The organism is Spirosoma arcticum (genome assembly GCF_054779955.1).
This window is the reverse complement of record NZ_BAAGXG010000004.1, coordinates 56,838-114,508: the sequence shown is the minus strand read 5'-3', so window position 1 is coordinate 114,508 and position 57,671 is coordinate 56,838. Positions and strand designations below refer to the sequence as shown.

The 57,671-nt window shown below is 54.8% G+C and carries 50 protein-coding genes and 1 tRNA gene (2 of these 51 cut by a window edge); 31 read left to right on the top strand and 20 right to left on the bottom strand.

The window, feature by feature from the left end; translation table 11 throughout:
- The 3 genes from ACYVHB_RS10365 to ACYVHB_RS10355 form a co-directional block, all read left to right on the top strand.
- Window positions 1-266: the end of a tetratricopeptide repeat protein gene (locus ACYVHB_RS10365; protein ID WP_461051649.1), read on the top strand. Its footprint begins 1,192 nt before the window's first position; the window shows 266 of its 1,458 coding nt (coding positions 1,193-1,458); the start codon falls outside the window, past its left edge; its stop codon occupies window positions 264-266.
- A 120-nt stretch (window positions 267-386) separates the two neighbouring features.
- Complete coding sequence (locus ACYVHB_RS10360; protein ID WP_461051647.1) at window positions 387-854, top strand: response regulator; 468 nt, start codon at window positions 387-389, stop codon at window positions 852-854.
- Window positions 855-878: 24 nt separating this feature from the next.
- Window positions 879-4,022, top strand: a complete 3,144-nt coding sequence (locus ACYVHB_RS10355) for a right-handed parallel beta-helix repeat-containing protein (RefSeq protein WP_461051646.1) — start codon at window positions 879-881, stop codon at window positions 4,020-4,022.
- 65 nt (window positions 4,023-4,087) lie between these two features.
- Here ACYVHB_RS10355 and ACYVHB_RS10350 read toward each other — a convergent pair whose 3' ends face one another.
- The 6 genes from ACYVHB_RS10350 to ACYVHB_RS10325 all read right to left on the bottom strand — a co-directional run bounded on the left by ACYVHB_RS10350 (window position 4,088) and on the right by ACYVHB_RS10325 (window position 14,785).
- Window positions 4,088-8,305 carry a PA14 domain-containing protein gene (locus ACYVHB_RS10350; protein WP_461051645.1) on the bottom strand — a complete coding sequence of 1,406 codons (4,218 nt, stop codon included), beginning with the start codon at window positions 8,303-8,305 and terminating at the stop codon, window positions 4,088-4,090.
- Between the two features lie 114 nt (window positions 8,306-8,419).
- Window positions 8,420-9,136: a 2-phosphosulfolactate phosphatase gene (locus ACYVHB_RS10345; RefSeq protein ID WP_461051644.1), complete on the bottom strand. Its 717-nt coding sequence runs from the start codon at window positions 9,134-9,136 to the stop codon at window positions 8,420-8,422.
- Window positions 9,137-9,218: 82 nt separating this feature from the next.
- Window positions 9,219-10,310: a glycine cleavage system aminomethyltransferase GcvT gene (gene gcvT, locus ACYVHB_RS10340; RefSeq protein ID WP_461051643.1), complete on the bottom strand. Its 1,092-nt coding sequence runs from the start codon at window positions 10,308-10,310 to the stop codon at window positions 9,219-9,221.
- 216 nt (window positions 10,311-10,526) lie between these two features.
- Window positions 10,527-11,819 carry a TolC family protein gene (locus tag ACYVHB_RS10335; protein WP_461051642.1) on the bottom strand — a complete coding sequence of 431 codons (1,293 nt, stop codon included), beginning with the start codon at window positions 11,817-11,819 and terminating at the stop codon, window positions 10,527-10,529.
- A gap of 152 nt (window positions 11,820-11,971) precedes the next feature.
- Window positions 11,972-13,552: a DHA2 family efflux MFS transporter permease subunit gene (locus ACYVHB_RS10330; protein ID WP_461051641.1), complete on the bottom strand. Its 1,581-nt coding sequence runs from the start codon at window positions 13,550-13,552 to the stop codon at window positions 11,972-11,974.
- A gap of 126 nt (window positions 13,553-13,678) precedes the next feature.
- Window positions 13,679-14,785, bottom strand: coding sequence for an HlyD family secretion protein (locus ACYVHB_RS10325; RefSeq protein ID WP_461051640.1), 1,107 nt, complete (start codon window positions 14,783-14,785; stop codon window positions 13,679-13,681).
- 218 nt (window positions 14,786-15,003) lie between these two features.
- On the opposite strand from ACYVHB_RS10325, the gene ACYVHB_RS10320 reads away from it, so the two are divergent.
- Window positions 15,004-15,486, top strand: a complete 483-nt coding sequence (locus tag ACYVHB_RS10320) for a MarR family winged helix-turn-helix transcriptional regulator (protein WP_461051639.1) — start codon at window positions 15,004-15,006, stop codon at window positions 15,484-15,486.
- A 74-nt stretch (window positions 15,487-15,560) separates the two neighbouring features.
- A complete protein-coding gene (locus ACYVHB_RS10315; protein ID WP_461051638.1) occupies window positions 15,561-16,958 on the top strand; it encodes an NAD-dependent succinate-semialdehyde dehydrogenase in 1,398 nt (465 codons plus the stop codon).
- Window positions 16,959-16,980: 22 nt separating this feature from the next.
- Here ACYVHB_RS10315 and ACYVHB_RS10310 read toward each other — a convergent pair whose 3' ends face one another.
- Both ACYVHB_RS10310 and ACYVHB_RS10305 read right to left on the bottom strand, forming a co-directional pair.
- Entirely contained in the window at window positions 16,981-18,288 is a 1,308-nt protein-coding gene (locus ACYVHB_RS10310; RefSeq protein ID WP_461051637.1) for a Gfo/Idh/MocA family protein, read from the bottom strand.
- Window positions 18,289-18,381: 93 nt separating this feature from the next.
- Window positions 18,382-19,569, bottom strand: a complete 1,188-nt coding sequence (locus tag ACYVHB_RS10305; protein WP_461051636.1) for a dipeptidase — start codon at window positions 19,567-19,569, stop codon at window positions 18,382-18,384.
- A 206-nt stretch (window positions 19,570-19,775) separates the two neighbouring features.
- Between ACYVHB_RS10305 and ubiE the strand changes: the two genes are divergently transcribed.
- From ubiE to ACYVHB_RS10275, 6 genes are all read left to right on the top strand, one after another.
- The gene (gene ubiE / locus ACYVHB_RS10300; protein WP_461051635.1) at window positions 19,776-20,513 is read left to right on the top strand and encodes a bifunctional demethylmenaquinone methyltransferase/2-methoxy-6-polyprenyl-1,4-benzoquinol methylase UbiE; all 738 of its coding nucleotides are present in this window, start codon (window positions 19,776-19,778) and stop codon (window positions 20,511-20,513) included.
- The gene (porT, locus tag ACYVHB_RS10295; RefSeq protein WP_461051634.1) at window positions 20,456-21,193 is read left to right on the top strand and encodes a type IX secretion/gliding motility protein PorT/SprT; all 738 of its coding nucleotides are present in this window, start codon (window positions 20,456-20,458) and stop codon (window positions 21,191-21,193) included. Before ubiE ends, porT begins: the two co-directional genes overlap by 58 nt.
- A 332-nt stretch (window positions 21,194-21,525) precedes the next feature.
- Complete coding sequence (locus ACYVHB_RS10290) at window positions 21,526-24,768, top strand: SusC/RagA family TonB-linked outer membrane protein (RefSeq protein WP_461051633.1); 3,243 nt, start codon at window positions 21,526-21,528, stop codon at window positions 24,766-24,768.
- 20 nt (window positions 24,769-24,788) lie between these two features.
- Window positions 24,789-26,240, top strand: coding sequence for a SusD/RagB family nutrient-binding outer membrane lipoprotein (locus ACYVHB_RS10285; RefSeq protein WP_461051632.1), 1,452 nt, complete (start codon window positions 24,789-24,791; stop codon window positions 26,238-26,240).
- A 14-nt stretch (window positions 26,241-26,254) separates the two neighbouring features.
- Entirely contained in the window at window positions 26,255-29,275 is a 3,021-nt protein-coding gene (locus ACYVHB_RS10280) for an amidohydrolase family protein (RefSeq protein WP_461051631.1), read from the top strand.
- 131 nt (window positions 29,276-29,406) lie between these two features.
- A tRNA-Val gene (locus tag ACYVHB_RS10275) sits at window positions 29,407-29,481 on the top strand.
- A 520-nt stretch (window positions 29,482-30,001) separates the two neighbouring features.
- Here the strand turns inward: ACYVHB_RS10275 and ACYVHB_RS10270 are convergent.
- From ACYVHB_RS10270 to ACYVHB_RS10245, 6 genes are all read right to left on the bottom strand, one after another.
- On the bottom strand, window positions 30,002-30,325 hold the full coding sequence (locus tag ACYVHB_RS10270) for a hypothetical protein (RefSeq protein WP_461051630.1): 324 nt from the start codon (window positions 30,323-30,325) through the stop codon (window positions 30,002-30,004).
- A gap of 146 nt (window positions 30,326-30,471) precedes the next feature.
- Entirely contained in the window at window positions 30,472-30,789 is a 318-nt protein-coding gene (locus tag ACYVHB_RS10265) for an IS3 family transposase (protein ID WP_461051629.1), read from the bottom strand.
- A gap of 232 nt (window positions 30,790-31,021) precedes the next feature.
- On the bottom strand, window positions 31,022-31,255 hold the full coding sequence (locus tag ACYVHB_RS10260; protein WP_461051628.1) for a transposase: 234 nt from the start codon (window positions 31,253-31,255) through the stop codon (window positions 31,022-31,024).
- 198 nt (window positions 31,256-31,453) lie between these two features.
- Window positions 31,454-32,206, bottom strand: coding sequence for an SDR family oxidoreductase (locus ACYVHB_RS10255; RefSeq protein ID WP_461051627.1), 753 nt, complete (start codon window positions 32,204-32,206; stop codon window positions 31,454-31,456).
- Window positions 32,207-32,252: 46 nt separating this feature from the next.
- The gene (locus ACYVHB_RS10250; protein WP_461051626.1) at window positions 32,253-32,993 is read right to left on the bottom strand and encodes an SDR family oxidoreductase; all 741 of its coding nucleotides are present in this window, start codon (window positions 32,991-32,993) and stop codon (window positions 32,253-32,255) included.
- A 71-nt stretch (window positions 32,994-33,064) separates the two neighbouring features.
- Complete coding sequence (locus ACYVHB_RS10245; protein WP_461051625.1) at window positions 33,065-33,355, bottom strand: helix-turn-helix domain-containing protein; 291 nt, start codon at window positions 33,353-33,355, stop codon at window positions 33,065-33,067.
- 350 nt (window positions 33,356-33,705) lie between these two features.
- Here ACYVHB_RS10245 and ACYVHB_RS10240 point away from each other — a divergent pair, with 350 nt between their 5' ends.
- The 4 genes from ACYVHB_RS10240 (at window position 33,706) to ACYVHB_RS10225 (ending at window position 36,666) form a co-directional block, all read left to right on the top strand.
- Entirely contained in the window at window positions 33,706-33,993 is a 288-nt protein-coding gene (locus tag ACYVHB_RS10240; RefSeq protein ID WP_461051624.1) for a putative quinol monooxygenase, read from the top strand.
- 40 nt (window positions 33,994-34,033) lie between these two features.
- The gene (locus ACYVHB_RS10235) at window positions 34,034-34,864 is read left to right on the top strand and encodes an SDR family oxidoreductase (protein ID WP_461051623.1); all 831 of its coding nucleotides are present in this window, start codon (window positions 34,034-34,036) and stop codon (window positions 34,862-34,864) included.
- A 28-nt stretch (window positions 34,865-34,892) separates the two neighbouring features.
- The gene (locus ACYVHB_RS10230; RefSeq protein ID WP_461051622.1) at window positions 34,893-35,642 is read left to right on the top strand and encodes an SDR family oxidoreductase; all 750 of its coding nucleotides are present in this window, start codon (window positions 34,893-34,895) and stop codon (window positions 35,640-35,642) included.
- 106 nt (window positions 35,643-35,748) lie between these two features.
- Window positions 35,749-36,666: an SDR family NAD(P)-dependent oxidoreductase gene (locus ACYVHB_RS10225; RefSeq protein ID WP_461051621.1), complete on the top strand. Its 918-nt coding sequence runs from the start codon at window positions 35,749-35,751 to the stop codon at window positions 36,664-36,666.
- A 162-nt stretch (window positions 36,667-36,828) separates the two neighbouring features.
- On the opposite strand, the gene ACYVHB_RS10220 is transcribed toward ACYVHB_RS10225, so the two are convergent.
- Window positions 36,829-37,719, bottom strand: coding sequence for a helix-turn-helix domain-containing protein (locus tag ACYVHB_RS10220; protein WP_461051620.1), 891 nt, complete (start codon window positions 37,717-37,719; stop codon window positions 36,829-36,831).
- Between the two features lie 389 nt (window positions 37,720-38,108).
- Window positions 38,109-39,038, bottom strand: coding sequence for a helix-turn-helix domain-containing protein (locus ACYVHB_RS10215; protein ID WP_461051619.1), 930 nt, complete (start codon window positions 39,036-39,038; stop codon window positions 38,109-38,111).
- Between the two features lie 379 nt (window positions 39,039-39,417).
- On the opposite strand from ACYVHB_RS10215, the gene ACYVHB_RS10210 reads away from it, so the two are divergent.
- The 3 genes from ACYVHB_RS10210 (at window position 39,418) to ACYVHB_RS10200 (ending at window position 42,088) form a co-directional block, all read left to right on the top strand.
- A complete protein-coding gene (locus ACYVHB_RS10210) occupies window positions 39,418-40,350 on the top strand; it encodes a helix-turn-helix domain-containing protein (protein ID WP_461051618.1) in 933 nt (310 codons plus the stop codon).
- Between the two features lie 112 nt (window positions 40,351-40,462).
- Entirely contained in the window at window positions 40,463-41,356 is an 894-nt protein-coding gene (locus ACYVHB_RS10205) for an NmrA family NAD(P)-binding protein (protein WP_461051617.1), read from the top strand.
- A gap of 15 nt (window positions 41,357-41,371) precedes the next feature.
- Window positions 41,372-42,088, top strand: coding sequence for an SDR family NAD(P)-dependent oxidoreductase (locus tag ACYVHB_RS10200; protein ID WP_461051616.1), 717 nt, complete (start codon window positions 41,372-41,374; stop codon window positions 42,086-42,088).
- Between the two features lie 66 nt (window positions 42,089-42,154).
- On the opposite strand, the gene ACYVHB_RS10195 is transcribed toward ACYVHB_RS10200, so the two are convergent.
- From ACYVHB_RS10195 to ACYVHB_RS10185, 3 genes are all read right to left on the bottom strand, one after another.
- Complete coding sequence (locus tag ACYVHB_RS10195; RefSeq protein WP_461051615.1) at window positions 42,155-42,553, bottom strand: DoxX family protein; 399 nt, start codon at window positions 42,551-42,553, stop codon at window positions 42,155-42,157.
- Between the two features lie 59 nt (window positions 42,554-42,612).
- Window positions 42,613-43,065, bottom strand: coding sequence for a nuclear transport factor 2 family protein (locus ACYVHB_RS10190; RefSeq protein WP_461051614.1), 453 nt, complete (start codon window positions 43,063-43,065; stop codon window positions 42,613-42,615).
- A gap of 90 nt (window positions 43,066-43,155) precedes the next feature.
- Window positions 43,156-43,758, bottom strand: coding sequence for a Crp/Fnr family transcriptional regulator (locus ACYVHB_RS10185; protein ID WP_461051613.1), 603 nt, complete (start codon window positions 43,756-43,758; stop codon window positions 43,156-43,158).
- A gap of 110 nt (window positions 43,759-43,868) precedes the next feature.
- On the opposite strand from ACYVHB_RS10185, the gene ACYVHB_RS10180 reads away from it, so the two are divergent.
- From ACYVHB_RS10180 to ACYVHB_RS10120, 13 genes are all read left to right on the top strand, one after another.
- Entirely contained in the window at window positions 43,869-44,690 is an 822-nt protein-coding gene (locus tag ACYVHB_RS10180) for a helix-turn-helix domain-containing protein (protein ID WP_461051612.1), read from the top strand.
- 67 nt (window positions 44,691-44,757) lie between these two features.
- A complete protein-coding gene (locus tag ACYVHB_RS10175; RefSeq protein WP_461051611.1) occupies window positions 44,758-45,495 on the top strand; it encodes an SDR family oxidoreductase in 738 nt (245 codons plus the stop codon).
- A 658-nt stretch (window positions 45,496-46,153) separates the two neighbouring features.
- Window positions 46,154-46,951 carry a 2Fe-2S iron-sulfur cluster-binding protein gene (locus ACYVHB_RS10170; RefSeq protein WP_461051610.1) on the top strand — a complete coding sequence of 266 codons (798 nt, stop codon included), beginning with the start codon at window positions 46,154-46,156 and terminating at the stop codon, window positions 46,949-46,951.
- A gap of 38 nt (window positions 46,952-46,989) precedes the next feature.
- Window positions 46,990-47,994, top strand: a complete 1,005-nt coding sequence (locus ACYVHB_RS10165) for an FAD binding domain-containing protein (protein ID WP_461051609.1) — start codon at window positions 46,990-46,992, stop codon at window positions 47,992-47,994.
- 35 nt (window positions 47,995-48,029) lie between these two features.
- Window positions 48,030-50,309: a xanthine dehydrogenase family protein molybdopterin-binding subunit gene (locus ACYVHB_RS10160; protein WP_461051608.1), complete on the top strand. Its 2,280-nt coding sequence runs from the start codon at window positions 48,030-48,032 to the stop codon at window positions 50,307-50,309.
- Window positions 50,310-50,444: 135 nt separating this feature from the next.
- Entirely contained in the window at window positions 50,445-52,262 is a 1,818-nt protein-coding gene (locus ACYVHB_RS10155; protein WP_461051607.1) for a T9SS type A sorting domain-containing protein, read from the top strand.
- 57 nt (window positions 52,263-52,319) lie between these two features.
- Window positions 52,320-52,775 carry a thioredoxin domain-containing protein gene (locus ACYVHB_RS10150; protein ID WP_461051606.1) on the top strand — a complete coding sequence of 152 codons (456 nt, stop codon included), beginning with the start codon at window positions 52,320-52,322 and terminating at the stop codon, window positions 52,773-52,775.
- 104 nt (window positions 52,776-52,879) lie between these two features.
- Window positions 52,880-53,938 carry a DUF4440 domain-containing protein gene (locus ACYVHB_RS10145; protein ID WP_461051605.1) on the top strand — a complete coding sequence of 353 codons (1,059 nt, stop codon included), beginning with the start codon at window positions 52,880-52,882 and terminating at the stop codon, window positions 53,936-53,938.
- Window positions 53,939-54,093: 155 nt separating this feature from the next.
- Complete coding sequence (locus ACYVHB_RS10140) at window positions 54,094-54,525, top strand: helix-turn-helix domain-containing protein (protein WP_461051604.1); 432 nt, start codon at window positions 54,094-54,096, stop codon at window positions 54,523-54,525.
- A 220-nt stretch (window positions 54,526-54,745) separates the two neighbouring features.
- Window positions 54,746-55,186 carry an ester cyclase gene (locus ACYVHB_RS10135; RefSeq protein ID WP_461051603.1) on the top strand — a complete coding sequence of 147 codons (441 nt, stop codon included), beginning with the start codon at window positions 54,746-54,748 and terminating at the stop codon, window positions 55,184-55,186.
- Window positions 55,187-55,266: 80 nt separating this feature from the next.
- The gene (locus ACYVHB_RS10130; protein ID WP_461051602.1) at window positions 55,267-55,941 is read left to right on the top strand and encodes an SDR family NAD(P)-dependent oxidoreductase; all 675 of its coding nucleotides are present in this window, start codon (window positions 55,267-55,269) and stop codon (window positions 55,939-55,941) included.
- A 30-nt stretch (window positions 55,942-55,971) separates the two neighbouring features.
- The gene (locus ACYVHB_RS10125; protein ID WP_461051601.1) at window positions 55,972-56,721 is read left to right on the top strand and encodes an SDR family oxidoreductase; all 750 of its coding nucleotides are present in this window, start codon (window positions 55,972-55,974) and stop codon (window positions 56,719-56,721) included.
- 86 nt (window positions 56,722-56,807) lie between these two features.
- Window positions 56,808-57,089: a DUF3861 domain-containing protein gene (locus ACYVHB_RS10120; RefSeq protein ID WP_461051600.1), complete on the top strand. Its 282-nt coding sequence runs from the start codon at window positions 56,808-56,810 to the stop codon at window positions 57,087-57,089.
- Between the two features lie 206 nt (window positions 57,090-57,295).
- Here the strand turns inward: ACYVHB_RS10120 and ACYVHB_RS10115 are convergent, their stop codons facing one another.
- On the bottom strand, window positions 57,296-57,671 hold the final stretch of the coding sequence (locus tag ACYVHB_RS10115) for an NmrA/HSCARG family protein (protein WP_461051599.1). The gene runs 500 nt beyond the window's last position; only the last 376 of its 876 coding nucleotides appear in the window; its start codon lies beyond the right edge, outside the window; its stop codon occupies window positions 57,296-57,298.

Sequence of the window (57,671 nt, the reverse complement as noted above, 5' to 3'; positions counted from 1 at the left end):
ACCTGTCGTCCATTGCGGACCCGTCCGTGCGGGCCAATGCCGAAAAAGACATTGCGGCCATTCAGGGTCAGCTAAATGAGAAGCAACTCATTGCCGGAGCCTTGTGGCTCGATGCCGTAATGAAACAGTACAGCACGGCATTCAGCCCAAAGCGATTTGTGTTTGTTCGTAATGCTGGCATTGGCTGGGTAACGGGTAAGTTCCTCGAAACGATCAACTACGAGTACGAGTCAACGATTGCCAAAGGGGGCATGTACATCCGTTAAGCCCGAAACGCCTGATTCCGCTTTCATTACGATCTAAACGGCACAAACAAGTCAGTACCCTTTAAACCGGAGCACACTAAGTAGTTCTAATCATTCCTCATAAAAAACAAAAATCAGAATATGGGCAACATAACCACCACCAAACGCCGAAAGGCCAACCGCATTCCCATCTTGATCGTCGAGGATAACGCCGACCACTGGCTGATCATCCGTTCTGCTTTGTCGCAGTGTTTTCCTGAGGTCGAACCGATTTGGGTGAACAACGCAGCGCAAACCCTGACGTATCTGGAAAGTTGTGCGCCGGATGAGAAGAAACTACCCCGGCTGATTCTACTGGATTTGTGCCTGCCCCGTCGGGAAGACGGCTGGGGGCTGCTGAAGTCCATAAAGGCCAACGAATTTTACCGGCAGCCACCCGTTGTTATGCTTAGCTCGTCTCAGGAGCGCGACGACATCGAAAAGTCGTACATTTTCAGTGTTGCCTCTTACATCGTAAAACCCAATACGTATCATCAGTGGCTGAATTGCTTTTATACGTTCCGGCGCTACTGGTGGGAGACCGTCACCTTACCCTCACGTGCTCAATAATTGTGGCGGCAACGGCATACCTACGTGCGTAAGAGAAGTTTGATCTGGTATCAAATCCTGTTTGCTTTTTTTTTGACAGCATCAGTCAGCTTAGCCCAGGCAACCTATTATGTGGCCAGTATGGGGAGCGATACCAATGACGGCCGCTTCCCGTCGTCTCCGTTTAAGAGCTTAGATCGGGTTAACAAGATCCAGTTGCAGCCTGGCGATGCGGTTTTGTTCCGTCGGGGCGACACCTTTCGGGGCACGCTGCTGGTCAGGCAGTCGGGGGCGGCCGGGAAATCTATCCGCTTCGATGGGTATGGCTCCGGCGCTAAGCCCGTACTGGCGGGATCGGTGCCGGTTCGCAACTGGACCCAAGCCGGAACCAACATCTGGCAGGCATCCTGCTCCAACTGCGGCAGCGACCTAACGGGACTGTATCGAAATGGGTTGGCGCAGCCGCTGGGCCGCTATCCAAATCCTGACGCGCTTAACCGGGGGAGCCTGACCGTTCAGACCCACGTGGGCACGACCCAGCTAACCAGTCAGCAAGCCCTGACAAGGGACTGGACGGGCGGAGAAGTGGTGGCCCGCCCTACTTACTGGATTATAGACCGCGCACCAATTACCCGGCAGAGCGGCAACACACTCACGCTCGCCAACACGAGCCACTATACATTGGCCGACGGCTGGGGCTTCTTTATTCAGAAACACCCGGCCACACTGGACCGGACCGGCGAATGGTACTACAATCCAGCGACGCGGGTTATCCAGATTTATCACGATCAGGGCGATCCAAACGAGCAGTTCATTACCGCAGGAGTAACCGACAAGGTTATTGACATTGCTGACGCAGCGTTTATCAGCATTCAGAACCTCAGTGTTGTTCAGGCCCGGTTGGCAAACCTGCACGCCCTGAACGTGAGTAACCTTGTTCTGAGCAACGATGACTTCACCGACTCCGGCGAAGATGGCGTGCTTATCCAGGGAACTGGCACTAACCTCCTGATTGAGAAGAACACCATTGCCAACAGTAATAACAACGGAGTTTATATTGATGCGTATCAGCAGGTTACGTTTCGCCAAAATTTCATTCGTCGCATTGGGCTGATGCCGGGCCGGGGAAGAAACGGCGACGGTCAGCTTAACGCATTCCAATCCTTTGCCACCCAAAATTCGCGCATCGAAAATAACGTGATCGACAGCGTTGGCTACATTGGCATCTCGGTGCAACGCAATGCAACAGTCCGGCAAAATCTGATCACCAATTTCTGCATGACAAAAAGTGACGGGGGCGGCATTTATTTGTGGAACGGAGCGCGGCAGTCGATGGACAGCATTCGCATTGAGTCGAATATAATTCGGAACGGCATCGGTACGCCCGGCAGTTTATCGGATAACACGTTCAGTGGAGCACACGGCATCTTTCTGGACGACTGCGTTGAAGGAGTTGATCTGACCAATAACACCGTAACCGACTGCCAGGGGATGGGCATCTACCTGCACGCCGTCAGCGGGGTCAGTTTAACGGGCAACACTTGCTTCAACAACAGTGTAGCGCAGCTTATTCTGTACAACTACGAACAGCAGTGTCTGCCCCGAAACAACATGCTGCAACAAAATAGCCTGATTGCCAAAACAGCCACTCAGGGGGTTGCCGGTTATATATCCGGCTTAGATGACCTGTCGAGTTTTGGCTTGATGACGCACAATTATTACGCCCGGCCTTTCAACGATCTATCGACCATCAGAGCGGTTTACAACCGGACTGTCGTTGGTGACTTAAATCTCGCGCAGTGGCAGTCGCAGTTTGGCCATGATCGTACGTCCCGGTCCAGCCCCGTTACCTATAAGGAGTATGTGGTAAAAAGCCGAAGCACCGCGAACCGGTTCAGTGGCTCCCTAAGCGGCAATTCAGATGGCTGGGAAACGTGGAGTCCGTATAACAACGGCCAGGCGATCTGGAATGCCGGGGGCCAGTCTACTGGAGATGGGCTGACAATAACCTTCCCCAAATCATCGGGCAAAACGGATTCGTACGTTCAAGCCTACAAGGAAATTAAGGCCGTTGTTAAATCGAAGAGCTATCTGGTCTCGTTCGACGTAGCAGCACCAGCGGCAAAAAAAATCGTCGTTTTCATCCGGCAGCAAAACGCGCCGTACCAGGATTTAACGCGCCGGTATGAGTTTATGGCCGGGCCAGCACGGAGACGGTACGAGTTTGCTCTTACCGTCTCCGTTAGTGAAGCCGATGCGCTGCTCACGTTTCAGTTGGGCGAAGATGACCAGTCTGTCCGGCTTGACAATATTCAGTTGCAGGAAGCAACCATCGAAATCGTTAACCCGGACGATTTTATCCGGTTAGTCTACAATCCGACCACAAAAGACAGCACGGTTGTACTGCCGCATCCCAGCCGGGACGTTAAAAATCATTACTACGACCGTCGGGTTGTTCTAAAACCGTTTACGTCCGTTGTTCTGCTGAGCGATTCGTTACCGCCGGTTGATGTGCGGCTTTCGCTGGCGATTGACCGTGATTCGTTGCGCATTGGCGAGAGTACCTCCATTTCATTAACGCTTCGTAGCCCGTCGGGCGACCGTACACTGCCTAATCAGGTGCAGTGGAGTTGCCAGTTACCGGCTTCGCTGACGTTGGTGGGCAACCGGACTTTATCGGGGCACGATGGTCTCTTAACGGGCAGGGTGCAACGGCTGATTACCGACACAACGTTCGTTTTTCGGGTCAGAGCAACGGCTGTTGGCCGGTATGTATTGGCTGCTCAGGTGACAGCCACCACTCATGCCGACCCAACCAGCACCCCCAATTCAGGTACGAACGATGGAGAAGATGATCAGGCTTTGGTTACGCTGTTGGTCAACGAAGACGTTCTGGGAAAAACAGCGCCCGGACTGGTAACCGAAATTGGACCAGCGGGGTCACGGATTGACGAGAGCCTGATTTACCCCAATCCATCCCCCGACGAATTCACGTTTGTGGCCGAGGATGATGTAGTACGAATGCAGATGGTTGATTTACTGGGCCGTGAACGGTTTAGCCTCGGTCCCGTTCGGCGGGGTCAACTGATCCGTTTTGGGAGATCGCTGCCCAACGCGCCTTATTTACTCTATATTCACTACAAAACCGGTGAACAACGGGTGGTGAGACTGATAAAGCAGAATTTGTAGTGGCGGAGCGCTGGGGGTGCAGGTACAGCACACACGTACACACCCAGCACTCAACCACTTGTTCATTATTGGCTTGCTTTCAGCAGTTTTTCTACCCAGTGGGTTCCATCCGTATACTGGACGTGCAGCAGATAGGGACCGGTGGGCAATTGTCCACCAAACGGAAACGACTGCCCACGGCGAATGTCGTTGAACTGCAGGTGCTCCCGACCCAACAGATCGACAACCCGCATCGACTCAACATCGTCGTTGGCGTTAAACGTGAACTCGTCATACGTAGGTATTGGGTAGACAATCCTGAACTCGGGCCGGTTGCCGTAGGATTCAGCCGCTGCGAGCCGACCACCACCGCCTGCCGGATACAACCGCGCCTGCGGAATGATCTGCGTTCCCTGGTTTGGATACGACCACAACAGTTTGGATACCGCCCCGCCAGACCACTCAACAAACTCCATTTTGATGTCGTAGCGCTGACCAGCCGTCAGCGCAATCGGCGAACTGTTGTCGGTGGTGGGCGCATGAGGTGTCCAGTTGTCAATCAGCATCCTGCCATTGACCCAGAGTCGTAAACCGTCGTCGGTGGTGGTGCTGAAGATATAGTTGCCCGTAACCGGCGCTTCAACCTGACCCGTCCACCGGGCCGAGAAATTATCGGCATTGATGGTACCGGGAGCCGGTGAGCTACCGCCCCAGTCGAAGTTCACGGTAGCGTCGATCCGGCTCAGAACAACCGGCGGGTTCAGGTCCCGGTTATTGAAATACTCCGCCCGCAGGCCGGTCCCCGTTCCTCCGTTCGTGCCACCACCCGCTGACACCCGCCGGTAGGAACCATCGGGAATGACCTGCTTGCTTAAGTTAGGCCCGGCATAACTTACGGCCAGCACTTGCCCCCCACCCTTTTGAAAGTAGCTGATGGTCAGGGCATGAACGCCTGCCTTCAGACCAATGGTGCCTGACCGCTCCTGTTCGGCGTGTCCCCCGTCGTTATTGACCACCTCAGTTGAGCCAATGAAGAGTTTGCTGCCATCGTCTGAATTGGTGTAGAAGGTATACACCCCGTCGGTCGGCACACTCACATAACCCCGGTAGCGGAAAGCAAAATTGTCGTTGCGGTTGCGTACCGATTGATTGGGGTTGGTAATGGTGCCGGTTTTAGCGGGCGTGAGCGCGTTGAAATCGGGCAGTTCGTTCCAGGTGCCTTCGTAATACTGGTAGTCCACACCCGTCACTGCGTTGGCTGGGTTCTCCGGGTCGCGCAGCGTGGCTGTTGGGGGCGGAGTAGGTGGCTGTCCCGTCGACACCCGCCGGTAAGCCCCATCGGGAATGGTTTGCTTACCTAAGTTTGGTCCGGCGTAGCTTACCGTTAGGGCTTGCCCACCCCCGCCTTCGAAATAACCAATGGTCAGCGCGTGGATGCCCGCTTTCAGGCCAATGGTGCCTGACCGCTCCTGTTCAGCGTGTCCCCCGTCGTTGTTGACCACCTCGGTTGAGCCAATGAAAAGTTTACTCCCATCATCCGAATTGGTGTAAAACGTGTACACTCCATCGGTCGGTACGCTAACATAGCCCCGGTAGCGGACGGCAAAATTGTCGTCACGATTACGTACCGACAGGTTGGGATTGGCAATAGTACCGGTTTCAGCGGGCGTCAGGGCGTTGAAGTCGGGCACGTTGCTCCAAGTGCCTTCGTAATACTGGTAGTCAAGCCCGGCTACGGCGTTGGCTGGATTCTCCGGGTCGCGCAGCGTGGTTGGCGTTGGTGTCGGAGTGGGGGGCGGGGGCGTCGTTTGATTCGTTTCTTTCAGTAACACCACCGATGCGAAAGCCGGAACGGTCACCTGACGATTGTAGACATTGTTTTTAACGTCCCGATACACGCCGTCGAGCGTCTCGGTCTTATCCTGTCCCGTTGGGTTGTACACTAACTTGATGTAATCGTCTGGGTTGAGGGTCGTCAGCGTAGCCTCCCGCAGCCGAATGTTATCGAACCAGGCCGTCTGCCCATCTTCCTGTGCCTGAATCACCAGAATCGCGTTCGATTCGTCAGCGGTAGCCGTGAAGGTTGCTTCGTACGCCTGGCGACCGGTGCTCATAACGTAGGAAGCCCGGGCTGCCAGATCCTGGTACCCTGCCGACAGTTGACGGGGGTAAATCTGCACCCGCTTCCCCGCCGACGAAGCTACGCCGTCGAACAGAAGCTGATACGTTTTTCCTTTATTGACTGAACCAATATTTACCGTAGCCAGCAAGTACGAATTGCCCTGGTTGGACGCCGACGCAAATGAAAGGCGCAGGGAGCCGCCATCGAGCCGGTTGGCGTTGTCCTGCTCAACCCGGCCGTTACCGTAAGGCGAGTATCCCGACCAGCCCTGGGTATTATCAGAAAACGAATGATTGAGTACGCTGGCACCGGTCTGGGTAACGGCCTGCGTTTTGTAGGTTATCGGGCTGTTGAACGAGTTACGGTCCTGCCCCCACCGAGCCTGCCACTCGGCGAGTGTATTGTCCGCCCCGGTCAGGCCTGATCCGGGGTTGTAAACCGCCCGAATTTTGAACTGATCTTCAAACGGGCGCACGTAATAGTTGTAGTCGAACGGGCCGTATTGGTTGAGGTCGTTCTCGTTCGACTCGTAGGACGCCACCACCTGATTAGCCAGCCGACTGACCAATATGTTGTTCTGAACCGCATTGTTGCGCAGATCACACGTGTTGTTATAGCCGAGCATAAGTTGCTGCTCGCCATTGTTGAAACTGGTATTTCCCCGGATCGCTATGTTCGTTGCTCCGCGCAGAAAAATGCCTTTGCCCCGCGACCCGAACGTCGTGTTGTTGGCCACTTCGGCGTTTTGGGAGCAGTCGTCCAGAAAAATACCGTTCGCGCCCGAATACGCTCCGCCCGGTGTGCCCTCTACCGCGCCAATCCCATTGTAGACGATGTTCGACAGAATACGAATGCCAGAAACGTTGTTGCGATTACCGTTCCAGGTGTAAATACCGGCACCGTCGCTTTTTGTCTGGCAGAAATTAGATACCTGGTTGTTGCGAACGGTCGCGCTGTTGAGGAAAGAAATGCCATTATACCCTACGTTATCGATGGTGTTGTTCTCGACCACCGTGTTGGCCCGGCAGGTCGCCTGCACCCCACTGTATCCTCCATCCCCACTTTGTCCCCGACCCGGCACGACGCCCGCCCGCCGGATGGTGTTGCCCCGAAAGGTGAAATCCTGGTAGGGTTGAATGTAAAACCCGTTGTTGTTGGCGTCTTCAATCAGGTTGTTTTCTGCCAGCACGTTGTTGCCGGAACCCGAAATAGAGACGCCGTCGAAGCCTGACCGGGTAATGTCATTGCCCGAAATAACCAGATTGGAACCGCCGTTGGCCGATAGCCCCGCCGTTAGCGTTTGGGTAATCTGGATGTTACGAACGGTAATGAACGACGCATTTGTTAGATTCACCCCTTCGCCAAAAGCGGTCGCGGTAAGGAGCTGACCATTCGGATCGGTTTGATTATCGTACAGTTGAATCATCTTGTTGGCTGGGTTGTAGTACCATTCGCCGGTTTGGTCCAGCGCAGCCGGGTGATTCTGAATAAAGAAACCGTATCCATCGGTAATACCGTACGGATTATTGTTGCTGAATGTCAGCGTGTTGCCGTTTTGCTGGTTAATGGGTCCACGGTTCATAATCCACTGGCGCGGCCGGAACACCACTTCGCCCCCCGTCCAGTTGGCCGGAAAACCCTGCTGACTGGTGATCTGAGTATTGCCGTTATGCGACTGGATCGTCAGGTAGCCTTTGTTGCCGTCGCTCAAATTGGGATAACGACTCAGCGGTAGCGTCGCTCCATTCCGGTAGAGGCCGGTTACGCGGTCTCCGCAGCCTGGGCAGTTAGCCTGCCAGGTGTTGTTACCGATGTTGTTCCAGTTGCTCACCGGCACCGACCCCGCAATGATCGGCTTATTACCCGACCCGTACCCATCAACAACGATGGGTCTGTCGGACGAACCGGACTGGCGAATGAACAGCGTTCCGCGAAAGGTGTCGCCCCGTTTGAGTAAGATAGCATCGCCCGGCTGGAGCGACAAACTACTGACTTTGGCCAGCGTCTGAAACGGCGAATCCGTAGAACGGCCGCTGTTGGCGTCATTGCCCGCAGCCGATACATAATACGTTGTCTGACTAAACCCGGCCGATACGCAACTCAGTAGTACCAGTAGACTCAACAAACCATACCCGGCCAGCCCGCCCGGTTGGGAGCTGGAAACGTTCCTGTAAATGAGCACGATAGGGAAAACTAAGAAATAATAGAAATTTTCTAACCTTTTATCTACTTAGTCGATGTGGTACGCGAAAGTAGGAGAAACTACCGTTTAATCAACAAATAATGTGTTAATAAATTATGAAACGCCCTCCATCGCAACCAGTGCATTACCGCGAAGCACGGGAACAACGTCGTAGATATCGTGCTGGAGGCAGTAGGTAATGTCCTTCTGGATGCCTAATCGCTGGAGTCGTTTGATATGTGAGGAGTTAGACAGGTAGGCCGCCATATTGTCCTTGCCCTGTTCGTAGAGCCGCCACGCCATAATCGCGCTGTCTTCGGCCATGCCATAGCTGTCTTTCAGCCGGGCTACCAGCGCTCCGGCAAACAGGGTATCTTCCATGTTGACGCGTCCCTTCCAGCCCGCGCACAAAACCATCACGTCGTACCGCTCGGTCTTGAGGTAGCGAACAATGGCTTCTAAATTCAGGAACGACCCCACCAGCACCTTCACCGCCGAGCGCGAACGCGTAATGGCCAGGGTCCCGTTGGTGGTAGTCATGGCAATGTTGGCGTCCCGAATCTGCTCATTCATGTAGGTAAACGGCGAGTTATCCAGTTCAAACCCCTCAATCCGGCGGGCGTTGCGCTCGGCAGCGGCTAAGTAGCCCCGTTCCTGCCACTGCCGACACTCGTCAATTGTGGCAACGGGCACAATGGTTTTAACGCCATACGCAAAGGCCGTCACCATGCAGGACGTTGCCCGAAATACATCGGCCACGATCACAATGGTGTTTTCAACGGCGTGGAGATGCAATAAATCGGGGGTAAGGCAAACGTCGATTTGTTTCATAGATCAGTTAGTGAGTCAATGAGTTGGTCAGTCACTGGCTTGTTCATTATCTGACCAAATCACTGACTAACCGACTCATTGACTACTTTTTCACAAAAGGCAATTTCACTACTTCGGCTTTCAGGAGTTTGTCCCGAACCTTTACAAACAGTTCGGAACCGGGCTTGCTCAGAGCCGTGGGTACGTAGCCCAAGCCGATACCCTTGCCGAGCGTGGGCGACTGAGTGCCCGAAGCCACCTCGCCAATTTTCTCGCCGTCGGCAGTGGTGAGTTCGTAGTGCCCACGCGGAATACCCCGGTCAATCATTTCGAACCCAACGAGCCGACGCGGAACGCCCCGTTCTTTTTGCTGCTTCAGCACGTCGGCGTCGATGAAGTCGTGGGTGAATTTGGTGACCCAGCTAAGACCTGCTTCAATGGGTGATGTTTCGTCGGTGATGTCGTTGCCGTAGAGATTGTAACCCATTTCGAGCCGGAGCGTGTCGCGGGCACCCAACCCGATGGGCTTGATGCCAAATGGTTTTCCGGCCTCCATAATGGCATTCCATACGCCCTCGGCCTGGTGATTGGACACGTAGATTTCAAAGCCGCCCGCACCGGTGTAACCCGTTGCCGACACGATCACGTTGGCGTAACTGGCAAAGTCCGTTTTCTCGAAGGTATAATACGTCATCTCCAGATCGGCGGGGGTGAGCGATTCGAGCGCGTGAGCCGCTAATGGCCCCTGCACCGCAAACAGGCACATATCCTCCGAAATATTGACCAGCGTAACCGCGTCATCGACGCGAATATACTGACTGATCCAGTTCCAGTCTTTGTCAATGTTCGATGCGTTGACCACGAGCATGTATTCCAGCGGGCCAATGCGGTACACTAACAGATCATCCACAATGCCGCCCCGACCGTTGGGCAGGTAGCTGTACTGCACCTTGCCATCGAAAAGCGTACTGGCGTCGTTGGCCGACACGCGCTGAATCAGGGCCAGCGCATCCTCGCCTTTAACCATGAACTCGCCCATGTGCGAAACGTCGAACACGCCGACGCCGTTGCGGACGGTATGGTGTTCATCGAGATCGGAGGAGTAGCGAACGGGCATTTCGTAGCCCGCGAATGGCACGATCTTCGCGCCCAACTGCTGGTGAATGTGATGAAGAGGAACTCGCTTAAGCGACATTTGCGCGGGGGTTATCCGGCAAATTTATCGAAAATCGAAGATAAAGTGGTTGTGGGCAACTCATGAACCGTGTTGTAAACGGCTAAACAGCCACAGATCATTACCAACAAGCGATAATTTCCGGCTGTTTAGCCGTTTACAATACGGTTCGTAAGCTGTCCGTTTAGGAATGAATCGCACGTATCACTCACTGACTCATCAATTCACCAACTATTTTCACAACTCCTCCCCCAGCAACCGCTTCAACTCCAACTGATTGAGCAACAACTGATATTGAAAATTGAGCCGCCCCAGTTCAGCTTCTTCAACGCCCGTTTCGGCGCTTTGCAGTTCCACGTTCGTGATGACGCCGTTGCGCAGGCGGGCGTTGGCAATCTGAAGGGCTTTGCGGGCTTGCTGCACCTGCGTATCGAGGTTGGCTAAACGCGTTTGGTTGCTGCGAATGTCGGCGTTCAGCAGGGCGATACTCTGCCGCAGTTGGGCGTTGGCGTTTTCGACGGCGTAGCGGGTGGCGTTTAAATTCAGTTGAGCTACTTGGTTCTGTAGCTGATTCCGCTTGCCCGAATAAATGGGCACCGTCAGCGCTACCCCAGCCGCAATGTTGAAGCGGGGATTGTTGATTTCGGGCAAATACCCATTCCGATAGCCCGCCGATCCCGTAAATCCCAGGCTCGGCCGACCCGCCAAATCACTGGCTAAAATGTCCGTTTCGGCCTGCCGGACGCGGTCCTGAGCCAGTTGCACATCCTTACTTTGGGCCAGTACCGACTGCACGTCACCATCCAGATTGTAAGGCTGTGTGGTACCGAGTCCGCCCGTTGCTTCGGCGCTGAACTGGGCAGCCGCGCCCGCCACAACCGGGTTCGCATTGCCGGTCAGGTAGGTCAGCACGGCGAGTTGCCGCTCCAGTTGATTTTGAATTTCGATGCGTCGGTTTTGAGCACTTTTCACGCGCACAGCCTGCGTCAGCACGTCGTATTCAAGAGCGTCACCGTTTTGCAGGCGGATGCTGAGCAATCGTACGTTGGCCCCGGCTGTATTAATCACCGAATCCTGCACGGCTAAACTCCGTTGCAAAAACCCAACACCGTAGTATGCAGCCGCCACCTGGTAGACCAGATTTTGCTGCGTAATGTCTAAAGTCCGGCGTAGAAGCTGCACGTTGTCGGTTGCCTGCCGAACGGCTGCGTTCGTGCGCCCCCAGTCGTAAATCGTCTGGCCAACGCCAAGGTACGCGTTGACGTTATGGTTGGGCTGAAACTGAATTGTCTGGTCGCGGCCGTTGACCGGAAGCGTTGCTTTTGCCACCGGGTTCAGGTACTGGTACGACGCATTGCCCGATACGTTGGGCTTGAGCGCCGTCCGGGCGATATCGACGCGCACCTCGCCCGCCTGAATTTGCTGCTGCTGTTGTTTCAGTACCGGATAGTTCGCATTGGCCTGTTGCACGAGCGCCCGTAGATCGTCGGGAATTTGCACTGGTTGCGCCTGAACAGTAAGAGCGGTCAAAAACAGAACGGAGTTTATAAACTTGTTAATTTTCATAATCAGGATGTATCATGTCGGGCACAGCATCCTGCTGTGCCAACCGAAGGTTAATCATGTCATTGCCAATTAACCGCTATCGCGGTTGGCACAGCAGTATGCTACCCCTGACTGCGTTAGTGAGCCGCATCAGCAACCGCTTTGGCTGCTGCCGCGTCCATTTTTTTGCCTTTCAACAGAAAAAGCAGCGGGAATGAGCAGACGAAAAACAGGCCCGCCAGCCGGAACGTATCTAAATACGAGATCATTAACGCCTGCCGTGAGACGATCAGGTCGAGGTTTTTGTAGGCACCCTGCACCGCATCGAACGAGTTAACACCCCTTGCAATCAGCCCCTGCGTGAGGGCCGTGAGTCGCTCGGTCAGGGCCGGGTTGTCGGGTTGCAGGTTTGAGACGAGTTCGTTGCGGTGGAGGGCCGACCGCTGCGTGACGTAGGTATTGGTGATGGCTACTCCAAACGCCCCCCCCAACTGCCGCATCATGTTCACAATGGCGATGCCAGTGGGCAGTTGGCTCGGCTCCAGCGTCGATACCGACTGATTAATGAGTGGCACGTTGACCAGCGCCAGACCGATGCCCCGGATGATGAGCGCCCAAATGAAATCCTCGTTCGACGCGTCGGCATTGAGCGTGGACATGGTAAAGCAGAACGTGGCAAAGGCAATGTAGCCGAAGACAACGATCAGTCTCGGCGAAACCCCTTTGGCCAGCATCCGCCCGGTAATGGCAAACATCGGCAGCGTAATCAGCCCGCCCGGAATCAGCAGTTGACCCGTTTGTGTGGCTGTCATGCCCACAATGCGCTGAGCAAACAGAGGATATAACAACACGGACGTGAACAAGCCGTAGCCAACGACCACCACCAGAATGGAGCCGATTGTTAAGTTGCGGTTTTTGAGCACCCGCAAATCCACCACCGGCGATTTAGTGCCGCGCAACTCCCACCACACAAACAGCGGGAGGGCAATGACCGCAGCGATTGATAACCAGAGAATGACCGAGTCATCAAACCAATCGTCGGACTCGCCCCGCTCCAGCACATACTGCAAACTACCCACACCCACCGCCAGCAGCAGAATACCAAACTGGTCGATTTTGATGGCGCTCCGATTAATGTTCAGCTCTTCTGCTTTCTTTTCGATAAACGTCGAACTCAGAAAAACGGCCAGAATACCAATCGGTACGTTGATGTAAAACATCCAGCTCCAGTGGTAATTGTCGATGATGTAGCCACCGAGCGTAGGGCCAAGCGTGGGACCCAGCACAATACCCGCCCCAAACAATGCCGACGCGACGGCCCGCTGCGAGGGTGGAAACGCGTCATAGATTAGCCCCTGCGAAGTAGACAGTAGCGCCCCACCCCCAATGCCCTGCAAAAATCGGAACGCCACCAGCGTCCACAGGTTATCGGCAAAGCCGCAACCATAGGACGCCATGGTAAAGAGGGCGATGGAAACGATGAAATAGTTTTTGCGACCGAAATAACCCTGCAAAAAACCCGTCATCGGAATCACGATCACGTTGGCGATGGCATAAGCCGTCACAACCCACGACACGTCTTCGATGGTGACGCCGAGGTTACCGGCAATGTCGGTCAGGCCGACGTTCACAATCGAGATGTCGATCAATTCAATGATGGCGGCAGTAATGGCCGTGACCACCACGATCCACCGGCGAAATCCAGTTGGTTGTTGCATGAAATTTAATGAGTAATGGTCAATGAACCGCGCGGGCGGCCCCGAATGTACAATGTCTGCCGAGTGACTGACTATCAAATCATTGTACATTCGGGGCCGCCCGCGCGGTTCATTGACCATTTTACATTACTCGTTAACCCGCACTTCGGCTTCTACGCTCAGCCCGGCCCGCAGTTGATTTTTGTAGTTCTGTGGATTTACAATCTCAATCTTCACCGGCACTCGTTGCGTTACTTTCACGAAGTTGCCCGATGCGTTGTCGGCTGGCAATAAGGCAAATCGTGCCCCGGTCGCTTCCGACAGTGAGGCCACCCGGCCTTTGATGTCGAGATTGGGATAGGCATCAAGTTTGACCTCCACCTCCTGACCAACTTTCATTTTCTCCAACTGCGTTTCTTTGAAGTTGGCCACAATCCAGAATGTCGAGTCGGCCACAATCGTAAACAGGTTCTGACCAGGCTGCACATACTGCCCGACCACGACGTTTTTACGACCGATTTTACCCGCAATCGGGGCCGTTAGCCGGGCGTAACCCTGGCGTAGTTTGGCGTTGTCGATGGCCGCCTGCTTTACCTTCAGCACCGCCTGAATTTTCTGAATGTTGGCCTGCGCCCGGGCAATACCCGCCTGCGCCACGCCCTGCGACGTCTGGGCCAGCGTGATCTGCTCTACATTGGCGTCGTACTGACGTCCCTGCACCTCCACATTGTTTTGGGTATCTTCGAGTTGCTTGCGGGTCAGCGACTGCTCTTTGTATAAATTCTGGTCGCGCTGAAGGTCCTGCCGGGCTTTGTCACGCCGGGCGGCCTGCACTTGTGCGGTTGACTGAGCCACGCGGGCGTTCTGCGCCACGTTGCGGGCCTGCGCCTGGGCGTTTTGCAGGTCAGCGCGGGCGGTGGCAAGGTCGGCTACCGTCTGCTGGTAATCGGCTTCGACCTGCGCTAAGGCAACGTCATACTCCTGCGGGTCGATGGTGACAAGCGGCTGACCGCGTTTGACGGTGGCGTAGTCATCAACATTCACCGACTGCACGTAACCAGCCACGCGGGCCAGCACCGGAGCTGAGTTACCCTCAATCTGAGCATTGTCAGTGGATTCATACAATTGGCTGTGGTGGTAGGCCTGGTAGCCAAAATAACCACCTACCAACAGCACAAGAGCGATGATGATCCGGGGAAGGTAGGTTTTTGCAGCGCTCTTCTCTTCGACAGGAGCTAATGTGTCCGTAGCCATAAATTGAATTTGTTGATGAACCTGGGGGGTGTTATTAGGCAAAAGAAGCGCTCGTTGCGTTAAACTGTTTCGTTAAAATCAGCCGATGCTGGGCTGCGGCTTCTTCCTGATTTTTGACGACACAAAAGTAAACCAGGTTGACTATAAAGTCAAGTTGGTTGACTATATTTGTTATCCTAATTTGCCGGGTGATTGATTCAACCGGTTTACTTTGCGGCATGATCGTGGAAACAGACAATAAATCCTTTGATTTTAACCAATACCGTATTTTACGGGAGCGAGCGGTCGGTCGTTTGTTCTGGCGGCTGAAGCGATACATGGATAGTTTCGTTGAGCCGCGTCTCCAGGCGCTGGGCTACCGTGATTTCAAGATGAGTTACCTGATGTTCTTAGCCAACATCGATGAGAAGGGTACGACCAATAACGAACTGGCCAAACGGGCCTGCGTGACAAAGCAGATGATGAGCAAAATCGTTGGTCTGCTGGAGAGTGAAGGGTATATCTACACCCAAAAAAATCCGAACGACTCGCGGTCCAGCATGATTTTTCTAAACGAGCGGGGTAAAGACCTGTTTGTTGCCCTGAAAGACTGCATGCAGGAAAGCCGCAACAAATTCGATACCATCGTGGGTCATGATCGCATGGAGGAGGTTATTGATACGCTCGTACTCCTGGTTAACACCCTCGAAGACGAAGGATAGTACAAAAGCAATGAATCGCACGGGCGACCCCGAATGGTTAATGTAGAATGCATAATAACCGAAGTGGAGTCATTATGCATTCTACATTAACCATTATTCATTTTACAAGTATGACCTTCTCCTCCATCAACCCCTACAATCAGCAGACGTTAAAAACGTACCGGGCTGATAGCCCCGCTACCCTTGAGCGCAAACTGAAACAAGCCGACCGGGCTTTCGCCGACTGGTCTGTTTTGTCATTGGCCGAGCGGGTCGGTTACCTGCGCCGGGTTGGTGATTACCTTACTGCCAATAAGCAATGCCTTAGTGAACAAATCACGGCCGAGATGGGCAAAACGCGCAAAGAAGCGCTCGCCGAAGTGGAAAAATGCGCGGGTGGCTGCACCTTCTACGCTGACCACGCTAATACGTTTCTGGCCGATCAGGTTATTGAAACAGAAGCACAACGCAGCTTTGTTACGTATCAGCCGCTGGGACCGGTGCTGGCTATCATGCCCTGGAATTTTCCATTCTGGCAGGTTTTTCGCTTCGCTATTCCGGGCTTGCTGGCGGGCAACGTTGGTTTGCTCAAACACGCCCCCAACGTGTTCGGCTGCGCACTGGTCATCGAAAATGTATTTCGGCAGTGTGGCCTGCCCAATGGTGTTTTTCAGTCTCTATTAATCGACGTAGCGCCGGTTGAGGGGTTGTTAAAAGACCGGCGCGTCAAAGCCGTTACGCTCACGGGCAGCGGGCGGGCGGGGTCGTCGGTGGCCAGTATTGCAGGGCGCGAAATCAAGAAATCAGTCTTGGAATTAGGGGGGTCTGACGCGCTCATCGTGCTGGCCGATGCCGATCTGGAACGTGCGGCCGAAACCGCCGTTAAATCGCGGATGCAGAACGCAGGCCAAAGCTGCATTGCGGCAAAGCGGTTCATCGTGGAGAAATCCGTGAAAAAGCGATTCACCGAACTGGTCCTGCATCACATTGAGCAAATCCGGCAGGGCGACCCGGCAGACGACACCACGACGATGGGACCTATGGCCCGGCTGGATTTGGCCGACGCCATTGAGCAACAGTGCCGCGAATCCGTTGCGAAAGGAGCGAAATTACTGACGGGCAATGTACACCGCGCTGGTTGCAACGTTCAGCCCATACTGCTGGACAAGGTTAAACCCGGCATGGCTGCGTTCGACCAGGAAACGTTCGGACCATTAGCCGCGCTGATCGACGCCAAAGACGAGGCTGACGCCATCCGGCTGGCGAACCAATCCGACTTTGGTCTCGGTTCGGCCCTGTGGACGCAGGATTTAGACCGGGCAGACCGGCTGGCGCGGCAGATTCAGGCCGGATCGGTATTCGTGAACGGGCTGATGCGCTCCGACGCGCGGGTGCCGTTCGGCGGTATCAAAAACTCCGGCTTCGGTCGTGAGCTGTCGGAGATCGGCATGAAGGAGTTTGTGAACGTGAAGACGGTGTGGATGGAGCGGTGAGAGACTGCTCCATCCACACCACTTACACCGGATACTGCCATTCGCCCCGGTAGGCGCGGCTCAGGAGTTTGTTGGCCTCCGGGTCGTTGGGAATCTGATTGCCGTCCCATTCGACGCTCCGGCCGAGTTTCATCGACAACATGCCCAGCAACGCCATGTTGGTTGAACGCTGACCAATTTCGATATCGCTGATGGGCGTTTTTTTGGTCTTGATACAGTCTACGAAGTTGGCCCACAGTTGCGCAATATTCTGATCGTCAGGCTTATTGAGTTGGGCGTCCTGGTGAATGACGGGCTTCTTGGAGTCGGCCGGGTAAAACGTCCAGCCGTCGAGCCAGCCCATGTGGAATGTACCCTCGGTACCGTAAAAATAAACGCCCACGGCCTGTTGGGGATGCGTCTTTTCGGCGTTATTGCCCGCAAACTGCCGATGTTCCCACACGGCGGTGAACCCGTCAAACTCAAAGCTTGCCACCTGATGATCGGGGGCGTCGGTGCTATCCTCCCGGATGGCCCGGCCGCCTGTTGAGAAAACTTTGCGCGGGTGTTTTTCCTCCGTCCACCACAGAATTTGGTCCAGCCAGTGAATACCCCAGTCGCCGAGGGTTCCGTTGGCAAAGTCTAAGTAGCCGCGAAATCCTCTCGGGTGCATGGTCGGGTTATACGCCCGCAGCGGAGCCGGACCACACCACATGTTCCAATCCAGTTCCTTCGGTGGCTCGGCGTTGGGGGTGGGTTTACCCGCCCCACCGCCGTAGTTCACGAACGCCCGCGCCATGCCAATTTTACCGGCTTTCCCCGACTTCAGAAACTCCATGCCCGATACGTTGTGGGGCGATACGCGCCGGTGCGTCCCAACCTGACATACCTTGCCCGTTTGCCGGGCCGTCTTCACCATTGCTTTGCCTTCGTTGATGGTGTGGCTGATGGGTTTCTCGACGTACACGTGCGCCCCCGCCTGCATGGCAGCAATGGCAACGAGCGGGTGCCAATGGTCGGGGGTGGCCACGATAACGATTTCGGGCTTCTCGACCGCCAGCATCTCGCGGTAGTCCCGATACAGTTTGGGTTTGTCCGACGTAAGTTTAGCCACCTCATCGCTGGCGGTTTTGAGCTGGCGGGTATCGACATCGCAGAGCGCAACAACCTTCGATTGGCCAGCCTGCACCGCACAGCGCAAAATATTCGTACCCCACCACCCCGACCCAACCAGAGCAGTGCGGTATTTCTGGGCCGGTTGCCGGGTAATGAACGCGCGGGCTTCGAGCGGATCGGTGATGAGGGCGGTTCCGGCCAATACGGACGTTTTCAGAAAATCGGAACGGTTCATAAGCAAAGAAAGCGGTCGTTAGAAGGCAAAAGTCCAGATACTACTTTCTTTACCGATTTAGCATCTTGCTTAGTTGCTCATGTTGAGCACTCCTTACTTCACCTTCGCCTGCCCCAGCACCCGCAGCAGATTACCGCCCCAGATTTTGGCAATGTCTTTCTCGGAGTAGCCCCGGCGCAGCAATTCGCCGGTCAGGTTCTCGATCTGACTCACGTCTTCCAGCCCGTTGACGCCCCCGCCCCCGTCGAAGTCAGAACCGATACCGACGTGGTCAATACTGGTCAGCTTAACGATGTGATCGATGTGGTCGGCAATATCGCTCAGGCTGGCCCGTTCCGACGCGAAGGCTCTGCCCAACGAATCGCTTTTCACTTTAAGATCGGCCTCTTGCTCCGGTGTCAGCACCCGACCCACGCGGGCCATTCTGAACTTGGTTTTAGCTACCTGAAAAGCGGGCGACGGTTTTTTCAAGTAGTCACTCACGAAATTGACCTGCACCACGCCCCCATTTTTGGCAATGGCCCGGATCATGTCGTCGGTCATGTTGCGTGGGAAATCACAGAGGGCGCGGGCGTTGGAGTGCGACGCAATGACGGGTGCCTTCGACAGGGCCAACGCATCGTAGAACGTCTTGTCGGCCACGTGCGATACATCGATCAGAATACCCAGCCGGTTCATCTCGGGCACGACTTTCTTGCCAAATTCACTCAGGCCACCATAAAGTGGGCCGTCGGGATCGGTCGATGAATCGCCGATGAGGTTATTGGCGAAGTGCGTCAGCGTGATATAGCGGCAACCCAGGTCATAATACGTTTTGAGCAGCGACAAATCTTCGCCTACCGGATAGCCGTTTTCCATCCCGATAAACACCGCCCGCTTCCCCGCTTTCTCAATCCGGTACGCGTCAGCGGGCGTGGTAGCGAGTTCGGCCAAGTTCGGGTATTTCTTGAGCGCCTGGTGAATTAAATCGAACTGGTTCAGCGCGTTGCGTTTGGCCTCGGCATGACCTTCAGGAGTGCGGGGTCCCTGAGAGGTGTACACGGCGAAAAACATGGCATCCATGTTGCCAGCCTTCATTCTTGGAAAGTCGATCTGTGAGCCATCGCGTTTGGTATCATGGGCTGTACCCACGTCGAAACCGGCCTTCTGCATCATAATCGGCGCGTCGGCGTGGGTATCGAGCGTCAGAATCCGCTGATGAACCTGATGCACGTCGGGGGGAGATAGCAACAGGGGAAGAAACGGAAAGAAGGGGAAGAAAGGGAGGAATGAGCGGGTCATATTCGTTTATAGTTTAGATTGTATTCGGACGGTAAGCTACGCAACCGCGCTTTCGAACGCAACAGGCAATTCCTCTCGGCGAAACTTTCCGAATCAACGTCCGGTTTTCTTAATGAGTGAATCGGAACGCCGAATCGGAGTGAATTAGCGAATATTCAATGCTACTTTATTCGCCCTTTCACTTATTCACCAATTCGCTCATTAGAATGGCCGTCGTACCTTATAAAGAAAAAGACACTTCCAAGCGGGAGCAGGTTGCCGAAATGTTCGACAGCATTTCGCCGAAGTATGACCTGCTCAATCATGTGCTGAGTGGCGGCATCGACATTCTTTGGCGCAAACGAGCCATCCGCGAATTGCGTAACGCTGCCACTACTCCCCCCAAACGTATTCTGGACATTGCCACCGGCACGGGCGATTTCGCGCTCGAAGCCCTGGTGCTGAAGCCCGAAAAGATCGTTGGTATGGACATTTCGGAAGGAATGCTATCGGTAGGGCGCGAGAAAATGAAGAAGCGGGGGGTCGACAAGATCATCGACATGCGGTCGGGCGATTCGGAAGGTTTACCTCTGCCAGACAATGATTTCGACGCCGTCATCGTTGCATTTGGTGTGCGCAACTTCGAGAATCTGCTCAAGGGCTTAACCGACATGCACCGCGTAACGCGCCCCGGTGGTACGTGCGTGGTGCTGGAGTTCTCGAACCCGCGTCAGTTTCCGTTCAAACAACTGTACGGTTTTTACTCCCGATCCATCCTACCGCTCATTGGGCGCGTGGTGAGCAAAGACGCGTCGGCCTATACGTACCTGCCCGAGTCCGTGCAGGCGTTTCCCGACGGTCTCGACTTCCTGCGCATCTACGAAACGGCCGGATTCACCAACACCAAATGGATACCGCTCACCTTCGGCGTCGCGTCGATTTACATTGGCCAAAAGCGGTACTAACCGCCGGTTTGTTTCTGTTGCTGCACGTTCAGAGCGTAGCGCAGAGCAATTATAAGTACGTAGTGAAGCACCTCGAACGCTACGACGACAAGGCCATTCACTATGGTTTTTTCTTTGCCGTTCCCGTCACGCGTTTCAGCGTTGGCTACAGTCCGGCGTTCGTGAAGTCGGATTCGGCCTACCGAATTTACTCACCCAACAAAGGCAGTTTTCGGGTTGGTTTCGTCATAAATGCGTACCTCAACGACCGCTTCGACCTGCGGCTGACACCCGCCGTATCCCTCTTCAGCCGTGAGGTGAAGTACGATTATCCGGGCGGTACGTCGAGAACCGAAATACGCGAATCCACCTGGCTCGATTTTCCCCTGCTATTAAAATACAAGTCCGAACGACGCAACAACTCGCGCATGTATCTGCTGGCGGGGGGTGCATTTAGCGTTGAAACGAACGTGCGCCGGAAGGAAAACGTCGGCACGAGTCGGCTCAGCACCGACACCCGAGATTTTACTGTCGAATATGGTGTTGGCTTTGAGCAGTTTTTCGAGTTTTTTAAGTTTGCGCCCGAACTACGGTTTTCGCATGGTCTCGTCAATCTTTACCGCCCAACGTCAAACGTGGCTGGTCTGGGAATTAACCGGCTAACAACACACACGGTGACGTTATATCTGAATTTCGAGTAAAAAATCAACCTCAGCAGCGTAGCGGGTCATAACGGATGTTATGACCCGCTTTTTTTTACACAACTATATATTCTAACGATTACGGTTGCCCGTGTACTATTCTATTCTCAAGCAGTACAGGTAACCAGCGTTTCATAAATGAACTCTATAACTAATTTTATAAAAATTTATTATTAAAAAATAATATTTTGATTATTTCACATTATTCAATATTAAATTTTTATAAATAGCCATATAACCTCATAATTGTATATTGGTTTTTATTGATTGGTAAGGTAGTTCTATGTCTCGGTGTAGTAGTTTATTTCATTTTACGTAATGCCCATACTCCTATGAAACACGTAGTACTCATTCTTCTTTTTTCGACTTGTTATATGAGTCAGGTAATGGCTCAGATGCGAACCTTAAAAGGACGCGTCACGTCGGGCGAGGATGCCACCGCCGTGCCTGGAGCCAACGTCGTTATCAAAGGCACCACAACCGGGAGTAGCACGAATGCCGATGGCACGTATTCCTTATCAGTGCCGACCAACGCGCCAACGACGCTGGTGTTCTCATTCATCGGCTTCAAAACGCAGGAGCTTGCGGTTGGCCCATCGCAAACGACGGTCGACATGGTGCTGCCCCGTGACGCCCTGGCACTGAGCGAAGTCGTCGTGTCGGTGCTGGGAATTAAAGAAGAAGCCGACAAAGTAGGGTCTACCAGTTCCAAAGTCAACGCGGCAGCCATTACCCGATCGGGCGAGTCAGGGCTGATTAACGGTCTGGCGGGGAAAGCCTCCGGGGTGCAAATTGCCCGGTCGTCGGGCGATCCGGGGGCCAGTGCGTTTATCCAGATTCGGGGTCAAAACACGATCACGGGCAACAACCAGCCGCTGGTCATCATCGACGGTATCCCGATGAACAATACCACCGAAGGAGGCACTAACGGGGGCGTGGTGCCGCAGTCGCGCCTGAACGACCTCAACCCGAACGACGTGGCCTCGGTGCAGGTGCTGAAAGGTGCCTCAGCCGCTGCGCTGTGGGGATCGCGGGCAGCCAACGGCGTTATCCTGATTACAACCAAAAAGGGTGCCGAGAGCGACAAAATGAGCATTTCGTTCAGTTCGTCGTTCTCCTCCGATCAGATCAACGCGTTCCACCCGGTGCAGGGCGCATTCGGGCAGGGAGCCAACGGAATCTACAGCCCAACCGCCACCAACAGTTGGGGCGACCGGATCGCCGACCGGTCGGGCAGTGCCGACGAGGTCAACACAACCGGACAGTATTTTGAGGCTCAGGACGGTACCAAGTACTATCCCATCATCAAGAAAAATTCGCGGGACGTGTATAATCAGTCGAATTACAATCTGGTGTTCCGCACGGGCTACACCTGGGACAACGCCATAAGCCTGAGCGGGGGCGACGCTAAATCGACGTATTTTTTCAGCGTTGGCGACCTTCGGCAAACGGGTATTCAGCGGGGCAACAGTACGTACAACCGCACAACGGTCCGGCTCAACACCGAGCGCAGATTCAATAAAATCGCTCGCATCGCGACCAACATCAACTACATCCACAGCGACGCCAACCGGATTCAGCGGGGTAATAACTTGGCCGGGGCAATGGTCGGTTTACTGCGCAACCCGGCTGATTTTGACATTTCGGATTACAAGGGCAGCTATTATGTCTCACCCACGGCCTCGCCCGAACTGAACCGGCAGCGCGGCTACCGCAGCTACCTCGGCGCGGTGAAAAATCCCGCCAATAACAACGCGCTCTGGGCTTTATACGACCAGGAAAACAGCACGAAGGTCAACCGGTTCATTGCCAGTGCGGAGTTAGGCCTGAAGCCAGTCGAGTGGTTCGACCTGACAGGGCGCGTCGGCATGGACACCTACACCGACCAGAAGTTAAACGCCTTCCCCGTCAACGACATTACCGGTGCGGGCGACGGGCAGTTTCAGGAACAACTGACCAAAGAGACCGAACTAAACGGTGATCTGTTTGGGCGCGTGGTCAAAAACTTCGGGACTAATTTTAATCTGTCTTACGTACTGGGTGCGAACATTAACGACCGGCAGTATTTGAACCTGGGCGCTACGATAACGGGTTTTCTGGTGCCGGACGCCGGGCCGAGTTTTAGCAATGCCAGTGCGCTGAACAAGAACCCGGTCAACGCCCGGTCGCACATCCGCACGACGCGGGCCTACACAACAGGCACCCTCGCAGCCTACGACGCTGTGTTCCTGACTGCATCGCTGGCCGCCGAGTCGTCATCGACTTTCGGCGAAAAATCAGAACAGACTTTTTATTACCCCTCCGCCGATATAGCCTGGCAGTTCACCAAACTGCCCATTTTCCAAAATACGGACCTGTTGACCTTCGGCAAGCTGCGGGCATCGTACGGCGTGGTGGGGGTGCAGCCCCTGCCCTACCGGACCAACACCCGCTACATTTCGGCAGTTTACACCAACTCGCCCTGGGGCGATAACCTCAACAGTGCTCAGTACGGCAGCGGTTCATATATTCAAAATCGCGAGCAGGGCGACGAGTATCTGCGGCCCGAACGCAAAACCGAATATGAAATTGGCACCGACCTGCGGCTGCTAAGCAACCGGCTACGGGTCGGATTTACCTACTACAAGAATAAAATCAACGACATGCTGGTGGGCGTTACGCTGGCGGCATCGACGGGTTTCGCGGCTAAATATACCAACGCGGCCCGGATGCAGAACAAAGGCGTCGAAGCCGACCTAAGTTTCGACGTGCTTCGGCGCGGGGCGGTTAAGTGGACGGCCAACGCCATTTTCAGCCGCAACCGCAACAAAGTACTGAATCTGGCCGGTACGCAGTCGGTGCTACTGACGGGCATCGAGAATTTTATGGACGTACGGGCCGTAGAGGGTCAACCCATCGGCGTTTTCTGGTCGAGCAAATACGCTCTCAATGATGATGGTACACGTAAGTTGGACGCCAACGGTTTTCCCACGGCCGCACCCGTCAGTGGAGTCATCGGCAACCCCAACCCAGACTGGACAGGCAGCGTGGGCAGTACATTTTCGTACAAAAAGCTGAGTTTAGAAATGCTGTTCGAGACGTCGCAGGGAGCTGATTTCTACGCCGGTTCGCGCAGCGTGATGTACTCCTTTGGCACCCACGCCGACACGGGCAACGAGGTGACGCTGACGCAGGATCTGAAAACGTACGCTGGCAAAGTCATTTCGGCGGGTTCCACGGTGCGGGGCAACATTCAGGACTTTGGCGCCGGACTGGTGCTGCTCAATGAAGCGTATTACACCTCGCTTGGTGGCGGGTTTGGTTCGCTGAAAGAGCAGTTTATCGAAGACGGAAGCTGGACCCGGCTGCGGCAGGCCAGCCTGAGTTACCACTTGGATTCCCCCGTGTTTCGGCAGAAAACGAAGCTGCAATCGGTCGATTTCGCCGTGTCGGGCCGCAACCTGATCCTATGGACGAAAGTCAACGGCATCGACCCCGACACCAACCTAACTGGTACTTTCACCGGGCGCGGCTTCGATTACTTCAACACGCCCAACACGCGGTCACTGCTGTTCACAGTGAAAATCAATTACTGAACCACTCCAGCGATACACCCATGAAAACACGATACAACCTCTTTTCCATACTTGGGCTGGCGTTGGCACTGACCGCCTGCGAGTCGATGGTGCAAAACCTCAATGTCGACCCGAATAACCCGACCAATGCCTCCGCTAACCTGATTTTGACGGGCACTCAACTGGCCAATATGACGGTGCAGGAAGGGCACACGGCCCGCGTTGTGGGGATGTGGGCGGGCTATTTCACCGGCTCCGACCGGCAGTACAAAGACATTTACAATTACAATGTCACCGGGTCGTCGTTCGACCAGATTTGGGAGAACGTCTTTTACGGAGTCGTGCAGCAGACCAAGTTGGTTGTTGCGAAATCGGAGCCGATCAACAACCGATTAGTGATGGGCATCACCAAGATCGTGCAGGCTAATGCCGTTGGCACCGCCACCGCCTGCTGGGGCGACGTACCATTTTCAGAAGCGGGTGACATCACTCAGTTTCCCAACCCTAAATTCGACGCTCAGGCCGATGTTTACGCCGGTTTGCAAACGTTACTCGACGGAGCCATCAAAGACCTCGAATCGGGTATTGGCACCTCGCCCGGCGCGGCCGATATTCATTTCAGTGGGGCGTCGGCCAAGTGGTTAGCGGCTGCCTATACGCTAAAAGCGCGTTTTTATCAGGAAACCCGGCAGTATGATTTAGCGTACGCAGCCACGCAGAAGGGCATTGTGTCAGCAGCCAACTCGTGGGTAGCTCCGCACGGCAGCACGCTAAACGCCAATGAGAATTTGATGTACGCGTTCATCGCCCGAGGCCGGGTCGGCGATCTGACGGCGGTCGGCACGGCCATTACCAAACTCCTCGACCCAACGGCAACCGTTACGTATCGGGGCAATGCCAAAACTGACGAAACGGCCCGGTTCAACTACTATTTCCTAACTCGTAACGCGTCGGGTGCGATTCCCATCATCCCGAATACCAGCAGCACCGCTACGCAGAAAGGTGTGTTTGCTCAGACAGCCCCGTTCCCGCTCGTCAGCTACGAAGAGAACCTACTAACGGCCGCCGAAGCTGGAGCGCGGTCGGCGGGGTTTGCCATTGGGCTGGAGAAGTTGAACGCCTTTCGGAAGTACATGAGCACCGGCGGCTACATTGACCCAACCTATCGCACGGCCGCCCTGACGTTCAAATACGACCCCTACGTTACTGACGATTTTGCCGCCGGTGGTTTGCTCAACCGCGACAAAATCACGCCGGAGCTGGCTTTGCTGCGGGAGATTTTGCAGGAGCGGTACGTCACCTTCTTTGGACAGAAACTCGGCTTCATTGACCTGCGCCGGACTCGCAAGGAAGCCGTTAGCGTGAAACTCACGCCCAACGCGGGCACCCAGCTACCGGAGCGGCTGATCTACAGCGAAGCCGAACTGTTCTCGAATAGCAGCGCCCCAAAAACTGTACCGGGCATTTTTGTCCCAACACCGGTGAACAAATAGCAACGACCCGAACCATGAAAAACAAAACCTTTTCTATTCTTACCGTCGCCTACTACCTGGTGGGACTGATGCAGGCAACGCAACCCACGTCGGTCCGGGCCGGTGCTGCCGACTCCATCCGCGTTACCGTTACGGAAGGCACTAACATGGCTGCGGACTTATCACCCGATAAGAAGCTGATTGCGCTGGATTTGCAGGGCACCATCTGGGTGGTGCCCGTGAGCGGGGGCGGGGCAAGGCCCGTGACCGATGCCCTCGGCGACTGCCGCCAGCCTGCCTGGTCGCCCGATGGTAACCTGATTGCGTTTCATGCGTTCTGGGACGGTCGCTATCACCTGTGGACCGTGCCCAAAGAGGGTGGCAAACCCCGTCAGCTCACCACCGGCATCTACGACGACCGCGAACCGCACTGGTCGCCCGATGGCAAACGCATTGTGTTCGCATCAGACCGGGGCGGCAACTACGACATCTGGCAACTGACATTAGTTGATGGCAAACTGACTCAGCTTACTACCGACTCCGGCAACGATTTCAACCCGGCGTTCTCGCCCGATGGGAAGCAGGTCGCTTTCGTCTCCGACCGGACCGACGCGCCGGGTATCTATACGATTATGCCAGGCAACCCGGAAGAAATTGTCTCCTCGACGAAAGCAAAACTGGCAGCACCAGCCTGGCAACCGGATGGGTCACGTCTGTTCTACAACACCCTGACGAAATCGCAGAGTGGACTGGAAACGGCTGTCGTGGCGGATGGAAAGACGCAGGTCCTGACCGAAGCCGCTGAAGACGTCTTCCCATTCCGGGTAAGCTGGCTCTCGCCCGACGAATACTTGTACACGGCTGATGGTCTGCTAAAACGGCGCAAACTTGGCAGCACACCCGCGCAGACGATTCCGTTTCAGGCGGCAATTGCCTTGCCACGATCCACATACAAACGCAAGACCTATGATTTCAACAGCACCAAACTACAACCCGTGCTGGGTATCAAAGGCCCCGCCATTTCGCCTAATGGCAAACAGATTGCGTTTGCCGCCCTCGGCGATTTGTACCTACTGACGAAGGGCGAGAAAATTCCAAAACCATTGACGAACGGTTCAGCGATGGACGTTGAACCAACATGGTCGCCCGATGGCACGAAACTGGCGTACGTATCGGATCGCAACGGCAATATGGACGTCTGGATTCGTGACCTCAAAACGGGTCAGGACAAGCTCTTAGCTGATATGCCCGAAGACCTCAACTTCCCAACCTGGTCACCTGACGGCAGCAAAGTTGCCTTTTACCAGGGCGACCCGCGCAATGCCTGGGGACGCAGTACGCTTTACACCGCCGACGTCACCTACACGGCGGACGTTACCGTGCCCAAAACGACAAAAATTCATGAAGCGCTGTTCGTTCCAAGTCAGGCCAGTTGGTCAGCCGACGGACGCACGATTGCCGTCTCGGCGCTGCACCCGTATTCATCGCGCTACCGGGAAGGTGTCAGCGAAGTGCTGCTGATTTCGCTCGACGGTAAAAACGACCGCTACGTATCGCCCGCCCCCGCTCACAGCCTCGGCACCCGCAGCAAAAATGGTCCCGTCTGGTCACCCGACGGTAGCAAAATGGCGTACGTTCTCGACGGACTGCTCTGGACAACTGATGTATCAGCCGATGGAACGCCCACCGGCACACCTCGCCAACTAACCACCGAACAGGCCGAAGCCCCCACTTGGACCGGCGACTCCAAAAGTCTGCTATTCTTGGCGACGAACACGCTGAAGCAGGTGTATCTGGCCGACAAACGCATCGAAACAATTCCGATGACGTTAAACTGGCAGATTAATCAGCCAAACCGGTCGATGGTCATTCACGCGGGGAAGTTGTTCGACGGCAAATCGGGCGCGTATCGTCAGAATGTGGATATCCTGGTGGACAACAACCGGATTCGGGCCATTGAGCCGCACCGGGCCGGCCGGGCGGGCACATTAATCGATGCGTCGACGAAGACCGTGATGCCTGGCCTGTTTGAGATGCACACCCATCAACACTCGATGGTTGGCGAAAAGATCGGTCGACTATGGCTGTCGTACGGTATTACGTCGGTACGCGAACCCGGTGCTGACCCATATGACGCCCTCGAACGCAAAGAATCATGGGCGAGTGGCGTCCGTCCCGGTCCCCGGCAATTTTTCACGGGTGGCCTGACCGACGGGACCCGAATTTACTACGGAGCCGCCACCAGCATCAACTCCGACGAGCAGCTCGACCGTGAACTAAACCGCGCTGTCCAATTAGGCTACGACCTCGTCAAAACCTACGTCCGAATGCCCGACGCTATGCAGCAGCGCATCACGACGTTTGCCCACGCGCACGGCATTCCGGTATCCTCGCACGAGATTTTTCCAGCCATGCGATACGACGTGGATGCCGTGGAGCACATTGGCGGCACGAGTCGGCGGGGGTATTCTCCCAAGATCACGGCAATGAACCGGAGTTATCAGGACGTGATCCAACTGCTGGCCAAGTCGGGCATGAACATCACGCCAACGGCTTCGTTGCAGGGCGGTTTTTTTGCGATGGCCAGCAAAGACCCGAACTTCTACGAGAACCGGCAGTACAAAGCGTTCTACTCGGAGGACTACAGCAACGCACTCCAGGCAGGGGCCGCTCAGGTCGCCAAAATCAACCCCGGCTATCTGACCAACTTTGGTAATCTGCAAAAAGGTGTCAAGGCGTTGATTGTGGCCGGGGCACACGTTACCACTGGCACCGACAGCCCGTTTGTTCCCTACGGATTAAGCCTGCATACGGAGTTGCAATCGTTCGTGGACGCGGGCCTGACGCCGTACGAAGCCCTGCGCTCCGCTACGATCTGGGCCGCCGAAACGGTGGGCGTGAGCAGCGATTTAGGCTCGGTGGAGCCGGGCAAACTCGCCGACCTCGTCATTGTTAACGGCGACCCGCTCACCAATATCCGCGACGCGCTGAACGTGGAGCAGGTCATCCGTAACGGCGACGTACTGACCATCGACACCCTACTGAAACAGCCCTAACTCTCACGAAACTATCCATTGACTGCTCGTCCAACCCATTTTTTTGATTTTTTTCGGCCAAAAATTGCAAAAAAGGTCCTTGTCCTACTATATTTGCACTCCCAAACGGCGGCAAGCCGGATAAGAACAAAGGGAGTTTAGCTCAGCTGGTTCAGAGCATCTGCCTTACAAGCAGAGGGTCGGGGGTTCGAACCCCTCAACTCCCACGATTGATAATCAAGCACTTACAGACTAAATACTGTAAGTGTTTTTTGTTGGTGTACATTTTGGTGTACAAAAACAGAATTAATGCTTTGAGTAAATTTGTCAATCTGTAATGGTTAAGAATGATTTATCAATTTGATTTGGCAAAAACCCAAAAGCTTAGAAAAGGTAGTGAATCTTCTCAAGCTGCAGGCCGTGGGTTCGAACCCCATTTCCCGCTCATCCATAACATGTTGCAAATAAGCAGCTTATCTAACGTGATAAGCTGCTTATTTTTTATTTAGGTTGCTTAACTAACACTTTTACTAACACAAGTTGTCTGGTTGCTTCAGTGGTTAGTAATGTCCTCAATTTTTGATCTTAATGAGTACAGTACTTAAAGTTGGTATCTGGCTGGTATTAGTCTTGTCTCTCAGCCAGTGTAAGCAGAATAATACCCAACCTAATCCGATCTCAACCCGTCCTACCCGAGATGTCTTAGCCCCCGATTAGTTGGACAGATTTTCTGAAACGGTTGTGTCGTCAACTACCTGTGCTTCTTCCCATTTTTGCTGGGGTGTGACAAACCCAATGGAACGGTGAAGTCGACAATAGTTGTAATGGGAAAAATAACGCTTTAACATTTCTTTCGCGGCTTCGGCCGTCCGATTCATAATAGCTGGCAAATTCATTGCGTTCAATGATGTCGTGCTCTAGAATGCTGTGGAATGCTTCAATGTAGAAGTTCTCCTCGGGTGTGGCTACGTGAGTGAACTCCTGCTTGACCTCTGAGCTTTTCAAAAAGTTACGCACCGAATGGGCAATGAATTGGCTACCGTTATCATTTCGCAAAATGACGCCTTTCAATTCATGACTTTGGTTTACTCGCCGGAGTAGGTTGATTAAGTCCATTTGACGAATACTACCCTGGAACAGCCAGTCCAGGATTTTGCGGCCGCTTCGGCGGTCCGATATAAACATCAATGACGCTCAACAGATAGTAATTCCGCCGTTCACCCTGAACCGCACCGGCGGCCCGGCCAAACGTATTTGATATCCCAGCACAGATATTCCAAGGGCTTAGTGGCTTCAATCCGTTTGAATTTAACAAACTCCCGCTTGCCCGTCATCGGTTGTATCATCTTGCCTAAGAGTAAATTATGCTCCTGCATGAGCCGGTACACTTTTTTCTTATTGATGAGGTACTCTTTTTTCAACTCATACGTGATGTATTCGTAGCCAAGGGCATTGAATTCAACGTTCAGTAGTTGCCAGATACTCATTACTACCTGTTGATTGTCGACCCACGATCCATCCAGCTTCGTGGTCACTTGGCTGGGCCGTGCCCCAAGCCTGCCTGATTGGGGTTGGTAATAATACACGCTCCGTGGTAGACCAAGCCACCGGCATAACAGGGTGCGATTGGCGCGTGCTTCGATCGGATCGCCGAAGCGACTGTTTCATAAGGGCTAGCTTCTCCTGGATTGAATAGGAGTTTTTTTTAGCAGTTCGCTCTTGATCTCCAGTTCTAAAGCCTGTTTTGCCAGAATCCGTTTTAGGCGTTCATTTTCCTCCCCTCCGGCGGCCCGGTTCGAGTGCTCGCAGTTGGGGATCGACGCGTGAATAGGAGTCCTTGAGGCCTTCTTTACCTTTGCTTAAATATTTCAAGCGCCACTTTCGCAACAATGAAGGGGACAGCTTGTACTTGCGACACGTCTCGGCGTGACCATCACGGATTGCTTCCTGGAGAATGGAATAGCGGTCTTCGGGAGTGAAACTACGTCTGATTTTGCTCATGATCTCTGAATGTAAAAGGACTAAACTGTTTTGACAAGTTTGTCCAGCCATTCAGGGGGTTAAGACAACTCAACACTGGTTTAAACGGGTTGACGATTAGACAAACAGTGTCTATCGGTTAATCGCACGCTTCACCATCCGGGCCCACAAGCGGAGCCACAGACGGTAAATTGCGCGACTAACCGATAGACACTGTTCTTAATTGGTGGCCCCGCCGTTGACCAGCAGGTGCTGCCCCGATACGAAGGACGACAGATCACTGGCAAAAAACTCGGCTACATTGGCCACGTCTTCGACCTCGGCCAGCCGGTGCATGGGACAACTGTCGAGCAACTGTTTCCGCAGATCGGGGTGGCTGTCGGGGTCCTCGAAGATCCCGGCCCGGTCAACGGCGAAGGGGATGATGGTGTTGACCGTTACCCCACGATGCCCGATTTCTTTGCTCAACACATCGACAACGTACCTGGGGGCCATCTTGCTGCCCCCGTAAACAGACATCCCCGGCACCGGAAACGACGTGGTACTGGAGGCAATGTAGATGATCCGACCGTTGTCTGCCACGTGCCGGGCGGCCTGTTGCAGGGTGAAGTAAGATCCTTTGGCGTTGATCGAAAACAAGCGGTCAAACTGCTCCTCCGTAAAATCCGTGGCGGGTGTTTCCACCAGTTCGATGCCGGCGTTGGCCACCACGATGTCGATTTTGCCGAAGGCCGTTTTGGCTTCGGCAAAGAGCCGCTCCACGTCGGCTACCTTACTCACGTCGGCCTGTACGGCGATTGCCTTGGCCCCCATCGCGGTAATCGTGCTGACCACCTGATCGGCGGCCTCCTTGCCTTTGGTGTAGTTGACGACGACGCTGGCTCCGAGGGCGGCATACCGCTCGGCAATGGCTTGGCCCAGCCCGCGCGATGAGCCGGTGACAAGGGCAACTTTATTCGCTAATATGTTCATAACGAGAGTGTATTTTTTGAGATGTTGACTTGATTAACTGACACCGTTACGCCATACCGCCGTTGACGCCGATGTTCTGGGCGGTGATCCAGTTGGACTCGTCGCTGGCTAAAAACAGCACCAACCGGGCAATATCTTCCGGCTCACCAAGCCGGTTGAAAGCCGACATACCCGCCAGCCGGTCGATCACTTCCTGAGGCTTTCCCTTCGTGAATAACTCGGTGTTGGTCGGGCCGGGCGAGATGGAGTTGACGCGAATACCGCGCTCCCCGATCTCTTTAGCGAACACCCGCGTCAGTTGCTCCACAGCGGCTTTGGTGGCCACGTAGGTCCCGTAAGTGGGCAGCATGAGCCGGTCGACCGAGGAAGAAAAGTTGATGATGCTGCCTTTGTCGGCCAGCCGGGTGGCGGCTTCGCGCAGGGTGTTGAAAACGCCCCGCACGTTGGTGTCGAACTGGCGGGTGAAGTCTTCGTCGGTCGTGTCTTTAATGGGCTTGGTAATCATGATGCCCGCGTTGTTGACCAGCACATCGATGCGGCCATACTCGGCAATGGTCTGATCGAAGAGTCGTTTTACGTCGTCGGTCCGGCTTACGTCGGCCTGAATCGCAGTGGCCTGACCACCCGCCTGCCGGATGCTGCTGACGACGTCTTGGGCGGCTTGCTGACTACCGGCATAATTCACTACGACGCTGGCTCCGGCCCCGGCCAACTGTTGGGCAACGGCGGCTCCGATCCCTTTGGACGCGCCGGTGACGAGGACTACTTTTTGCTGTAAGTTGTTCATGTTGTCGTTGAGTTAATGACAACACAAAGGTCGGCAGGGGGCTTACCGACAACGTACAAAAATCACAGAATCTACGATATATAACGAAGACAGTCAACGATTTGCCGCTTTTTCCGGTACAGCACCGGCGAGACGCCCGTGTGCTTCTTGAAATAGTTGCTGAAGTGCGTCGGCTCACCAAAACCCAGCCGGTAGGCAATCTCCTTCACCGGCAGCGACGAGTTTTGCAGCATCGCTTTGGCTTCAATAACCGTCTTTTCGGTGATCCATCCACTGATTGATTTGCAGGTTTTGGTTTTGATGACGCTGCTGAGGTAGTTGGGGTGCAGGTGCCGGACGTTGGTGCAGTCCTGAACGCGCAATGCCCTGGGGTTTTTGACGTCCGGCTGGCTTAGATCCCGAAAATGTTGTTCGAGGCACCGTTTGAATTCTCTGACAATCTGAGAACTGCGGTTGCCTTCGTAGACTGGTAACCGGCTATTGCTTACCAGTTGCCTGAAAATTGTAGCCCGTAAAAATTAACGGAAAAATACCGGGTTATTTGAATCAGACAAGCATCCGTGTGAAAGCAACAAGTCTCCGGCTTGTGAGCACGATACCTTTGTGGAGCGGTTACGGTCAATGATTTATGACGGAGCAGAAACAACTCAACAAATGGTCGTTGCGGCCCGTTTCCCGATTTTTCTCAACCAAATAAATTACTCAACCTCTCATGATTACCATTCTGTCTTCATTCAAAGCAAAAGATGCCGATGCATCGGAGAGACTCCACACGATGCTGCTGGAGTTGAAAGAGCAAGCGCCCCTGGAACAGGGGTATGTGCAGTACGAACTGTTCCGCACCACCGAAGACCCAACCGTTTTTTACGTTAAGGAAGGCTGGGCGAACCAATCTGACGTTGATGAGCACCTTCAGCAGCTCGAAGCCAATGGCTATTTGGGTCAGGCTGTTGAGTTTCTGGCTGAGCCAATTACCTCCGTCACACTGACCGAACTCTGACTAATTAATCACCAAACAGCAAACAAACATGCGATACGTTATGAAAAAGACCATTTTGATCACCGGAACGTCCAGTGGAATTGGAAAGATGGCGGCCCAAAAATTTGCCGCCGAAGATTGGAACGTCGTAGCCACGATGCGCTCGCCCGAAAAAGAAACCGAGTTGACTCAACTCGATAACGTGCTGGTGACTAAGCTCGACGTACAGGATACCGCCAGCATTCAGCAGGCCATCGACGCGGGTATTGAGCGGTTCGGCAGAATTGACACGCTGGTCAACAATGCCGGCCTGGGTATGTACGGCATCTTTGAACTGGCCACCCGCGAACAGATTCGCACGCAGTTCGACGTGAACGTATTTGGGGTGATGGACACGATTCAAGCCATCCTGCCGCATTTCCGTGCCAACAACGGCGGCACTATTATCAATATCTCTTCGCAGGGCGGACGGATTACGTTTCCGGCGATCAGTCTTTACCACGCGTCCAAGTTCGCCATTGAGGGCTTCTCGGAGTCGGTTTCGTTCGAGTTGGCTCCCCTCAACATCATTGTGAAACTCATTGAACCGGGGAATGTCGACACCGGTTTCAGCGGCTCGGCCACCTTCACGGCCAATCCGGCGATCACCGTGTATGATGATTTTATGACCGCGTTCCTCAAGAACATTGGCGAACTGGCCCCACCCGTAAAGACGGAGGTGACCGTCGACGCCATTTACGCTGCCGCTACTGACGGTACGAATCAGCTTCGGTACATCGCGGGCGAGGATGCCGAGTTGGTCATTGGGGTCAAACAGTCAAGTAGCGATCAGGAGTACATGGACTACATGACAAGTCGGTATAAGCTCGATGCCCAGCCTGTTGAGGCTTAACAGAATTCACCCATAGAACGAAAAAACGATGAAAACCACTGGAAATACAGTTTTGGTTACGGGCGCAGGCACCGGCATGGGATTGGAGATGGCTAAACTCCTGAGCCAGGCGGGTAACACTGTTATTATGGTGGCCCGCAACGAAGAGCGGCTTACCGAAGAAGCCGCCCACCTAAAAAACGCCTTCCCGATTGCCTGTGACATAGCCGATGAGCAAGCACTGCAAAGCTTGGTACTGCGGGTCAAACACGAGTTCAAGGACCTGAATGTCATCCTGTTAAATGCGGGCATAGCGACAAACTACGCGCTGCTCGGCCCCGAGAATGCGTTCGAACACGGCAAAGCGGAGATGACCACCAACTACCATTCGGCGGTTTACCTGACGCAGGAGTTTGAATCGTTACTGGCTGATAAGCCAGAGGCCGCGATGATTCTGACGACGTCCGCAGTGGCACTGGTGCCCGACTTAAATCATCCGACGTACAGTGCCACCAAAGCCGCGCTGCATTCGCTGGTTTTGAGCTTACGGCAGATGCTGGTGCAGAAAAAGTCTTCGATTAAGGTGTTCGAGCTGATGATGCCACTGGTCGATACCCCGTTTGCCAAGGCAATAAAAACCGGCAATAAGATGCCACCCGCTGAGGCAGCGGCCCACATGATGGAGGGCCTGGCGCAGGACGAGTTTGAAATGCACATCGGCCTTACGGCGGATTTGTACGCCACCTTTCTCAAGTCCCCTGAAGAGGCCATGCGCGTCGGCAACGCCATAACGGAGTAAGCTATTGACGGTAGACGTGCGCCCCTTATTCGCCTGCGTCACAGCCGTGAGCCCCCCACATTATTTTGTCTTTCTTAGTCAATACAGTAAGCAACTGAAACTCAACATGAATTCTTCCATAAACAACGAATTGCCCGACGGTACCGCTGCGGATGCCAATGTTACCCGGCGCACCCTGCTCACCACCGCGCTCGCGGGCGCGGCAGTTCTGGTAGCCCCGGCTGCCATGGCGAACCCATCCAATCGGACCGCGCCCGGCACCGGTCGTTTCGCGGGTAAGGTCGTGCTCATCACCGGGGCCACTTCGGGGATCGGTGAAGGCACCGCACGGGCATTCGCGCGTGAGGGTGCCAAGGTGTTTTTCAACGGGCGTCGCGAGAAACTGGGCCGCAAGGTCGAGCGGGAAATCCGCGCGGCTGGCGGCAACGCGACTTACCATCAAAGTGATGTTCGCGACGAAGCACAGGTCAAGGCGTTCGTGGCCGCCTGCGTGGCCGCGCATAGTCGGATAGACATCGCCTTCAACAATGCGGGCGTTGCCAGACCGGAAAAAGCCCGTATGCATGAGATGAGCGAGACGACGTACCGCGACGTGATGGACACGAACGTAGCCGGGGTTTTCTTCGGTATGAAGCACGAGATTATGCAGATGCTCGCCCAGGGCGGTGGTGCCATCATCAACACTTGTTCAATGGGCGGTTTCAAGGCGTACCCCAATATCAGTCCCTACATCACCAGCAAACATGCGGTACTGGGCCTGACGCGCGCGGGAGCGGTGGAATACGCCAAAGACAACATCCGCATCACCTCCATTGCGCCCGGCCTGGTAGACACGCCCATGCTGCGCGAACTACACAAGGTAGGGGGTGCTGAGGGCACGTATGAAGCGTCGTTGACGAAAACGCCGATGGGCCGTGGCGAGACGGCGGAGGAGATGGCCCGCGTGGTGATGTTTCTTGCTTCGGACGAGGCCAGTGCCCTGCATGGCTCGAACGTGGACGTATCGGCGGGCTTTCTCGATTGACCCGCCGAGGGCAACCCTCTGACGCGTTAGGCTATTTACTTGTGGACGAACCACAAACGAGCCGACCCGGTATAATAGGGTCGGCTCGTTTGTGGTTCGGCGAGTTGAGTGAGCCACGGCATCAAGGCTGTCAATTACTTAGTGGCATGTTACCTGCTTCGATTATGGCCTGAAGTACGAGGGCTGCTGATGAGTCTGCTTCTTGAAAAAATGATTGAAGTGGGCCGTATCGTCAAAACCAAGCGTGTAGCCAATCTGGGACACGTTCCACTGCGTGTGTTTTAGCAGGGCCTGCGCTTCGCCAGCTAACCGGTCAAAAATATGTTCGGTCGTCGTTTTGCCGGTTGTCAGCTTCAACGCCCGGTTGAGGTGATTGACGTGAACGCCTAAGCGGTCGGCATAGTCACGCGCTGACCGTAGTTCGAACCGCTGGTCGGTGGATTCGATGGGAAACTGTTGATCCAGCAACTCGCGAAATACCATCGTTATCCGGGCATTGGCATCCACGTGCGGGTAGGGCGTCTGAACCGCCTGTAGCCGGGCCGCCGTGTGTACCAGTTCGACGAGGTAGCTTCGGATCAGATCGTGTTTATAGGCGTAGTCTGATGCCAGCTCTTCTTTCATCCGTCCGATTAACGCACCAACCACCGCATCCTGAGCCGGATCGAGACTATAAACGGGTTTGTGGCCCGTAGTAAACAGGGGCAGACTGTTGATCCCGGCCCGATAAAACGCGTTAAAGTAAGCCTCTTTAAAGATGAAGAAGTAGCCGGTCGCCGTGTTGCCCAGCGATTCAATCGAGTAGGGAATGCCCGGATGGAAGAATGCTAAGGTTGGCCCGCTCACGTTGAGCGTCATGTCGCCGTAATGAATCAGGAAGTCGCCGGTTATGTAGGTGACCTTAAAATAGTCCCGTCGCCGGTACACAATCGGCGAATCCCCACAGTCATCGAATCGGAACAGATTAAAGTCGGCTTTTTCCTGACTCAAATCCTGCATCCGTTGGTGCAATTTGTCCTCATAGAACGAATCAAGCGTTTCTACTTTTTCCATTCGGAACAGCCATTACAGACTGATTTAAGCGTCGGGAATCAGACCGGGTACGAAACAGGCTCCGATCAAGCGTATCAAAAGCAAGGTTATAACTCATTGGCATAGTATTCGTCTAAAAAATCGGACCTAAAGATGCATACTGGCAGGGTCAATCAACTTTATGCCCGCCTTGGCAGTAAATAGTTGGCTGAAAACAGTTGACACTACGCGTATGCTACGGATTGAAGTCGGCTGATGATAGACAAGAATAACGTAGCAGGCTGAGCCGTTTGGTGCTGGTGCGAACCAGTAGTGGAGGTGTTAATAACAACACAAAGGTCGGCACGGAACCGGCTGACGACGTACAAATTATAAAGGATTTCGGACAAATGGCGAAGATGGTCAACCACTTACGGCTGTCTCCGATACAACACCGGCGAGACGCCCGTGTGCTTTCTGAAATAATTGCTGAAGTGAGTCGCTTCAATAAAGCCCAGCCGGTAAGCGATTTCTTTGACCGACAGCGCCGTGTTTTTCAGCATCGACTTGGCTTCAATAACCGTCTTTTCGGTGATCCACGTACTGACTGATTTGCCGGTTTTGGTTTTGATGACGGTGCTGAGGTAATTGGGATGCAGGTGTTGAGCCTCGGCGCAGTCCTGAACGCGCAAGGCTTTGGGGTTTTTTACGTCCGGTTGATTTAACTCCCGAAAATGTTGTTCGAGACACCGCTTGAATTCCCGGACGATTTGCGAACTGCGGTTGCCCTCGTAGATGGGGTTGTAGTCCTGCCAGAAATAAGTCTTTATTTTTAGCAACATAACCACTAATAAAGCACCGATAATCCGGTTTCGCTGCGGACAGCGTTTGGCGTACTCAGTAAGGAGTTGCTGACAAAGTTGATCAAATTCAGCAAACAAGGCCGGGTCCAGCACTTTTGGCGGAACCGTCTCGGCCAGCAGAAAGGAAAAATCCTCGAAGATGTCGGCGTGGACATTTTCTTTAAGGAATGCTTCGCTCAGCGTCACTAAGTACACCTCGTCAAGTTGATCCCAGGCGAAGGATTTATAATGGCCCGGATTGGTGAAGTAAATTGTGCCGGGCCCGGAATCGAAACGTTGCTCACCGGTCGTGTACCAACCGGCTGCATTTTCGACGAAAACGAACGTAAAGTAATTGGCCCGGAAGACCGGCGACTCGAAAGGCAACACCGTATGCACCCCGCTAAGGTTGTGAATGTCAAATTCACTCTGCTGATTAATCTGATCGGTGGGTAGTTCGAGGAATTGGTACAGGTCCTGAATGTGATTAAAAACCGGAATGTCGGCTGGTTCAGTCATGAATATTGGGTTTAGGTATTTCGTCAAACGCAGTGGTGAAACTATTGGATTGTGGTTCAGACACCAATTTTATTATATCATTATTAATCTGTTTTTGTTTTAAAGGGGTTGGACCAGAGCCGCCCGGAACGCTGAAATGACGGTATCTCCTTCCTAAAGGCCTTCCGACGGTTTCTGACGTTGTAGCCGATCTTTGGCCGGGGACACTTTTTTCTGATAGATCCTCTGAGAACCGACCTTGTGAAGGTTATCGAGCCGGAGATTCCAGTTCTGGCCGGGCTACCGGTGCGGTCATCTGCCTATTGTTTGGCGAGCGAAAGGTGACACGACTATCCGCCTTGTTCGCCCCGATACGCGCTACCTTATTCAGCAATGATCTATGCCTGACAACATCCCAAGTTTCAAACGCATAACCGATACGTACTCGTTTCTGGGCCTGCCCACTGATCAGATCGATCAGCAGAGCGAATTTGACATTCATACAATGCAGAGCGTTCACGTGGAGCTTCCGAGTCAATCGCCGGTTTTTCGGGCCAATTATTTCACCTTCGTCTTCGTCAAAGATGCGGTTGGTCACTTCATGATCGAGGAGCAGCCGTTTGAGGTACTGCCGGGTACCATCTATTTCACCAATCCGGGCCATATCAAATCCTTTGGCTGGCAACAAATCGAGACAGTCTATCTGGTATCGCTGAGCGAAGCGTTTCTTAAAGAAAACGTCCACGCTCGTATCTACGACGAGTTTGCGTTTCTGCTGGCCGAAACGGTGGTCAACAAAGCATTGGAACCCAGCGTGTTTGCCGAGTTTGATCAGCTTTGCGGGCAACTTCTCGCTGCCTACACGTCGAATTCACCCCATCGGTACAAGATCATCGGTAGTCTGTTCCGGGTTGTGCTGCTGAAAATCGAAGATTATTTCTGGCAGGACTACAACCCCATCTACGAGGGCAACCGCAGTTCGCAGATCGTCCGGGAATTCAAGCGGTGTCTCGAACAACATTTTCGGGAGTTAAACCAACCGGACGTAAAAAACCCCAAAGCCTTGCGCGTTCAGGACTGCGCCGAGGCTCAACACCTGCATCCCAATTACCTCAGCACCGTCATCAAAAGCAAAACCGGCAAATCAGTCAGCACCTGGATCATCGAAAAGACGATTGGGGAAGCCAAGTCGATGCTGAAAAACACTCCGCTGTCGATCAAAGAAATCGCTTACCGGCTGGGCTTTATCGAATCAACGCACTTCAGTACGTACTTCAGGAAGTACACGGGGCAGTCGCCGATAGCCTGCCGTCGGCATCAGCCCTCGGCTTAGCGGTCTGTACCTTACCATTTTGCCCTTAATGCGATGATTCTTGTGCTTACTCAGCGCGGTTTGCGGCTGACCTTTGTGCTTTCGTGCCACTCAACGACGAAAAGCAACACATATGAACATCGTCATCACCGGGTCACTGGGCAACATCGGGAAGCCACTAACCGAAGATTTAATAAGCAGGGGCCACGCGGTCACGGTCATTAGCAGCAGTCCCGACAAACAAGCCGCCATCGGGGCTTTGGGGGCAACAGCCGCCATCGGTACCGTTGAAGACGTTCAATTCCTGACCGATACATTCAGCGGGGCTGATGCGGTGTTCTGTTTGGTCCCCCCCGACGCCTATTTTAAGGCAAACATTGACCCCGTGACGTACTACCGGCAGGTCGGCACCGCGTATGCCGACGCGATCCGGCAGGCGGACGTTCGGCGGGTGGTTCACCTCAGCAGCGTGGGGGCGCACCTGGGTTCGGGGTCGGGGCTGCTGATTGGGCATCACGTCGTCGAGAACATTCTGGGCGAACTGCCGGATATATCGCTGACCCACCTCCGGCCGGGTGCCTTTTACGTCAACTTAACCAGCTTCATACCGGGCATCAAAAAGCAGGGCGGCATTTCGGCCAATTACGGTGGTTCCGATAACGTACCCTGGTCGTCGCCGGTCGATATTGCCGGGGCCGTTGCCGAAGCTCTCGAAACGCCCTCCGAGGGCCGGGATATCCGGTACGTTGCCAGCGACGAAGCCACCTGCGACACCATCGCGGGCCTGTTGGGCAACGCCATCGGCCAGCCCGACCTGACCTGGACCGTGATTCCCGACGAGCAGATGCAGAGCCGCTTAGAAACCGTTGGGATGCCCACCGGAGCCGCCAAAGGGCTGGTCGAGATGAATGCCAGTATGCACAACGGCAGCTACGCCTACGATTATTACCAACACCGCCCCGCCCGGATGGGTACGGTTAAGTTGGCCGATTTTGCGCGGGGATTTGCCGCCCTGTACACCGCTTAAAACCAACTGGAAACCATGAAAAACGTACTGATAACGGGTGCCAACAAAGGAATTGGGCTGGAAACGGCCCGGCAATTAGCGCAGGCCGGGTACTACGTGTACGTGGGCAGCCGCGATAAGGAAAAGGGGCTGAAGGCGGTAAACGAGCTAACTGAAGCGGGCCTGACTACGGTGGAACTGCTGGAAATAGATGTCTCCAGCATTGAGTCGATCAAGCAGGCGGTGGCTACGCTGGAATCAAAAATTAAGGTGTTGGATGTGTTGATTAACAATGCGGGTGTCACCGGCGAGCAGCCTCAGACTATCTCGACGGTCGATGTCAATGAGATACGCAAGGTACTGGAAACCAACTACCTCGGCCCGATACAAACCACTCAGCAATGCCTCGGTCTGTTAAGGAACGCCGATCAGCCGGTCATCATTAACATCTCCAGCGAAGTTGGTTCGCTGACCATGCACACCAGCCCGGATCGGAACCCGAATTGGGCTAATTTTCCGGTGTATGGTTCGTCTAAAACCATCCTCAACGCCTTCACGGTGATGTTGTCCAATGAATTCAAGGAAACGAAATTCAGGATCAACAGCGTAACGCCGGGCTACACGGCCACCGACTTTAACCAGCATCAGGGCACTAAATCGGTGGAGCAGGGGGCCAAAGTGATCGTGGACGTTGTGCTGGCCGACGGAACAAGCGGGAAATTCCTGGCCGAGCAGGGCGAAGTACCCTGGTAGGATTTGGTTTTAGCCCCGCTTATCTGCCGCATAAATCCGGCAGATAAGCGGGGCGTTTTAAGGCATCTACTTAACACCGCGCAATTCAACCTGCCGTGTTTTTTCGACTGATTCGGCGGTTAGAAAGATGGATCGGTCTCTCAGGAAAGCCGAGATCCAAATCACCACCAAAAACACTGCTGCCACCAATGCCGAGCCGTGCGAGAGTTCCGTGGCCAACGCCCCCGAAAAGTAGGCCGTCAGCAGCAGAAAGCCGATTTTACGGGTGGCGGGTAACAGGTACAGCAGCGTAAACCCAATTTCCAGCAGACCCAGTGGGATAAGATAGGCGGCCACGCCCATGTTCGTTAGCGTCTCAACAACCGGGGGCTGCCCGGTCAGCTTGCCGATGCCGCTGAGAATGACCATACCGGCTGCCAGAGCCGTGAACACAAGCATGAGCATGCGATTGACGGAAGTTTTCATAACTGGTTTTTTTTAAAATGAAGAGATGATAATTGAGAAAACGGGGCTTGCCGGGTACGTTAGCTGATGATCGGAAGGGCTTTCGCTTCGGAGATACCGGCGGCATACTGGCGTTCTAAAGCCTCAGAAACGGCAAGCGAATCTTCGTAAACGGTCATCTCCGTGATCTTGCCCCACTGAATCCGCACAAAGTGAACCCCGTGATTGGCGTAACGGCTCCCGTCTTTCAGGCCCGCCGTGGCGTGCCAGCGGGCAATCACCAGCGTGTCATTTGGCCAGCCCCGCACCAGTACGTCGTCAATCTCGATGTGCAGGTCGGGCAACAGCCGTCCCACCCGCTCGAACCACAACTTGGTGGCGGCCTGGTCGTGGCGAATACCGCCGAGGGCATGGTTGCCGGAGAACGTATGGGTAATGTTCAGGGCCAGGCCCTTTGACGCTTCGGCGTATTGGTGTTGATTAATCAGCCCGAAGGCCTCCTTGATCTTTCCTTTAATAATGGCGTTATACATGGTCTGAGCGTGTTTTGTGATTATTTCACTTTCGCTGAGACAAAGGTCGTGCATGCTGCGGGGGCTGACCTGACACAAATGTGACAATCGTTACAGGCCCATGATTTTTTTGCGAATCCGGCTCAGCGACTGGCGTTCGATGCCTATGTAAGACGACAGATGGGTGAGCGAAATGCGGTTGAAGAGGGCGGGGTTTTGCTGAATAAAATCGAGGTAGCGTTTTTCCGCGCCGTCGAACTGAAAGCTTTCGATCCGTCGTTGCTGAACCTTAAAGACTTCTTCGGTTACTAACCGACCGTAACGTTCCAGTCCCGGATACTGTTGATACCCCTGCTGGATGTGCTGGTAGGAAAACGTCAGCAGGGTGGTAGGCTCTAAGCACTGAAAAGAGTATTTGCTGGGGCTTTGCGTAATGAATGAATAATAATCGGTGGCGTAATCGCCTTGTGCAGAAAATTGAATCGTAATGTCTTCGCCTTTTTCATTGACGTAATAAATTCGCAGCAAGCCTTCGTTCACAAAGCCTAAGCGGTGATCTTTCTGACCGGCCTGCACAAAGAAGTCGTGCGCGGCAACCGATTCTAAGCGAGCACCCGTTCGGAGGTAGTTCCATTCCTCGTCGGTGCATTGGGAATTAAGTCCCCGAACGGCATTTTCCAAACGGCTGAAGTCGGGTTGAATTGGCTGTTCCATCGTGGGCTGCTTGCTTAGTATAATTTTGGTTGACTATTAGATAACTCGCTGATATGCAAGAAGTAAAGGAATTACTGAACCAGATGAATTACCATGCTCAAGTACCCATCATGGTAAACGAAAATTGTGCCATCGCCCTGCCGGAGGCTATTTGGAAAAAGCTGCTGCAACCCCACAAACTGGCTTATTATTATTTTATATTTTTGGATCGGGGGTCAGAAACCGTTCAGGTCGATTTGCAGGACATCACCATTTCCGATAGCCAGTTAGTGTTTGGGGTGCCCAATCAAATCTTCGCGCATCCTTCCCCCAATAAAGATAGTCAACAGTATAAAATCGGATTCGATGAAAACACCCTGGCGATGCTTCCGCACACTTACCCGTTTCTGGTCAATCCGTTGAGCGTAAACACAATTACGTTCGAGCCGGAAGCAAAAGGGCGGGTAAAGGCGGTGCTGTCCATGTTATTTCAACTGCTGCATTCGCCCGGAAAGCAGAAGAAGGCAGACATCATTCTGGCGCATCTGAACGCGCTGTTGACCGAGTTCAACAGTGCTTACTTCGGGGATCGTGAGCAGCCTTCCCCATCAAACTCCAAGCTGTCAAAATATGTTGCCTTTACCTTAGCCGTGGAAACGCACCTGACCGAGCAGCATACGGTACACACCATTGCCGACGAATTGGCGATGACCCCGAATGGTCTCTACGGTCTTGTGAAGGAGTTTTCGGGCCTTTCGCCCAAAGAATGGATGACCAACCGTCTGATTCAGGAAGCCCAGCGGAAGCTGCACTACGCCACACCGTCGGTCAAAGAATTGGCTTATGATCTGGGCTTCAATGACCCGGCTTATTTTTCGCGGCTCTTCAAAAAGCGAACCGGCAAGAGTGTCAGTGCCTTTCTCGGCGACCGCCACGATTTGTCCGGCAAATGAGTTGATTTGTCCACGTCAGTTGGTTTCGGAGGAGCGACTTTTGCCTTGTTCTAAAACAGCGAGCAAAATGAAGTCAGCATTAGTAACCGGAGCCAACAAAGGCATTGGTCTGGAAGTCGCGAGACAACTCGCGCAACAGGGATTTTTCGTTTATCTGGGTTGCCGTAACCTGGAAAATGGTTTAGCCGCAGCGCAAAAACTCAACGCCGACGGCATTAACCAGGTCGAAGCCATCCAATTAGACGTTACCGATTCCGAATCGGTTTGGGCGGCCCGTGCCGTCATCGGTGAAAAAACGTCGGTGTTGGACGTGCTGGTCAACAACGCCGGCATTTCGGGCGGAATCCCCCAGTCGGCCCTCGACGCAACAATTGACCAGTTTCAGGAAGTCTACGAGACCAATCTGTTCGGGGTGGTCCGGGTTACGCAGGCGTTTATTGATTTGCTGAAACAGTCCGATGAACCACGCATCGTAAACGTGACCTCATCAATGGGATCGCTCAGCTTGGCGGCTGGCCCCGCCAGTGGCGACTACCACAACCAACTGTCGGTCTACCAATCCAGCAAATCGGCCCTCAATATGTACACGATCAGTCTGGCTTATGCGCTTCGTGATACCCCGTTCAGAGTCAACGCAGTTTGTCCCGGATACACCCAAACCGACTTCACCAACCACCAGGGCACCAGCACGGTGGAGCAGGCTGGGCAACGGATCGCCAAATACGCACTGATCGACCAGAACGGGCCAACCGGCAAATTCATCAGCGAAGAGTACTTTCCCGAACCGGCCAGTTGCCCCTGGTAATGTTGAAAATCCACGAGGTATAAGCCTGTGGATTCCTGACAAATGAGTCCGTTCAAACCCTCATACCAGTCTAACCGACCAGTGTGAGGGTTTTGGTTTGTAGAGATACCTTAACTACTTGATAGCGTTGGGCTTCTCAACTCATCTCGCAAGACCTTCTTCTCGTGAGACTAAACAGATATCTTACGATTGGCTGTACACAAACAGGAATAGCCTGGTGTTGCTTCGGCGGTCATTGCGACCGTCTGTAATCTGGCTTAGCACAATGTTACTTAGATATTTGTATCTAATTCTGTAGTTCTTGTACGTCGTTGCCAACGGCGATCCCCAACCTTTGTTCCGTCAGTTAACCAGCGGTACATCGCTGGTTAACTGACAGACTAATTCTCGTTGCCTGCCCTCCATCAAGGTTGCGGGTGTGCCAATTGAGCAGAAAGTGCAACGGGTTCATTAAGTGCTTTGCCTGCACCGCAACGAGTAAGACCACCCACCGAACAACTCATCGAATGGACTGACCCGGCTTTGTTTACGGCTGGCGACTGTTTCCATTGTTGCCTGACTCCCCGGACGTGTCCCGTCCCGGAGACGGCATAACAGTACCAGTAAGTACTTCATTTTCTCAACGTTAACCCCGCATTGTCGGCAAAACAGCTTCATCATGGCAGACAACACGCAACAACCGAAACTGACCGAAGACGAGCAGCGACTGTTGGATCAGTTCATGGCGGCAGCACCGACTGAACTGTCGGATTTCGGTCGGCGACGGCGCGATTTTCTCAAGATGATCTCGGTCGCTACGGGCGGGGTGCTGGTCGGGCCGCTGCTGGGTGCGGAAGCCCTCGCCGAACCAGCCGCTACGGAAACCTACGCGGCCAGCCTGGAAAACACCGTCAGCGTCGGCTTCTCGGTCAACGGCACCGCCCGCTCGGTGGCCGTCGATTCGCGCATGACGCTGCTTGATACCCTGCGGGAACGGCTCGACCTGACCGGCTCCAAAAAGGGCTGCGACCACGGTCAGTGCGGGTCCTGTACGGTGCTCATCGGCGGGCGACGGGTGCTGTCCTGCCTGACGATGGCCGCCACCTGCGAGGGCAAAGCCGTGACCACGATTGAAGGGATTGCCAATGGCACCAACCTACACCCCATACAGGCGGCTTTCATCAAACACGACGGCTACCAGTGCGGCTACTGCACGCCCGGCCAAATCTGCGCGGCCATCGCCCTGATGGACGAAGCCAAACGGGGCGATGTCAGCTACGTTACGGCGGACGTGCGCACTCCGGCCCGGCCCCTGGAACTCTCCGACGAGGAGATTCGGGAGCGGATGTCGGGCAACATCTGCCGGTGCGCGGCCTACAACGGCATCGTGGACGCTATCCGCGAAGTACACACGGGCCGGGAGGTGGTGCAGGTCTGGCAGTTTCCCGATGGCCGACAGACGCCCGCAGGCCAGTAGCCAATCGTACTTAACCCAACCAATCCAGCAGCAACGTTATGAGACCGTATACCTATTCCAGAGCGACCAACGCCGACTCGGCCACTCAATCGGCCACGGCTGACCCCACCGTAAAATTTCTGGCGGGGGGCACCAACATCGTCGATCTGATGAAAGAAGACGTGGAACGGCCAACCGCCCTCATCGACATCACCAACCTCCCGCTCACCGACATCCGCGCCATCACCAGCGGACCCAATCAGGGGGGCGTTTCGCTGGGTAGTCTGGGCGTAAACTCCGATGCGGCCAACCACCCCCTGATCCGGCAAAACTACCCCATGCTGACCCAGGCCACCTTAGCCGGTGCGTCGGTCCAGATTCGCAACATGGCCACCAACGGCGGCAACCTCAACCAGCGCACCCGCTGCCCGTACTTTTATGAGGTCTCGATGCCCTGCAATAAACGGATGCCCGGCAGCGGTTGCTCGGCTTTGGGGGGCGAAAACCGGCTCCACGCCATCTTCGGCTGGTCGGAGCAGTGCGTGGCGGTCTACCCCTCCGACATGGCCATTGCCTTAGCCGCCCTCGACGCGGTGGTCGTCGTGCGCAATGCCGCCGGTGCCACCCGCTCGATCCCTTTTAACGATTACCACCGGCTCCCCGGCGACACACCCCAACTCGACAACAACTTGGCCGTGGGGGAGTTGATCACGGCCATCGAACTGCCGCCCAGCCGCTTAGCCGACAAGTCGTACTACCTCAAAGTGCGGGACCGGTCCAGCTACGCCTTCGCCCTGATGTCGGTGGCGGCTGGATTAGAAACAGATGGGGGGAATACCATCCAACAGGCGCGGCTGGCAATGGGCGGGGTATCGCACAAGCCGTGGCGGGCCTTCGAGGCCGAGCGGTTTTTAGTGGGTAAAGTGGCCAACGAAACCAACTTCAGGCAGGCGGCAGAGGCCGAAATGCGCTTAGCCCGACCGCTGGAGCACAACGGCTTCAAAGTGGAGTTAGGCAGGCGAATCATCACCCGTGCGCTGATGCAGGCCTTCACCGGCGCGTAAGTTTTCTCAACGTTTATTTTCCAGACGACTTTTACATGGCACTCATTGGCAAACCCATCGACCGCATCGACGGACGACTCAAAGTGACCGGCGCGGCCCGGTACACCGCCGAATTTAAACCCGAGAACCTGGTTTACGGGTTTGCCGTCCGGTCCACCATTGCCAAAGGCACCATCCGGGATTTTAACCTCGAAGCCGCCGAACGGAGCGGGGGTGTACTCTCGATTCTGACCTACCGCAATGCCCCCCGGCTGCGCCCCCTCAATCCGATGGTCAGAACCGGCGGTGGCCTCGCTGATTTCATCCCGCCTTTGCAGGATAATCGAATCCATTATTTCGGGCAGTACATCGGCCTTGTGATCGCCGAAACCTACGAACAGGCGCGGGCCGCAGCCAACCTCGTCACCGTTTCCTACAACCGGGAAGAACCGGCCATCGACTTAGAGAAGGAGCTACCCAACGCAAACACGCCCGAAATCAACTCGGCGGGGGGACTCTCGCAGGTCAATATCGGTCAGGCCGCGCCCCTGCTCGCTGCCGCGCCGGTCCGAATCGAGCATGAATACGTGACCTCGAACGAGAATCACCAACCGATGGAGTCGCACGCGACCATTGCCATCTGGCAGGGCACCGACAAACTTACCCTCTACGACTCGACGCAGAACGTAAACGGTGTACAGGGTACTACGGCGTATATGCTTGGTCTGGCCCCGGAAGACGTGCTGGTCCTGTCGTATTACGTCGGCGGGGCTTTTGGCAGTAAAGGACTGCAATTCAGCAACATTATCCTGACGGCGATAGCGGCACGGGTCGTTAACCGACCCGTGAAATTTGTGCTGACCCGGCAGATGATGCAGACCAACACTGGCCGCCGACCCGAGACGATTCAAACCGTGAGTCTGGGCAGCGACCGGGCCGGGAATCTCAGCGTGATGCGGCACCATAGCGACTCGTACCGGAACCTGTCGACGTACTTCGAGAACACCGGCTCCCAGAGCCAGATTCTGTACAAAGCACCGGTTCACGAGATCAGCTACACCATCACGACGCTCAACATCGGCCCGCCCCTCTATATGCGGGCACCGGGTGAAGCACCGGGTACGTTCGCGCTCGAATCGGCGATGGACGAACTGGCGTATGAACTGAACATGGACCCGCTGGCCCTGCGGGTGCAAAACCACACCGCCATCAACCAAGTGTCGAAGTTGCCGTTTTCGAGCGAACACCTGTTAGAGTGTTACTCGGTTGGGGCCGAGAAAATTGGCTGGTCCAACCGTAATCCGGTGCCCGGTCAGGTGCGCAACGGTCGCTGGTTGGTGGGCTACGGGATGGCCTCCGCGACGTACCCGGGCGTTCGCCGGTCAGCCGCCGTTCGGGTGCAAATGATGCCCGACGGCTCGATCAAGGTGATGAGTGCAACCCACGACATGGGGACGGGTACGTACACCATTATGGCACAAACGGCGGGCGATGCCCTGGGCCTGCCTATGGAGAAAATTACGGTGCTCCTTGGCGATTCAAGCTTGCCGCCCGCGCCCGCTTCCGTTGGTTCGGTATCAGCCGCCAGCGTCACGTCGGGCGTTTACGAGACCTGTAACATCCTGCGTTCCCAGTTGCTGGACATCGCCCTTGCCGATCGGGGATCTCGGCTGGCGGGTCGTAAGCCGGAAGATATTTCTTTCGCCGACGGTCGGTTTTTCCTGAAAACAGACCCTTCGGTGAGCGACACCTACGCCGATATCGTGCGTCGCAGCAACCGGCCAATGCTGGATGTCTGCACCCTGTCGATGCCCGCAGCCGGTCCCGGTCAGGGGCCACCGAGTTCATCGTGTCCCCTCGCTCCTTATGATCTGGACCAGAATAACGATGCCAACCGGTACTCGTTTCAGGCCTTCGGGGCGCAGTTCGTCGAAGTGTGGGTGGACCCCGATCTGGGCATCGTGCGGGTCAAACGGGTGGTGAGCGTGCATGACATCGGGCAGGTGATGAACGAAAAAACGGCAGCTTCGCAGATCCGTGGCAGCGTTGTTTTCGGCATTGGTTCGGCCCTGATGGAAGAAACGGCCTACGACATGCGCTACGCCAACCCGGTCACCCGGACGCTGGGCGATTACCACGTGCCGGTGCATTTAGATATTCCCCCGATTGACGTGCACTTTATCGGCAAGCCCGACTTCCGTCTCTCGCCCATCGGAGCCAAAGGGGGCGGGGAGATCGGCGTAGTAGGTGTGAATGCGGCCATTGCCAATGCGGTCTTCAACGCCACCGGCAAGCGCATCCGCGAACTACCCCTGACGCCCGACAAACTGCTGTAATCGCCTGGCTCACGTAAAAAGTTGTGTTTGTGTTTTTTGTGCGTAAGTGTTTGCTCATCAGCATAACTGAAATACTAAAACACCGCATCGGCGGCCCGGCTCAACACTTATACACATCATCTTAGTCAACGTCTTATGAAAACGCTCTTTTTACGCATTCGTAGCGGGCGGCTGGTGCTGCTCCTGGGCCTTTTTCTTCTGATCGTGCCGGGCATCCGGGCGCAGTCGGTTTTTATCAATGAGTTAACCTACGACAGCAACCGGCTCCTCAATGGCCGATTCCAGCCCGTCCTGCCCAACTTGGTCGAGATCGCCGGACCAGCCGGTACGAACCTCACCAACTGGCGGCTGATTCTCTACGGCAGTGATGTTCCGGTCGGCAGGGGTACGCCGAATCGGGGGCGGGTATACGACACAATCGCTGTTTCGGGCCTGATTCAGAACCAGCAGAACGGCTATGGTACGCTGGCCTTCTCGCTACCCCCCGCCACGCTCCAGACGGCCCCTGGCAGTGGCATTGCACTGATCAACGCGTCGGGCACCGTCGCGCAATTAGTGAGTTACGGCAGTTCGCTGACGGCGGTTAACGGGCCAGCCGCCGGGATGGTAGCGCAGGTCATTCCTCGGGTTCACAGTGCCACCAACGGCACCCAATCCCTGCAACTACAGGGCCGGGGGGCGCGCTACACCGATTTTACGTGGTCCGAACTGGCTACCTACTCGCCGGGCCGCGTCAACGCGGGCTTGCCAAACACCCCGCAGGTATTCGTTCTGCCCACGACCGTCGAGCTTTCGGTCAGTGCCATGACCGTCAGGGAAGGCGGTGCCGACAGTCTGGTGGTGGCCACCGTCACGGCATCGGCTCCTGTAGTTGGCGATCAGTCCGTTCGGCTCCGGGGATCGGGTACAAACATCACCGGCGATGATTATCGACTTCAGAATGCGACGATTACCATTCTCAGCGGAGCCACCTCCGGCTCGACGGTGGTTACCATCCGTAACGATGACATCGTGGAAGGGACGGATACCTTGCGGTTGACGATTGATGTACCCAACTCGTCGTTGGTGTTGGGAACCGCGACGACCCGGACGATTGCCATTCTCGATAACGATGCGGCACCGGGTCGCTTCGTCCTGACCGAGCCAACCTACAACTGCGCTACGGGAGCCATTACGCTCAACACCAGCGGGGGCGACGGCACGAGCATCATGTTTGATGTGCCGGGCGTTCAGCGGGCTTCCTCTACGGCCCGAAACGGGGTGGTAGAAGACGGCTTGCGGGGCGATCCGAAGGTGCTCGTTATCACGGCCACGCAGTCGGGCGTGACGGTGCGCTACGCCTTTGATTTTGCCGCTTTTTGCGCCCAGCCCAGCCCACCCGCATCCGCAACGACCGCATCAACGGGCTGTGGCAGTCCGGTAAACACCCTCGGCCAGCCACTGACCCTGCTGATACCGGTGTACGACTGCGCTACGGGCGTTATCCGGTTCTACACGACGGGGGGGAACAGTTCACCCATCACCTTCGCAGCCGCCGGTATCACCCCCCCGACGACCAACTGCATCGAAACCCTTGACCCCGGCAACCGCGACAACGACACCTACACCATTACAGCCTCGCAGAACGGCGTCACCTCGACCATTGTCTGGACGCGTCCCTGCCGCAGCTTGCGTCGGGCCGCCGAAGAACCCGTCAATACCCCCCTGACCGTAACATTGCTGGGCAACCCGGTCACTGGCGATGCCGTCCGGTTTGAGGTCCGGGGGGCGGAGGGTCAGTTTTTGGAAACTAATCTTATCGATAGTCAGGGCCGTTCAATCAGTAAAGCCACCATCAATCAGCCCGGTCGTGTTGAGCAGCAAACCCTGCAGCTGAACCGACCGGCGGGTACGTACTTGTTGCAGGTCAAAACCGCCCGGCAGCGCAGCACCGTTAAGGTGCTGAAGGAATAACCGTAGCCGGGTTCTCTGCCAATCGGCAACCCGTTACTATCTGTTCAACAAACGCTTATGAATCAGGACGTAACAGCCGCGCTGCAAACCGGCGACCTCGCGCCAAATGCTACATTACCCGATGGTTCTCAACTCGCCGAATTGCGCGGCAGGCCAGTTATCTTGGCGTTTGCGCCGGTCGAGTGGAATCCGGCTTACGCCTACCAGAGTGAAATCTTTGCGCGTTTGTCGCAGGCATTAGGTGCTCAGGCAACCTTTGTCGATACGGCTGCCGACGATTGGCATTCGCTCGACTGCCGCAGTGAACTGGCCCGTCAGTTTGGCGTGGCTGGGCAGCGGGCCTTGGTTCTGCTTGACGAGTACAGCGTCCTCCGGTGGAAAATCAGGGTTGAAACGGGTCAGGACATCCGGCCGGGCGAGGTGCTGGCGGCTCTGGAGTCGCTTAAAACACCGGCTGTGTTGCCACATGCCCTGAGCTTCATTCGCCGATGTGGGGTGCACCTGGGAAAGTAACCGCTACCGGCTCCGCGTCAGTCTGAACGACATAGCCAGCGGAGGTCACCAGGCTGTAATATGGCATCTATCAGCGCCCTCGTAGGGTTTGAAGCCTAAAAACGATGCATCAATTCACCTCACTTTCAACCTTGTTGCCTGTCGTCTTCGCTGCCATGACCGCCACCGCGCTACAGGCCAACGCTCAACCCGTTACCGGTTCAGGTGAGCACATCGCCATTCCCGGTGCGCGGTCGATTGACCACGCCGGGTTCGCCGTCCGCGATCTTGAACAGGCCATTACCTTTTTTACCGACGTGTTGGGGGCCGCCGTGCTGTGGCGTTCCGCTCCCTTCAGTGCCGACGGACTCAGCCCCAAAGCACCCGCCGGTCTCAACGCCGATCCGCGCGCGGCCACACGACTGGTCATGCTTCGGCTGGGTCCCAACCTGAATGTCGAACTGATCGAGTATCGCCCCGGTGCGCCACCGGTCATGCCGTTGAGCAGTGGCCTGAACGTGGGTCACTTCGCCTTCGACGTGGACGACATCAACGTGGCGGGTGCATACCTGAAAGCCAAAAACGTACTGTTGCTGGAAGGGCCGCGCCACAACACCGAAGGGCCAAATACCGGACAGGATAGCTGGTTCTTCCTGACTCCCTGGGGAATGGCAGTCGAGCTGATCCACCGACTGGCCCGTATGCCCTACGACTGTAACACGGCCGCCCGCCTGTTCAAGGCGTCCGCCCAACCCGAATCAGCAATGACCCCTGTCACCGGGCAAGCCACGTTTTCAGTCATGGACGAGGAGAAAAAAATCCTCAGGCTCGAAAACGACCGGGTGCAGGCCATGATCGGGCGGGACTACGCTACGCTGGAACGGCTGATGGCCCCCGAATGCGTTAACGTGGAAAGTAACGGCACGGTACGAACTACCGCTGAATTTATGGCCAGCTTCCGAGCGGAGAAAACCACCTTCGATACTTTTGTTATTGACGAAAACCGGGTGCGATCTTACGGAAACTCAGCCGTGGTCACGGGCCAGTATCACAACGTCCTTAGCATCGACGTTCGGCCTCAACCCGTCAAATACACCGGGCATACCCGCGTTTGGGCGAAGCAGACGGATGGTAACTGGCAGATTGTATCGCACCAGGCGACCGAAATGCCGGTAACCAAGTGATCTCTGGTAGGGCGTGACCTGAGCAATGTTTACCTTGATAATCAGCCTGCTAACTTTTTCTGATAATCTTCACCTCAAACTATCATCATTTAGTCAGCGTCAAAAACCAGAAATTTGCAGATAGTGTTATAGAGTAAATCCATTGACGCGCGACCATGAAAATCCCCAAAAAATACCTGAGTCGGCAGGCTGAGATTACGCAATCGTTTCTACGGGTGATGAACGAACACATGGACGATTTCATGGCTGGCCGGGTGCAGGAAATGGCGCCCCTCCGCGAGATTGCCGATGTCATGTGCCTCCATCCGGTTCATATCAGCAATGTCATCAAGCTGGATACGGGCTTTCACCCCTGCCACTTCTACGAGCTTCGGATTGCCCGCGAAGCCAAACAATTGCTGGCTGATTCGGACTTATCTATAGGCGAGGTAGCCAGTCGGCTGACCTACGATACGTCCAATTTTACCAAATTCTTTAAAGCCTACGTGGGCATGACCCCATCGGAATACCGGAAGCAACTGAGTAGCCAACTTGTTAACCCTCAATCTGTTGCTGTTAGTGAACCACAACTGACGATGGTTGCCTGATTGAGGAAGCGCCGATTAATTTTTGACAAAAGGCAGGTCGATTTCCATCGACCTGCCTTTTTTATTCGTCCCCCGCTAACTCCTTAACAACAACCCGCTTTCAACGGCTTAGGTCGGATGCTCAATACTTAAATACTAACCAATAGTCCTTAAATACTCACCACAGCCAGGGTACCCCTTGTCCCGACCTTTGTCCCGTTGACAAACGATAACGATGACAATGGAAAACGAGACAACAGAACGAGTACAGGCCTTGACGACGGAAGAGCGCCAGGCCATCGAAACATTTTACAGTGCCTGGAAGCTGCACCAGCCCGAACTACTCGACCAGGTATGCACCCCCGATTGGCAGGATATTCCGCTCGCTCCCGGACAGGTAGACGGCCCGCAGGGACTGCAGGACATCATGACCGGTTTTATAGCCGCGTTTCCTGACGTGGAAGTTGTCATTCACGAGTTCTACGGCACCCACGAACGCGCCGGGGTACGGGCCGAAATCACGTTCACCAATCAGCACGATGTACCGGGTGTTTCAACGACTGGCCAGCGGGTATCAATTATCCTGCACGAGTTTCATTACCTGAAGGCCGGTAAGTTGACCCACACGTGGCATCTGGAAGAAGGCTCCTTTATGCCCTACGCCATTTTCTCCACCAAATAAATCACTTTTTTCATCGGGCGAATTTCCGAATCAGGTAACTGACTATCAGGTCGATAACCCCCGATTGACACAAAAACACAATGAAAAACTCCATAAAAACCGCCGTCGTCACCGGCATCAGCAGTGGCATCGGCCTGGCACTGACCAAAAAACTCCTGGCCGAAGGCTATCAGGTCATCGGCACGTCCCGAACCGGCACGGTGGATGGACTTGACCATCCGAACGTACAGATAATCCCGTTGGAGGTGACCAACGAAGACAGTGTACAGCAGGCCGTGAGCCGGATTGCTGAACTGACCGATGGCATTGATTTGCTTGTGAATAACGCCGGTGCCGCCCCCGACGTGTTTGCAGTGACCCCCGACATGGGAGCTTTCACCCAAACGCTGGCGACCAACATTACCGGTACTGTGTTTCTGACCGAGCCGTTACTGACCTACCTGAACGACGGGGCACAGGTGATTTTCATCTCCAGCAACATGGGCCTGCCCCGCAACGCTGCTCCCAACGGACCGGGGTATCGGCTCTCCAAAGCCGCGATCAACATGTACGCGGCCATGCTCGCCACGCGCCTGGACGAACGTCGTATCCGGGTAACGCCCATGCACCCCGGCTGGGTACAAACCAAAATGGGTGGTGACCAGGCCACCTTAACGCCGGAGCAAGCGGCCAACGGGCTGTATCAGGGCATCGTGACCAACACCGAAAGCGGTAAGTTCTGGAATGCTGCAATTGGCGAAGTAGAAGCGTTTTGATGAACCTACTCAATTCATAATCAGGCAGTCATGTACACTGAATTAACCGGTAAGGTGGCCTTAATCACCGGCGCTACCAAAGGAATTGGCCGGGGCATTGCCGAGAAATATGCCTCCTTAGGTATCAGACTCGTCCTCAACTATTCGGCCGACGAGCTTGCCGCCACCGAGACGGCCAAGGCAATCGAACAATTCGGGATGGACTATTTGCTCCTCAAAGCCGATGTGTCGAGCCGGGTTGCGATTGAAAAAATGTACAGCGACGCGCTTGCGCATTTTGGCCGGTTGGATATCGTGGTCGCCAACGCCGGGGTCGAGTTGATTGAAACGCCGGTTTTAGCGTCCACCGAAGCTGACTTCGACAAGGTGTTCGGGCTAAACGTGAAGGGGACGTTTTTTGTGCTTCAGCAGGCGGCCCGACACGTGGCCGACGGGGGGCGGATTATCTTGATTTCGTCCACGATGAGCATCCATCCCGATCCGGGAGCCGCTATTTACGCAGCCAGCAAGGCAGGACCAAAACTGTTCGTGGAGGTGTTGGCGAAAGAACTGGGTGCGCGGCAAATTACGGTCAATTCCATCATGCCGGGCATCATCGACAATGCCGGGGTGATCACGAATCAGCCCGCCGACGTGAAAAAGCAGATGATGGCGGGCAGTCCGTTCAACCGACTGGGCAGCGTGGCCGATGTGGGTAACGTAGCCGCTTTTCTGGCCTCAAACGAAGGCAGTTTTATTCACGGACAGCACCTCGCGGTGAATGGCGGGTCTATTTATTAATTGTCAGGACTTACGCCGTTGCTAGCTGTCGGCTGATGGGTAGGTGAACAGCGATGGCGTAAGTTCTAACTTTTCAACGGAAAATAATGGCAAAACGAGCAAACAGATACCGTCTGACGCTGGAACCGCTGCTGGCCAGCGGAGAGGAATCGGAATCCCTGCGGCTGGAGTTTGAGAACCATGATGACGTGTTCAATATCATCCGTCGTTTGCGGGAAAAGGACCCATTTCACGACGTGCAACAGGCAACTGAGTTTGCCATCGGCATAAAGCTGTTCAGCGAGGTAATGATTAAAAATCGGACTCATCCGCTTTTTGACGAACTGCTACCCGCCTTCCGGATTTTTATGGAAAAGTTGAAACGATAACCAACCGATGCTCATGTCCCGAAGGCAGACCGTATGAAAGATTTCCTGCGGCAACCGGCTGCTACCGTAGCCGCCTGGTCGTACACCCGTGCAGGTACAAAACCGAATCGACTGGTATTGATACGTTGCCTCTGGGAAGCCGTTTTGCGTCACACCAGTCGCCTGATTGCGGATTCAGTCACCGCTATCAGGCGACCGGTGTGACGTCAGGCTTTCTGTGGTGATGTTGCCCAGTCGTGGTCGCGCAGGTACGGCTCGAAGCCGGTCAGTTCGTGAAAATCACGCGTCAGTTCCGGCAGATTGGCACTATAACCGGCCTCCTCGAACCAGCGGAACATAATGGTATTTTCTTCCCCTGTTTGCTCTTTGAAGGCATCGAACGAAGTCTGCTGGTAATCGACGTTTCGGCCCAGCACACGGCTGAAGGTGGCCGCCGTTTCCGTCATAGTCAGCTCCACGCTGGCCAACTCCCGTTCCTGGTTCAGAAAATCGCCGGGCCGCTCGAACACATCAGCCACCATCATTCCATAATCGTCTTCGGAAAGCTGCTGGAGCTTCGTATCGGGACTGAGCGGCAGCGAA

Excerpts from the sequence above, each read along its gene's own strand:
- ACYVHB_RS10360 (WP_461051647.1), top strand. The coding sequence starts at position 387 with ATGGGCAACATAACCACCACCAAACGCCGAAAGGCCAACCGCATTCCC.
- ACYVHB_RS10345 (WP_461051644.1), bottom strand. The coding sequence starts at position 9,136 with ATGAAACAAATCGACGTTTGCCTTACCCCCGATTTATTGCATCTCCAC.
- gcvT (WP_461051643.1), bottom strand. The coding sequence starts at position 10,310 with ATGTCGCTTAAGCGAGTTCCTCTTCATCACATTCACCAGCAGTTGGGC.
- ACYVHB_RS10330 (WP_461051641.1), bottom strand. The coding sequence starts at position 13,552 with ATGCAACAACCAACTGGATTTCGCCGGTGGATCGTGGTGGTCACGGCC.
- ACYVHB_RS10325 (WP_461051640.1), bottom strand. The coding sequence starts at position 14,785 with ATGGCTACGGACACATTAGCTCCTGTCGAAGAGAAGAGCGCTGCAAAA.
- ACYVHB_RS10320 (WP_461051639.1), top strand. The coding sequence starts at position 15,004 with ATGATCGTGGAAACAGACAATAAATCCTTTGATTTTAACCAATACCGT.
- ACYVHB_RS10315 (WP_461051638.1), top strand. The coding sequence starts at position 15,561 with ATGCATTCTACATTAACCATTATTCATTTTACAAGTATGACCTTCTCC.
- ACYVHB_RS10310 (WP_461051637.1), bottom strand. The coding sequence starts at position 18,288 with ATGAACCGTTCCGATTTTCTGAAAACGTCCGTATTGGCCGGAACCGCC.
- ACYVHB_RS10305 (WP_461051636.1), bottom strand. The coding sequence starts at position 19,569 with ATGACCCGCTCATTCCTCCCTTTCTTCCCCTTCTTTCCGTTTCTTCCC.
- ubiE (WP_461051635.1), top strand. The coding sequence starts at position 19,776 with ATGGCCGTCGTACCTTATAAAGAAAAAGACACTTCCAAGCGGGAGCAG.
- porT (WP_461051634.1), top strand. The coding sequence starts at position 20,456 with ATGGATACCGCTCACCTTCGGCGTCGCGTCGATTTACATTGGCCAAAA.
- ACYVHB_RS10290 (WP_461051633.1), top strand. The coding sequence starts at position 21,526 with ATGAAACACGTAGTACTCATTCTTCTTTTTTCGACTTGTTATATGAGT.
- ACYVHB_RS10285 (WP_461051632.1), top strand. The coding sequence starts at position 24,789 with ATGAAAACACGATACAACCTCTTTTCCATACTTGGGCTGGCGTTGGCA.
- ACYVHB_RS10280 (WP_461051631.1), top strand. The coding sequence starts at position 26,255 with ATGAAAAACAAAACCTTTTCTATTCTTACCGTCGCCTACTACCTGGTG.
- ACYVHB_RS10260 (WP_461051628.1), bottom strand. The coding sequence starts at position 31,255 with ATGAGCAAAATCAGACGTAGTTTCACTCCCGAAGACCGCTATTCCATT.
- ACYVHB_RS10255 (WP_461051627.1), bottom strand. The coding sequence starts at position 32,206 with ATGAACATATTAGCGAATAAAGTTGCCCTTGTCACCGGCTCATCGCGC.
- ACYVHB_RS10250 (WP_461051626.1), bottom strand. The coding sequence starts at position 32,993 with ATGAACAACTTACAGCAAAAAGTAGTCCTCGTCACCGGCGCGTCCAAA.
- ACYVHB_RS10240 (WP_461051624.1), top strand. The coding sequence starts at position 33,706 with ATGATTACCATTCTGTCTTCATTCAAAGCAAAAGATGCCGATGCATCG.
- ACYVHB_RS10235 (WP_461051623.1), top strand. The coding sequence starts at position 34,034 with ATGAAAAAGACCATTTTGATCACCGGAACGTCCAGTGGAATTGGAAAG.
- ACYVHB_RS10230 (WP_461051622.1), top strand. The coding sequence starts at position 34,893 with ATGAAAACCACTGGAAATACAGTTTTGGTTACGGGCGCAGGCACCGGC.
- ACYVHB_RS10225 (WP_461051621.1), top strand. The coding sequence starts at position 35,749 with ATGAATTCTTCCATAAACAACGAATTGCCCGACGGTACCGCTGCGGAT.
- ACYVHB_RS10220 (WP_461051620.1), bottom strand. The coding sequence starts at position 37,719 with ATGGAAAAAGTAGAAACGCTTGATTCGTTCTATGAGGACAAATTGCAC.
- ACYVHB_RS10215 (WP_461051619.1), bottom strand. The coding sequence starts at position 39,038 with ATGACTGAACCAGCCGACATTCCGGTTTTTAATCACATTCAGGACCTG.
- ACYVHB_RS10210 (WP_461051618.1), top strand. The coding sequence starts at position 39,418 with ATGCCTGACAACATCCCAAGTTTCAAACGCATAACCGATACGTACTCG.
- ACYVHB_RS10205 (WP_461051617.1), top strand. The coding sequence starts at position 40,463 with ATGAACATCGTCATCACCGGGTCACTGGGCAACATCGGGAAGCCACTA.
- ACYVHB_RS10200 (WP_461051616.1), top strand. The coding sequence starts at position 41,372 with ATGAAAAACGTACTGATAACGGGTGCCAACAAAGGAATTGGGCTGGAA.
- ACYVHB_RS10195 (WP_461051615.1), bottom strand. The coding sequence starts at position 42,553 with ATGAAAACTTCCGTCAATCGCATGCTCATGCTTGTGTTCACGGCTCTG.
- ACYVHB_RS10190 (WP_461051614.1), bottom strand. The coding sequence starts at position 43,065 with ATGTATAACGCCATTATTAAAGGAAAGATCAAGGAGGCCTTCGGGCTG.
- ACYVHB_RS10185 (WP_461051613.1), bottom strand. The coding sequence starts at position 43,758 with ATGGAACAGCCAATTCAACCCGACTTCAGCCGTTTGGAAAATGCCGTT.
- ACYVHB_RS10180 (WP_461051612.1), top strand. The coding sequence starts at position 43,869 with ATGGTAAACGAAAATTGTGCCATCGCCCTGCCGGAGGCTATTTGGAAA.
- ACYVHB_RS10175 (WP_461051611.1), top strand. The coding sequence starts at position 44,758 with ATGAAGTCAGCATTAGTAACCGGAGCCAACAAAGGCATTGGTCTGGAA.
- ACYVHB_RS10170 (WP_461051610.1), top strand. The coding sequence starts at position 46,154 with ATGGCAGACAACACGCAACAACCGAAACTGACCGAAGACGAGCAGCGA.
- ACYVHB_RS10165 (WP_461051609.1), top strand. The coding sequence starts at position 46,990 with ATGAGACCGTATACCTATTCCAGAGCGACCAACGCCGACTCGGCCACT.
- ACYVHB_RS10160 (WP_461051608.1), top strand. The coding sequence starts at position 48,030 with ATGGCACTCATTGGCAAACCCATCGACCGCATCGACGGACGACTCAAA.
- ACYVHB_RS10155 (WP_461051607.1), top strand. The coding sequence starts at position 50,445 with ATGAAAACGCTCTTTTTACGCATTCGTAGCGGGCGGCTGGTGCTGCTC.
- ACYVHB_RS10150 (WP_461051606.1), top strand. The coding sequence starts at position 52,320 with ATGAATCAGGACGTAACAGCCGCGCTGCAAACCGGCGACCTCGCGCCA.
- ACYVHB_RS10145 (WP_461051605.1), top strand. The coding sequence starts at position 52,880 with ATGCATCAATTCACCTCACTTTCAACCTTGTTGCCTGTCGTCTTCGCT.
- ACYVHB_RS10140 (WP_461051604.1), top strand. The coding sequence starts at position 54,094 with ATGAAAATCCCCAAAAAATACCTGAGTCGGCAGGCTGAGATTACGCAA.
- ACYVHB_RS10135 (WP_461051603.1), top strand. The coding sequence starts at position 54,746 with ATGGAAAACGAGACAACAGAACGAGTACAGGCCTTGACGACGGAAGAG.
- ACYVHB_RS10130 (WP_461051602.1), top strand. The coding sequence starts at position 55,267 with ATGAAAAACTCCATAAAAACCGCCGTCGTCACCGGCATCAGCAGTGGC.
- ACYVHB_RS10125 (WP_461051601.1), top strand. The coding sequence starts at position 55,972 with ATGTACACTGAATTAACCGGTAAGGTGGCCTTAATCACCGGCGCTACC.
- ACYVHB_RS10120 (WP_461051600.1), top strand. The coding sequence starts at position 56,808 with ATGGCAAAACGAGCAAACAGATACCGTCTGACGCTGGAACCGCTGCTG.